The 45463-nt window shown below is 41.3% G+C and carries 45 protein-coding genes (1 of these 45 cut by a window edge); 23 read left to right on the forward strand and 22 right to left on the reverse strand.

Annotated features, from left to right (window positions below):
• Nucleotides 1–679, reverse strand: partial view of an ammonium transporter gene (locus A7P55_RS07365; protein WP_005200614.1) — the start only. 728 nt of this gene lie to the left of the window's left edge; 679 of the gene's 1407 nt are visible here — the first part of the coding sequence; its start codon is at nt 677–679; its stop codon lies beyond the left edge, outside the window.
• A 67-nt stretch (nt 680–746) separates the two neighbouring features.
• Complete coding sequence (gene glnK / locus A7P55_RS07370; RefSeq protein ID WP_004656379.1) at nt 747–1085, reverse strand: P-II family nitrogen regulator; 339 nt, start codon at nt 1083–1085, stop codon at nt 747–749.
• Nucleotides 1086–1360: 275 nt separating this feature from the next.
• Here glnK and A7P55_RS07375 point away from each other — a divergent pair, with 275 nt between their 5' ends.
• Nucleotides 1361–1588 (forward strand): accessory factor UbiK family protein, encoded by a 228-nt coding sequence (locus A7P55_RS07375; RefSeq protein WP_004802123.1) that lies wholly within the window; start codon nt 1361–1363, stop codon nt 1586–1588.
• 69 nt (nt 1589–1657) lie between these two features.
• Entirely contained in the window at nt 1658–3145 is a 1488-nt protein-coding gene (locus A7P55_RS07380) for a YifB family Mg chelatase-like AAA ATPase (RefSeq protein ID WP_171551678.1), read from the forward strand.
• A gap of 42 nt (nt 3146–3187) precedes the next feature.
• Here the strand turns inward: A7P55_RS07380 and A7P55_RS07385 are convergent, their stop codons facing one another.
• Entirely contained in the window at nt 3188–3976 is a 789-nt protein-coding gene (locus A7P55_RS07385) for a TorF family putative porin (protein ID WP_171551636.1), read from the reverse strand.
• 390 nt (nt 3977–4366) lie between these two features.
• Between A7P55_RS07385 and A7P55_RS07390 the strand changes: the two genes are divergently transcribed.
• A complete protein-coding gene (locus tag A7P55_RS07390; RefSeq protein WP_171551679.1) occupies nt 4367–5131 on the forward strand; it encodes a TSUP family transporter in 765 nt (254 codons plus the stop codon).
• Nucleotides 5132–5241: 110 nt separating this feature from the next.
• On the opposite strand, the gene A7P55_RS07395 is transcribed toward A7P55_RS07390, so the two are convergent.
• A complete protein-coding gene (locus tag A7P55_RS07395; protein WP_171551637.1) occupies nt 5242–6012 on the reverse strand; it encodes a TorF family putative porin in 771 nt (256 codons plus the stop codon).
• Nucleotides 6013–6752: 740 nt separating this feature from the next.
• On the opposite strand from A7P55_RS07395, the gene A7P55_RS07400 reads away from it, so the two are divergent.
• On the forward strand, nt 6753–8045 hold the full coding sequence (locus A7P55_RS07400; RefSeq protein ID WP_171551638.1) for an OprD family outer membrane porin: 1293 nt from the start codon (nt 6753–6755) through the stop codon (nt 8043–8045).
• 99 nt (nt 8046–8144) lie between these two features.
• Here the strand turns inward: A7P55_RS07400 and ppa are convergent, their stop codons facing one another.
• Nucleotides 8145–8672, reverse strand: coding sequence for an inorganic diphosphatase (gene ppa / locus A7P55_RS07405; RefSeq protein WP_004656389.1), 528 nt, complete (start codon nt 8670–8672; stop codon nt 8145–8147).
• A 116-nt stretch (nt 8673–8788) separates the two neighbouring features.
• Complete coding sequence (locus tag A7P55_RS07410; RefSeq protein WP_004802081.1) at nt 8789–9187, reverse strand: MAPEG family protein; 399 nt, start codon at nt 9185–9187, stop codon at nt 8789–8791.
• 150 nt (nt 9188–9337) lie between these two features.
• Between A7P55_RS07410 and A7P55_RS07415 the strand changes: the two genes are divergently transcribed.
• Nucleotides 9338–9733 carry a hypothetical protein gene (locus A7P55_RS07415; protein ID WP_171551639.1) on the forward strand — a complete coding sequence of 132 codons (396 nt, stop codon included), beginning with the start codon at nt 9338–9340 and terminating at the stop codon, nt 9731–9733.
• A 76-nt stretch (nt 9734–9809) separates the two neighbouring features.
• Here A7P55_RS07415 and A7P55_RS07420 read toward each other — a convergent pair whose 3' ends face one another.
• Nucleotides 9810–11489, reverse strand: a complete 1680-nt coding sequence (locus tag A7P55_RS07420; RefSeq protein WP_005191709.1) for a long-chain-fatty-acid--CoA ligase — start codon at nt 11487–11489, stop codon at nt 9810–9812.
• Nucleotides 11490–11645: 156 nt separating this feature from the next.
• Nucleotides 11646–13865: a DNA topoisomerase IV subunit A gene (parC, locus tag A7P55_RS07425; protein ID WP_171551640.1), complete on the reverse strand. Its 2220-nt coding sequence runs from the start codon at nt 13863–13865 to the stop codon at nt 11646–11648.
• A 277-nt stretch (nt 13866–14142) separates the two neighbouring features.
• Here parC and A7P55_RS07430 point away from each other — a divergent pair, with 277 nt between their 5' ends.
• From A7P55_RS07430 to A7P55_RS07440, 3 genes are all read left to right on the forward strand, one after another.
• Nucleotides 14143–14649, forward strand: a complete 507-nt coding sequence (locus tag A7P55_RS07430) for a PAAR domain-containing protein (protein ID WP_171551641.1) — start codon at nt 14143–14145, stop codon at nt 14647–14649.
• Nucleotides 14633–15400 carry a hypothetical protein gene (locus A7P55_RS07435; RefSeq protein WP_252727839.1) on the forward strand — a complete coding sequence of 256 codons (768 nt, stop codon included), beginning with the start codon at nt 14633–14635 and terminating at the stop codon, nt 15398–15400. Before A7P55_RS07430 ends, A7P55_RS07435 begins: the two co-directional genes overlap by 17 nt.
• Nucleotides 15401–15755: 355 nt before the next feature.
• Nucleotides 15756–16091, forward strand: a complete 336-nt coding sequence (locus tag A7P55_RS07440) for a hypothetical protein (RefSeq protein ID WP_171551643.1) — start codon at nt 15756–15758, stop codon at nt 16089–16091.
• A 179-nt stretch (nt 16092–16270) separates the two neighbouring features.
• Here the strand turns inward: A7P55_RS07440 and A7P55_RS07445 are convergent, their stop codons facing one another.
• The 4 genes from A7P55_RS07445 to A7P55_RS07460 all read right to left on the reverse strand — a co-directional run bounded on the left by A7P55_RS07445 (nt 16271) and on the right by A7P55_RS07460 (nt 19719).
• The gene (locus A7P55_RS07445; RefSeq protein WP_171551644.1) at nt 16271–16879 is read right to left on the reverse strand and encodes a hypothetical protein; all 609 of its coding nucleotides are present in this window, start codon (nt 16877–16879) and stop codon (nt 16271–16273) included.
• A gap of 7 nt (nt 16880–16886) precedes the next feature.
• Entirely contained in the window at nt 16887–17531 is a 645-nt protein-coding gene (locus A7P55_RS07450; RefSeq protein WP_004802075.1) for a trimeric intracellular cation channel family protein, read from the reverse strand.
• A gap of 52 nt (nt 17532–17583) precedes the next feature.
• The gene (locus A7P55_RS07455) at nt 17584–18054 is read right to left on the reverse strand and encodes a YchJ family protein (RefSeq protein WP_171551645.1); all 471 of its coding nucleotides are present in this window, start codon (nt 18052–18054) and stop codon (nt 17584–17586) included.
• A gap of 81 nt (nt 18055–18135) precedes the next feature.
• A complete protein-coding gene (locus tag A7P55_RS07460) occupies nt 18136–19719 on the reverse strand; it encodes a TerC family protein (protein WP_171551646.1) in 1584 nt (527 codons plus the stop codon).
• A 326-nt stretch (nt 19720–20045) separates the two neighbouring features.
• On the opposite strand from A7P55_RS07460, the gene A7P55_RS07465 reads away from it, so the two are divergent.
• Entirely contained in the window at nt 20046–20672 is a 627-nt protein-coding gene (locus tag A7P55_RS07465; protein WP_171550325.1) for a TIGR00730 family Rossman fold protein, read from the forward strand.
• Between the two features lie 55 nt (nt 20673–20727).
• Here the strand turns inward: A7P55_RS07465 and A7P55_RS07470 are convergent, their stop codons facing one another.
• On the reverse strand, nt 20728–22515 hold the full coding sequence (locus tag A7P55_RS07470) for a choice-of-anchor I family protein (protein ID WP_171551647.1): 1788 nt from the start codon (nt 22513–22515) through the stop codon (nt 20728–20730).
• Nucleotides 22516–22679: 164 nt separating this feature from the next.
• On the opposite strand from A7P55_RS07470, the gene mdtD reads away from it, so the two are divergent.
• The 9 genes from mdtD to A7P55_RS07515 all read left to right on the forward strand — a co-directional run bounded on the left by mdtD (nt 22680) and on the right by A7P55_RS07515 (nt 31580).
• Entirely contained in the window at nt 22680–24068 is a 1389-nt protein-coding gene (gene mdtD, locus A7P55_RS07475; protein ID WP_171551648.1) for a multidrug transporter subunit MdtD, read from the forward strand.
• Nucleotides 24069–24119: 51 nt separating this feature from the next.
• Nucleotides 24120–25088 carry a hypothetical protein gene (locus A7P55_RS07480; RefSeq protein ID WP_171551649.1) on the forward strand — a complete coding sequence of 323 codons (969 nt, stop codon included), beginning with the start codon at nt 24120–24122 and terminating at the stop codon, nt 25086–25088.
• A gap of 10 nt (nt 25089–25098) precedes the next feature.
• Entirely contained in the window at nt 25099–25860 is a 762-nt protein-coding gene (locus A7P55_RS07485) for a glycoside hydrolase family 25 protein (protein ID WP_171551650.1), read from the forward strand.
• Nucleotides 25850–26917, forward strand: a complete 1068-nt coding sequence (gene dinB / locus A7P55_RS07490; RefSeq protein ID WP_171551651.1) for a DNA polymerase IV — start codon at nt 25850–25852, stop codon at nt 26915–26917. Before A7P55_RS07485 ends, dinB begins: the two co-directional genes overlap by 11 nt.
• A gap of 305 nt (nt 26918–27222) precedes the next feature.
• The gene (creB, locus tag A7P55_RS07495) at nt 27223–27942 is read left to right on the forward strand and encodes a two-component system response regulator CreB (RefSeq protein WP_171551652.1); all 720 of its coding nucleotides are present in this window, start codon (nt 27223–27225) and stop codon (nt 27940–27942) included.
• A gap of 2 nt (nt 27943–27944) precedes the next feature.
• Nucleotides 27945–29411, forward strand: coding sequence for a two-component system sensor histidine kinase CreC (creC, locus tag A7P55_RS07500; protein WP_171551653.1), 1467 nt, complete (start codon nt 27945–27947; stop codon nt 29409–29411).
• A gap of 75 nt (nt 29412–29486) precedes the next feature.
• Nucleotides 29487–30884: a cell envelope integrity protein CreD gene (creD, locus tag A7P55_RS07505; protein ID WP_171551654.1), complete on the forward strand. Its 1398-nt coding sequence runs from the start codon at nt 29487–29489 to the stop codon at nt 30882–30884.
• A 61-nt stretch (nt 30885–30945) separates the two neighbouring features.
• A complete protein-coding gene (locus A7P55_RS07510; protein WP_171551655.1) occupies nt 30946–31149 on the forward strand; it encodes a hypothetical protein in 204 nt (67 codons plus the stop codon).
• A 74-nt stretch (nt 31150–31223) separates the two neighbouring features.
• Nucleotides 31224–31580, forward strand: a complete 357-nt coding sequence (locus A7P55_RS07515; protein ID WP_171551656.1) for a RidA family protein — start codon at nt 31224–31226, stop codon at nt 31578–31580.
• Here the strand turns inward: A7P55_RS07515 and A7P55_RS07520 are convergent.
• The 6 genes from A7P55_RS07520 to A7P55_RS07545 all read right to left on the reverse strand — a co-directional run bounded on the left by A7P55_RS07520 (nt 31577) and on the right by A7P55_RS07545 (nt 38570).
• On the reverse strand, nt 31577–32119 hold the full coding sequence (locus A7P55_RS07520; protein ID WP_171551657.1) for a DUF2726 domain-containing protein: 543 nt from the start codon (nt 32117–32119) through the stop codon (nt 31577–31579). The genes A7P55_RS07515 and A7P55_RS07520 overlap by 4 nt on opposite strands.
• A gap of 305 nt (nt 32120–32424) precedes the next feature.
• Nucleotides 32425–34806: a YgiQ family radical SAM protein gene (locus tag A7P55_RS07525; protein WP_171551658.1), complete on the reverse strand. Its 2382-nt coding sequence runs from the start codon at nt 34804–34806 to the stop codon at nt 32425–32427.
• A gap of 204 nt (nt 34807–35010) precedes the next feature.
• Entirely contained in the window at nt 35011–35400 is a 390-nt protein-coding gene (locus A7P55_RS07530; protein WP_171551659.1) for a hypothetical protein, read from the reverse strand.
• 63 nt (nt 35401–35463) lie between these two features.
• On the reverse strand, nt 35464–36678 hold the full coding sequence (locus A7P55_RS07535; protein ID WP_171551660.1) for an MFS transporter: 1215 nt from the start codon (nt 36676–36678) through the stop codon (nt 35464–35466).
• A gap of 78 nt (nt 36679–36756) precedes the next feature.
• Nucleotides 36757–38013, reverse strand: a complete 1257-nt coding sequence (locus A7P55_RS07540; protein WP_171551661.1) for an esterase-like activity of phytase family protein — start codon at nt 38011–38013, stop codon at nt 36757–36759.
• Between the two features lie 149 nt (nt 38014–38162).
• Entirely contained in the window at nt 38163–38570 is a 408-nt protein-coding gene (locus tag A7P55_RS07545) for a helix-turn-helix domain-containing protein (protein ID WP_171551662.1), read from the reverse strand.
• An 81-nt stretch (nt 38571–38651) separates the two neighbouring features.
• On the opposite strand from A7P55_RS07545, the gene A7P55_RS07550 reads away from it, so the two are divergent.
• The 5 genes from A7P55_RS07550 (at nt 38652) to A7P55_RS07570 (ending at nt 41704) form a co-directional block, all read left to right on the forward strand.
• Nucleotides 38652–39143, forward strand: coding sequence for a DUF2938 family protein (locus tag A7P55_RS07550; RefSeq protein ID WP_171551663.1), 492 nt, complete (start codon nt 38652–38654; stop codon nt 39141–39143).
• Between the two features lie 11 nt (nt 39144–39154).
• The gene (locus A7P55_RS07555) at nt 39155–39721 is read left to right on the forward strand and encodes a flavodoxin family protein (protein ID WP_171551664.1); all 567 of its coding nucleotides are present in this window, start codon (nt 39155–39157) and stop codon (nt 39719–39721) included.
• A gap of 4 nt (nt 39722–39725) precedes the next feature.
• Complete coding sequence (locus A7P55_RS07560; protein ID WP_016540761.1) at nt 39726–39944, forward strand: DUF2798 domain-containing protein; 219 nt, start codon at nt 39726–39728, stop codon at nt 39942–39944.
• Between the two features lie 315 nt (nt 39945–40259).
• Nucleotides 40260–40823, forward strand: coding sequence for a transglycosylase SLT domain-containing protein (locus tag A7P55_RS07565; RefSeq protein ID WP_171551665.1), 564 nt, complete (start codon nt 40260–40262; stop codon nt 40821–40823).
• A gap of 362 nt (nt 40824–41185) precedes the next feature.
• Complete coding sequence (locus A7P55_RS07570) at nt 41186–41704, forward strand: transglycosylase SLT domain-containing protein (RefSeq protein ID WP_171551680.1); 519 nt, start codon at nt 41186–41188, stop codon at nt 41702–41704.
• Between the two features lie 55 nt (nt 41705–41759).
• Here A7P55_RS07570 and cysK read toward each other — a convergent pair whose 3' ends face one another.
• The 3 genes from cysK to A7P55_RS07585 all read right to left on the reverse strand — a co-directional run bounded on the left by cysK (nt 41760) and on the right by A7P55_RS07585 (nt 45329).
• Nucleotides 41760–42761, reverse strand: a complete 1002-nt coding sequence (gene cysK, locus A7P55_RS07575; RefSeq protein WP_078197425.1) for a cysteine synthase A — start codon at nt 42759–42761, stop codon at nt 41760–41762.
• 193 nt (nt 42762–42954) lie between these two features.
• Nucleotides 42955–43497 (reverse strand): GNAT family N-acetyltransferase, encoded by a 543-nt coding sequence (locus A7P55_RS07580; RefSeq protein WP_171551666.1) that lies wholly within the window; start codon nt 43495–43497, stop codon nt 42955–42957.
• A 212-nt stretch (nt 43498–43709) separates the two neighbouring features.
• On the reverse strand, nt 43710–45329 hold the full coding sequence (locus A7P55_RS07585; RefSeq protein WP_171551667.1) for a Na/Pi symporter: 1620 nt from the start codon (nt 45327–45329) through the stop codon (nt 43710–43712).
• Nucleotides 45330–45463: the final 134 nt, after the last annotated feature.

Here is a 45463-nt window from a genome sequence, read left to right on the forward strand (position 1 = left end):
CACCAGCAAAATCTAATGCACCTGCTTTGAATAACCAGCCATCAGCCGCCCATACCCAGTGAGTAATTGGTGCATAAACCAAGATTACCCATACTGCGATAAATGCCATAAATGCTGAATATTTCATACGATCCGCAATCGAACCACTGATAATCGCAACAGTGATGATGGCAAAGGTCATTTGGAAAATAACAAATAAGCTTTCAGGAATTGTCCCACTTAAGGCATCAAATGCAACGCCATTCAGCATCGCTTTGCCCAAGTCGCCCACATAAGCACCTGAACCAGAGAAGGCCAATGAGTAACCGGCAATTACCCAGATTAAACTCACTAAGATCGCTGCAGAAAGGCTGAACATCATGGTGCTGAGTACGTTTTTCTTACGCACCATACCACCATAGAACAGAGCCAAACCAGGAATAGTCATCAACAGAACCAATGCTGTTGAAACAAGAACCCAAGCTGTATCACCCGTATCTACTGTTGCTACAGCAGCAGGAGCAGCCTCTTCTGGAGCTGGAGCTTCAACGGCTACAATTTCAGTTGTTGCAGCACCCGTATCAGCAACGGCTACAGTTTGTTCAGTTACTGGTGTTGATGCAGCATCTTCTGCCCAAACCACCGCTGAACCACCTAAGAGTGCGCCAGATAGACTGAGCGCCATAAGCATTTTTTTCATTCGTGTCCCCCAACCTCATTTTGTGAGCTATTTCTCTTATTTCTAACTCAGCAAAGTTTGTGCCAATTTAGACAGCATCTGGCCCAGTTTCACCCGTACGGATACGGATGACTTGCTCTAAATTCGTGACAAAGATTTTACCGTCACCAATTTTGCCTGTGCTTGCGACACGAGTGATTGATTCAATGACTGCGTCCACCATTTCATCGCTAATTGCAATTTCAATCTTTACTTTCGGTAAGAAATCAACCACATACTCTGCACCACGATACAGTTCTGTATGACCTTTTTGACGTCCGAAACCTTTGACTTCAGTTACGGTAATCCCTTGAACACCAATCTCAGAGAGTGCTTCACGCACATCATCTAATTTAAATGGTTTTACAATTGCAGTTACAAGCTTCATGTTTGTTTTCCTTCGGCTTATTTTCACCAGTAAGGTTTTATGTTCAATTTTCATGCCAATATTTAAAGGTTGGGGGTTTTTAAATATTGAGCACAAGCTTTCTTTATAACCTATTTAGGCTTGAAGATGTAGATAGTGCATCGAAAATAAGTTTCATTTCGCTATATTGAATGAAATCAACCAGTCACTCATCCTTCTGTCCCGAAGTGTGCTAGAGGAATATAGCCAGCAGTGATACACTGAGCAGCAAATATACATAACCTATTGAGCACTTTATGATTGAGACTCTTTTACAGGCAATTTTGCAACAAGTTGACCAACCTAAAAAAGACCTAGAAAAAAACTTACGTGCGTTACTGAGTGAAAGCATCGAAAAGTTAGACCTTGTCTCTAAACAAGAGCTTGATCGCCAACGAACTGCTCTCAATACGGCCAATCAACGCCTCACTGAGCTGCAACAGCAAATGAAAATACTTGAAGAAATCGTTCAGAATAAAAAATAAGCACCAATTCGGTGCGAATAGCACCGAAAAATGATTAAAAATAAAGCACCACAATGGAACAATAATAAGATGTCTTTTGCCAAGATTTATACACGAGGCTTATTGGGGCTACATGCCCCACAAATTGAAGTTGAAGTTCACATCAGTTCAGGCTTGCCTTCACTCACAATTGTCGGTCTACCTGAAGCTGCAGTACGTGAAAGTAAAGATCGTGTCCGCTCAGCCATTATTAATAGCGGTTTTCAGTTCCCAACCAAGCGCTTAACCATCAATTTAGCACCCGCTGACCTCCCTAAAGATGGTTCTAGACTTGATTTACCCATTGCACTTGGCATCCTGATTGCATCAGGTCAATTACCCGAAAATAGCACTGAAGGTTTTGAATTCATTGGGGAACTGGCATTAGATGGACATTTACGCCCGATTTCAGGCGCATTAACCATCGCGATGGCCTGCCAACAAGCAGAGCATCGTCTGTTACTGCCTAAAGGCAATTTAGAAGAAGCCAATCAGCTTCCCAATTTTGAGGTATATGCGGCCAATCACCTACAGGATGTCTGTGCACATTTTTCGGGCAATTCTCAAATTACTGCTGCACCACAAAGATCAACTCTTGGTTTAACGTCTTATCAACTTGACCTCGCAGATGTTAAAGGACAACTCCGGCCACGTCGTGCCTTAGAGATTGCAGCAGCAGGTGGACACTCATTATTGTTCAAAGGACCACCTGGCACTGGTAAAACACTGTTGGCTTCACGGCTACCCTCTATTTTGCCTCCGCTCAATGCACAGGAAAATTTAGAAGTCGCCAGTATTTACTCGGTTGCCAATGCACAACATCGCTTTGGACAACGCCCTTTCCGATCACCGCACCATACCGCATCTGCGATCGCCTTGGTCGGTGGTGGTTCTCAACCCAAACCCGGCGAAATCACCCTAGCGCATCTGGGTGTTTTATTTTTGGATGAATTACCCGAATTTGATCGCAAAGTCCTCGAAGTTCTGCGCCAACCACTGGAATCCAAAGAGATCGTGATTTCACGCGCAGCGCGACAAATGACCTTTCCTGCAAATTTTCAGTTTATCGCCGCGATGAACCCCTGCCCTTGTGGTTATGCCTTTAATCAGGATAGTCGTTGCCAATGTTCTCCAGACAGCATTCAACGTTATCAAAATCGAATTTCAGGACCTTTGTTAGATCGGATTGATTTACATATTGATGTTCCACCTTTACAAGCACAAGAATTACAGGATCGTACCCCAACCGAAAACTCTGACACGGTACGACAACGCGTCATCCATGCTTATGAAAAACAGATCCAAAGACAACATTGTTTAAATCAGGCGCTCTCTCCAAAATTATTGGAACAGCATGCCTTATTAGATGACAGCTCGACAAAAATTATTGAAATGGCACAACAGCGGCTCAACCTTTCTGCTCGTGCCTATCACCGGGTGTTAAGAGTGGCTCGAACCATTGCAGATTTAGCCGAAAATGAATTCATCAGTAGCACCCATATCACTGAAGCCTTGTCCTACCGTGGTCAGCAAAGCTAAAGAAGCGGCCTCAAGGCCGCTTTTTTTATGCATCAGTCTCAGTTAGAAGGCATAACCAAGCGCTAACACCACTTTATTCTTTTGTTTGGTTTCATCACGGGTATAGCCGCCAAAAATATAATCCAGACTCCATGTTGCGCCTGTATTGCCCAATGGATGCGATAAACCCAGCGTCGCATGACGGAAAGCAAAATCCGTTTTGGTTACATCACCAGCTTTGGCCTGATAAGCCAGATACTCGTCGTCATCCCCATAATAATAGGCTGCAACTTGCGCTTTACCTGTAAATCCACCTGCAAGTTTTGGCGCATAGGTCGCCAGGAAATAAGTATCCCCTTTGTTCCCGAAAGTCACATTATTCAATAAAGTCTGCGCGGTAATGCTGAAATCTTTATAGCTCAAACCCAAGATGGTTTCATAACCTGTCGATTCCCAACCTGGATAATAGTAATAAATTGTCCCACCAATCTGATAACCAAGATCCTCGGTAATTTTGCCTTTATAGCCCGCGTAAAAATCGTTTTCGAAGGATTTTTTCTCTTCTTTCACATCAGTAGGCGAAGTATTAAAATCAGCATAGGCAGCGGTTAAAGTCGAAAACCAATAGCCCAAATAGAAGCCACTGTCATGGCTATAATCCAGCCCCCCTTGAACCGCTGGTGTATCACTCTCTGGTGAGTTGGTCATACCACGTAAATTGTAGCTCGATACCACATTCACATTTCCTGTAACCGTGCCTGGAAATGGTAGTTTTGTTTCTTCAGCCAAACTCAAAGTTGATGTAGCAGTCATTACTCCCAGTACAGCAACCTTGCATGCAAACTTCATCATATTGATCTCCCCCTATTTTTAGATACTCAATTGATTTTTAAGCTTTAAATTGCATCACAAGCTAGTTAGCAATTGCTGTGCCAAATCACAAAAACAAAAAAAGATAAATAAAATCAAACACTAATAAAAATTAACTCAACATTTTCTCAGTTTTAAAGCAAAGTATTTCTAATCATGCAACTGAAATGAGCGACTCCTATCCTTCATAGGGCATAAAAAGCACCTTTTTAGCCAAGCAAATCATTTATATTCATTCAAAACCTTAGTTCCTAAACAGCATAAAAAAACAGCAAGCTCAAAAGAAACAATGTTTAATAATCATCCAACAAGATTCGCATGCTGTTCTTTCAAAAGTGCGAACAACATAAAAATTTTAGACTGGCTGATATGATGATTAATGAAACCGTCCTGCTGACTTTAGGGTTCTTTGCTTTCTGTGGCGGTCTGATTGATGCGGCAGTTGGCGGTGGTGGTTTAGTACAAATACCAGCCCTACTACATGCTTTGCCACAACACAGTATTGCGACCGTTTTTGGTACAAATAAGTTAGCTGTTTGGGCTGGAACAGCATCTTCTATTTTTAAATTTGTTCATAAAATCAAATTTGTGTGGAAGCTTCTGATTCCCACAATGCTTGCAGCATTTATATTTGCATTTATTGGGGCGATGACCACTGCCTATATTCCCAAACAATTGATGACATATGTCATTTTTTGTTTACTCATCCTGATGGCTGTTTATACATTTTTAAAGAAGGATTTAGGTGCTCGAAGTACTTATCTCAAATGCGGACATAAAGAAATCTTGCTCGGAATCTTTTTTGGTGGATTGATTGGATTTTATGATGGTGTTTTTGGGCCTGGAAGCGGAAGTTTTCTACTCTTTCTATTTGTCAAAGTTTTCGGTTTTGATTTCCTCAATGCTTCAGCATCGGCAAAGGTTGTTAACCTTGGGACATTTAGCGCAGCACTTTTATTTTTTATACCCACAGGTCATGTCTTGTGGGAAATCGGATTAACGATCGCCGTCTGTAATATGATGGGTTCTTTAGTGGGTGTTTTTCTGGCATTACGCTATGGCAGCCAATTTATCAGATTATTTTTTCTGATCCTTTTAGTTTTTCTCATTATCAGAATGGGATTCTCTATATTCTAAATGGCTGTAAAACCTGGTTGAACCAAAGCTCTAGCGGCTTAAAACAATTCGACCGAAATCTGTATAAAAAAAGCCCGCAAAAATGCTGGCTTTTTATTGATTCAAAGAACTTAGAATGCTTTAGTCAAGGTAAATACAGCACCTGTCTCAACGCCACGTTTATAAGGTTGAGTCTGCGCATCAATATTAGTACCGATTGCTGCGAGTTCAGCCGTTAAACCCGATACTGATTTGACGCTATAAGTCACGCCAGCTTTCCAATCAACATAATTATCTTTAGCATCTTTTTGACCAAATGCTTCATCAATATCTACTTTGGTATAACCAATGCTTGCAACACCACCGAAACCGGTATCAGCGAAAGGAACATTATAAGTCGCATTGACATACCAACCATTCTCATCTGTACCTGCAAAATCATTGGTATAGTTCAAACTACCCAATAAGCTGTCGCCAGATGCCAAGACATTTTTAAAGCCTAATTTTGCATAGAGTTCTAACCAGTTCAGATCAGATGCACTTGGATAGCCGTAGTACCATAAACCCACATCTAAAGTCGGTTTACCCGCAAATGGAAGTTCCGTCGCATAGCCCACATATGGATCTAACTCCAAATGTGGATCTGGAGCGCCAAAATTAACATTTGAACCCCACACACCGGCATATAAACCAGATGAATGTGTCAATGTAAAACCACCTTGAACCGCAGGATCACTTTCAGTTTGAGTAATACCACGATAACGATAATCTGTCGTTAAAGCAGCGGTTCCAGAAAAGCTAAGGCCGTATTGAGATAATGTATTTGTTTCTTCCGCCATAGCAAAAGTCGAAGTCACTGCACAAATACTCAACGCGATTGCTTTACATGCAAATTTCATCATATTGATCTCCCCCATGATGGATATTCGACTGATTTATGTTTTAAATTGCATCGAAAAGTAATTAGCAATTGTTGTGCCAACTCTATAAAAACTGCCTTAAATCTCGATTTTGTCCCATAAAAGTGCTGAGCTTCTGTCATCTGTGCCTTGGAATTGATCTTTATCCAAAACAGATCTGTTTTTTTGAACTATTTAGAAGCGTCATAAAAATAAAGGCTATTTATTGCACAAAAAAGAGGCATATCTGCAAAGTAAAAAAGCAACAAAGCGTTTAAAAGATAAGCATTGTGTAGAAAAAGCAGGCAGTGTTCCATAAAAGTGCATCGGCAAAAAACTTAAATTCGCCTGAACATCTGTAACTTTTGGATTGATGAGTCACTGTCATTCGTCGGGATGGTATTTTTTGCAAACCGATACGCTTATTTTTTAAACAAAGGAAAAATAACTCATTCAATAAAAAGAAAAAATAATGCAATAAATCACATATTTTTATAAAATTAAATCAAAAAATATACAGCTTATTTTGCAACCAAATTAAATTAAATTAAATATAAAAATCATTATCTTAAATTTAATTTGATGGTTTTTTAAACGAGAAACAAATCATAAAATTATATAAGTATTTTATTTAATATTAATTAAATTATTTTAATAAAAATCTATCTTTTTTATGCATAACTTATACAATTGGTCAAAATTTCGGTTCTATCCCAAATTTATTTTTTTTAATGAGGCGAGCTATGCCAAAGGCAAATAAACTTACTTTAGCGGTTTTGATTAATGCCGCGTTAATTACCTCAACATATGCAAGCGAACAAAGCGAAGCAAAAGGACTTGTTGAAGATGCCAAAGGGGATATTTTATTCCGTACTGGTTATTTAAATCGTGACAAAAAGAATGGTGTCAAAGACACAAGCTCATATGCTCAGACGGCAATGGTGAAACTGGAAACTGGTTTTACTCAAGGTTTAGTTGGCTTTGGTGCAGGTATCATTGGTGATGGTTCTTTTAAATTAGGTTCGAACAATAATGCTGGTAACGGCATGATCCCTCGCGAACGCCTAAATGGTAAAGACAATACTGGCGATACCTATGATCATTGGGCACGTGGTGGCGGTTTTGTAAAAGCACGTATTTCAAATACAACCGTGACTTATGGTACCCAAATTTTAGACATCCCTGTCTTAGCCAGCAATACCACGCGTTTGGTTCCTGAATACTTTGAAGGTGTTTTGGCAACTAGCCGTGAAATTGATGGTTTAGAGTTAACTGCGGGTAAATTCACCAAAGACCAATACTCAGATCAGATCAATACCGATGGTCGCCGTTTAGATCGTGCAGTGGTTTGGGGCGCAAAATACAAATTTGATGACAACTTAAATGCCGCTTATTTTGGCTTAGACAGCAAAGATAAGTTGGATCGTCATTATATCAATGTGAACTACAAACAAGCATTAGATAAAAACAGTGGTTTGACTTATGACTTAAGCGCATACCACACCAAGTGGGATGAAAAAGGAAGTACGTATTCAAGTACAACTGATGATTTGTCGAATCGTAAAAATACCATTTGGGCACTTTCTACAACCTATAACACTGGTCCGCACAGCGTGATGTTGGCTTACCAACAAAACAATGGCAATACTGGTTATGACTATGGTGAGAATGCTGATGGTGCACAAAGTATCTATTTGCCAAACTCTTACTTGTCTGACTTCATTGGTAACAGTGAAAAATCTGCGCAGCTTCAGTATAACGTCGATTTTGGTAGCTATGGCGTTCCAGGTTTAAGCTGGACCACTGCTTATGTATACGGTTGGGACATTAAAGTTAAAAACTTGACTGACAATGCCAAAGAGCGTGAGTTCTTTAACCAAGTGAAATACACTGTTCAATCTGGTTTTGCTAAAGATGCAAGCTTACGTTTGCGTCACTCTTACTACCGTGCAAGTGATGAATACCAAACAAATGCCTACATTGGTGATACCAACGAATGGCGTATCTGGCTTGATATCCCTGTGAAATTATTCTAATTCACAGTTGATCAAGCAATAAAAAAACTCCATTCGAATGAATGGAGTTTTTTTATGACCAAGCTTTAAAAATTTCAAGCGTGGCTCAGCATTTCAAAGTTACTTTTTAGCCGCTTCGATTGCTTTAAGTACTTCAGCTTTCGCAACGTCAGCACCTTCCCAACCACTGATTTTTACCCACTTACCAGGCTCTAAATCTTTATAGTGAGCAAAGAAATGCTCAACTTGGCTGATCAATAACGGTGGAAGATCTGTATATTCTTGAACATCTTTATACAATGGAGATAATTTTTCGTGTGGAACAGCGATAAGTTTCGCATCAATACCACCATCATCTTCCATTTTTAATTTGCCTACTGGGCGGCAACGAATCACAGAACCAGCAGCAACAGGATGTGGAGTTACAACAAGTACGTCTAATGGGTCACCATCTTCAGACAAAGTATTTGGTACATAACCGTAGTTTGCTGGGTAGAACATTGCTGTACCCATGAAACGGTCTACAAATAACGCATCTGAATCTTTATCGATTTCATATTTGATTGGCGCTGCATTTGCAGGAATTTCGATGATGACATAGATGTCATTAGGCGCGTCTTTACCCGCAGGAATATTGCTATAACTCATATCAACACTCGTTTAATATTGTGAAGTCAGATGTAAATCTGACAGATTATAACGTGAATACAATGAAAATGATGCTAGATATGCAAACAGCTGGAGAATTTTCTATCCAGCAGCGCTTAAGTCATTTTGATGGTAATCACGAACAGTAGAATTGGACAAAGCAGAGAGAAAAACCAAATGATTGAACGCAAAGTTGCCAAATTGGCTAGATAACAGATGCCATAAATCACACGGAATACGATATATGCCCAACCTAGCGTAAGAATAAAGCGTTCTGGCACGACCATATATTCTGCCATCAAAATCGCAGCAATAAACAAAGGTAAACTTTCAAAGCTATTCTGCTGCACGGCATTGGCTCGTGCAGACAAGCCAGTGGTTTTGGCTAAAAACTCACGCGGGTTTTGATTATCTTTTGCTTGAAAACCACCTTTCGATTTTGCAATCAAGGTAAACACATACGGCAACAAACATGCGACTATAATCATCAATATAATGCCGCTAATACCTTGCATGCTGAGATCCATCATTTGAAGTTCTTCTGATCATGCTATCATAATCTATAATTTATTGAACTTTCATTTGTGCTTGTTCTACAAGCGTTTCTTTTACACCGCGTTTTTGTGTAAAAGTTGTGTTTTTTCATACAGTTTTAAGGTCAAACTATGCAACAGCAAGATCAAAAAGAAATGTTTGATGTTTTGGCACAGCAACGACAACATCAGCTTTTAGTTGATCGTGTCTTGAAAGTCGTGCTCCCAATCATGGCATTTTTACTCAGTGTGATTTGTGCCAATCTGAATTGGCAGTCCACCTTAGGCACATTTGTCATTCTAACAGTTGCCTTTTATGCGGTTGGCATTTACCGTTTGGCTCTATGGCACTGGCTCGCAGTGATTGTGCTGTATGCTGTTGGTGATAATTATTTTAGTTTTAATGGTATTGATCCAACGCGTTTACGCTTTCAACTCGCGACCATGCTGGTATTTGTCGGTATTGTTGGTATCGGGCGTCCTTATATCGATCGCTGGCTCATGAAATCAAATAATAGTACTAAATAAATCCAAATAAAAAAGCGCCGCAATTGCGGCGCTTTTCCAGTACCTCCCTTTTTTAAAGGGAGGCTAGGTGGGATTCTTAAGCTGGTTTACGTAAGTCTTTACGTAAGATTTTACCTACGTTTGACTTCGGTAATTCTTCCATAAACTCAACATAACGTGGGCACTTATAACCTGTTAGGTTTTGTTTTGCATAAGCAATAATTTCTTCAGTGGTTAAAGAAGGATCTTTTTTCACGATGAATAATTTTGGCACTTCACCTGATTTTTCATCTGGAACACCAATCGCAGCCACTTCCAATACTTTTGGATGTTTCGCAATCACTTCTTCAATTTCACTTGGATAAACGTTAAAACCAGATACCAAAATCATGTCTTTTTTACGGTCAACAATCTTCACATAACCACGTGAATCCATCACACCGATATCACCGGTACGGAAGAAATTGTCAGCGGTCATCACTTTGGCTGTTTCATCTGCGCGGTTCCAATAGCCTTTCATGACTTGAGGACCACGGATTGAAATTTCACCTTGTTCACCCAGTGCAACTTCTTTACCGTCATCATCCAAAATTGCAACTTCTGTTAATGGCAATGGAATACCAATGGTGCCACTGAATTCAGTTGTTGCAGGTGGGTTCGCCGTTGCAACAGGTGAAGTCTCAGATAAGCCATAACCTTCGATAATAGTTGTACCTGTGATCTTTTTCCATGCTGCCGCAGTTGAAGGCAATACCGCCATACCACCGCCCATTGCCATCTTCAGATTGCTATGGTCAAGTTGTTTGAATTCTTCATTGTTCACTAAAGCATTAAACAAGGTGTTTACCGCTGGGAAGAATGAAGGTTGGTATTTACGTAATTCACCCACCACTGCTGGCAAGTCACGTGGGTTCGGAATCAAGATATTGGCTTGACCTTTGTACATACCGTAAAGCGCACATACCATGAACGCAAAGATATGATAAAGCGGCAATGCACAAACAATGCGATCACCTTTCGCGCTGTCAGAAGCACCAAACTTGCTTGAGAAAATTGCTTCACACTGAAGTAAATTTGCAACAAGGTTACGATGCGTCAATTCAGCCCCTTTAGAAACACCTGTTGTACCACCTGTGTATTGGAGTACCGCAGTATCACTTAAGGTTAAGCTTGGACGCTTATAGTTGCTTGGATTGGCTTTGCTTAATGCAGCATTGAATTTGGTATGCCCAGGGATATTCCACGCTGGAATTTGCTTACGCACTTTACGTAACACAAAGTTGACCAAGGTACCTTTTAATGTACCCAACATGTCCCCCACAGAAGCCACCACAACATGCTTCACAGGTGTTTTACCAATAATGCTTTGATAAACGCTGGCAAAGTTTTCAATGATTACCAACACTTCAGCACCAGAGTCATTCAATTGATGCTCAAGCTCACGCGCTGTGTACAGTGGATTCACGTTTACAAGCACCAAACCTGCACGGAATACACCTAAAGCAACCACAGGGTATTGGAAAACGTTCGGCATCATCACCGCAACACGTGATCCTTTAGCTAGACCTAAGCTTTGTAAATAAGCAGCAAATTTACGGCTAGCGACTTCTAATTCATTAAACGTTAAAACTTTATCCATGAAGATAAAGGCATCACGTGAACCAAATTTTTGGAAATTGCGTTCAAAAATATCAACAAGTGAGGTGTTTTCAGCAGGCAGTTCAACTGTTTCTGGAATTCCTGTCTTTTGGTATTCAGCAAACCAAATCTTTTCCATAATGCCATTATCTCCGAGTGGTAATCCTTAAAAATGTAACAACGTTACGTCCATGACAAAACATTTTTTTTAACTTTTTGAATTGCCCTGTCAATCTATTCAAACAATATGAATACATTGTCATATATAACGTATTTGTATCACAGAATACTAGCCTTATCTCTGAATGAAGAGTCTATTTGCTTTTTGATATCCGCGTGGTAAAAGTTGCCCCTTTGTTGCTCTTTTTCCTAGATATTTTTGGAGATCGTCCCCTTTCAGTTTTAGATGCTGTTGTCCTGCAGCGACTTGGATTATTTCATCTAAACTCAGGGTTGTCATGGATAAAATTTGCTCTTTTTCATCAAGTTGTATCAACTTGTTACCTTTACCTTTATTCAAAACAGGAAGTTCTGCTAAATCAATAATCAGTAAGCGCCCTGATGAACTGAGAATTGCAACATGGCTTGCTTGCTGAATTGGCAGCAATGGCAAAGCCGTTCCCTGATCTGCAACCGTCAAGAACGCCTTACCAGCTTTGGCATTGGTATCCAATTGTGCAGCTTGGGTTTTAAAACCATAACCTTTAGAACTGACCGCAAGTAATTCACTATTATCGTCATCAATAAAGACTTGAATAAATGAAACCCCACTGGCTGGAGATAGTTTTGAACTGAGCGGTTCTCCTAAGCCACGCGCCGAAGGTAAGCTGCTAATTGGCAAGGCATAACTACGCCCTGTTTCATCCAAGAAGTACACCCGCTGATTGGTCTTACCCACAGCATGACTTAAATATTGGTCCCCTGCTCGGAAGTTGAGATTAGCGGCATCTACTTCCGCACCTTTGGCCGCGCGGACCCAACCTGCTTCCGACAACACCACAGTCACTGCTTCAGCTGGCATTAAATCTTGTTCTTTAATCTGTACCGCATCTGCACGGGCAACGATTGGTGAACGGCGATCATCACCAAATTTTTTCGCGTCTTCTTTTAACTCGCCGATAATCAAATTTTTCAATGATTCAGGATTTGCCAATTGCTCACGAATGATAGCAGCCTTGGCTTCCAGTTCTTCTTGCTCACGGCGAATTTCCATTTCTTCAAGCTTAGCCAAATGACGAAGTTTGAGTTCTAGAATCGCTTCCGCTTGAATTTCATCAATACCAAAATGCTGCATCAATACAGGTTTTGGCTGGTCTTCTTCACGAATAATCCGAATCACGGTATCAATATCCAAGTAGGCAATTAAAAGACCTGCCAAGATATGTAAACGCTTTTCAATTTTGGTTAAATGGTATTGCAAACGACGCGTCACCGTTTGCTTACGAATCTCAATCCATTCGAGAAGAATACGGCGAATCGATTTCACCTGTGGTCGACCGTCGGCTCCTATCATGTTCAGATTGACACGATAGCTAGATTCTAAATCCGTGGTTGCAAACAAGTGACTCATCACCGTTTCTGCATCGACACGGTTAGAACGAAGTACAATCACCAAACGCGTTGGATTGCGATGATCAGATTCATCACGAATATCAGCAACCAAAGGCAACTTCTTGGCAATCATTTGATCAGCAATTTGAGTCACAACCTTTGAACCAGAAACCTGATACGGCAATTCGCTAATCACGATTTCATTTTTCTCGACCGTATACACCGCGCGAACACGGTAACTACCACGGCCTGTGGTTTGGATTTTCAGTAATTCTTCAGGCGGAGTAATAATCTCGGCTTTGGTCGGTAAATCTGGTGCAGGAATATACTCTGCTAATTTTTCATCGGTGGTTTCAGGGTTACGAATCAGCGCAATCGTGCCCTTCACCACTTCACGTAAATTGTGTGGCGGGATATCGGTCGCCATCCCCACCGCAATCCCAGTTGTACCATTCAACAGAATATTGGGAATACGTGCAGGTAAGGTGATGGGTTCTTTCATGGAACCATCAAAGTTATCCTGCCATTCGCTGGTACCCTGTCCGAGTTCGCTCAGCAATAACTCACTATAAGCCGATAGTTTGGCTTCGGTATAACGCATGGCTGCAAATGATTTTGGATCATCGGGTGAACCCCAGTTGCCCTGACCTTCCACCAATGGGTAACGATAGCTAAATGGTTGTGCCATCAATACCATCGCTTCATAACAGGCTGAGTCACCATGTGGATGGTATTTACCGAGTACGTCACCGACGGTACGTGCCGACTTTTTCGGTTTACCTGTCGATTTCAAGCCCAGCTCGCTCATCGCATAGACAATACGGCGCTGTACAGGTTTTAAACCATCACTGATATGGGGCAATGCACGATCCATAATCACGTACATGGCATAGTTCAAGTAAGCCTGCTCAGTGAATTCGGCTACGGAACGGTTTTCTGTTGCATGATGTGCAAGGCTGGTCATTTCAGCGAGTCATCCAAAATCATTTATTATCGTCAATATTTTGTATGCTATGTGGATGCAGGCGTTGTGACAAGCCCTTGTTGTTGTTTAAACGTCAAATGGTGTCTTGTTGGTTAAGGCATAACTTCTTTTCTAGACATTCTGTAGTTCCACTCCTACGCCACCTTTGTATATAAAAAGTAAAAAATATTAACAAAGCCATGAACCCCAACTATTATTAAGAATAATTTAATTATTTTTTTATATTAAATTTAAAAAAAAGAACAGGAATCAAAAAATGAGAGCATTTGGAGTTAATGGATCAACGACAAATCATGGTGGTTTTGTACAAGCAACACAACAAAGGAGTTCCTTCAATGGACAATTATTTTTAAGGGCTGGGGATGGCTTTTTTTGTCCACGTTGCAAATGCTGGTCAACCTTATTAAAAAGTAATGACCATGTCATCTTTGATGGTATCGCGGTTGCCTTTGTGGGTGATTTATTTTCCTGTGGCGCTTCTTTACAACCCAAACAAAGTCATGTCATTGGCGATGCAGGCGGCGCACCATGCCCATCAGCATTTCGAGCAGAATCCTCACAACGCTACTCTGGTCAATTTCAACTCATCAATGAAGATGATCAACAACCACTTGCCCATGTGAAATATGTCATTGAACTTGCAAGTGGTGAAAAAATCCAAGGGACAACCGATGCTTCAGGCCATACGCATAAATTAAATGAAAAAGAACAAGCTGAAGGAATCAGCATAAGAATAGAAGAGTCTGATGATCATGGTTACTAAAAACGAATATCGCACAACGACCAAACAAAATGCTCAAGTTGAACAGGTCAAAATGAATTTGCCTGTTCGTCTAGTTCTATATGGTGGTGCAAAATCTTTAGCTGACAATGGGGCTTTTTTCCATGCATCCAAAAATGTGGTTAAAGACTATAAAAATGATTTACCTGTTAAATCTTATTTTATCTCTCAAGGAATAAAACAGCTGATTGATACAATAAATGCGCAAAAAGAAAACTCTATCCAATCCCTAGATATTTTTGGACATGGTTCAGAAGAAGGGCTTTATACGGTAATAGGTGCATCTTTGCATAAAAATATAACAAAAAAAGAAGTTGATTCTCAAAATCTAGAATCGAATCTGTATAACAATATCAGGACTAAAATAAATTATTGGAGACCATACGGTTCCAACAATTGGGCTAACTCATACACAATTTCAGATATTAATTTTAAAGTGTTTACTAATGAATCAAAAATAGAAATACATGGCTGCCATACTGCTTTCGATCGTCGAAGTGATACGCTTTCTGCTTTGCTATCAATCGCTTTATTTAAGGCGGGTAAAAGTAAAAGTGTGGTAATTGGTCATTCCGACTTTGCCAATCCCAATCGTGGTGGAACTAAAGAAATTGCCAAGCAAGATTACCGACATGAGGAACGGGTGATCTATAATAACGGCAAAGTTATTGCAAAGACACGTATGGAGGGAAGAATATCACCCTCATTTATCAAAAAAGCTTTAGGTGAATAAATGGAAGATTATAACTATTGGATAACTGTTTACGCTGCCGTCTTTACGATACTCATTGCTTCCTTAAGTGTTAACTCTCTTTTTTTCATAAAAGATAAAGTGAATAAAATTCTATTCTTCTTCGTTTTTTCTGGTCTATATTCTTTTATTTTAACTTACATTTTTCAAAAAGCCTATATTGATTACACCCAGCAAGAACTTCTATCTAAATTCATTTACACTGGATACAAAAAAAATTTTTTTTACGGGTCCATATATAGCATTTTCTCAATTGCAATTTTAATAATAATTATATTAAGAAACTTTTTAACAAAGAATACTACATTGAATTTTAAAAAAAGAAATAGGTAATAAAATGGAAGATTATAATTATTGGATAACTGTTTATGCTGTCATCTTTACGATACTCATTGCTTCCTTAAGTTTGAACTCTATTTTTCTCATAAAAGATAAAGTGAATAAAATTCTATCATTTTTTGTTTTCTCTGGTTTATACGCCTTAATTATAAGTTATTTTTTTGAAAAAGCTTCTATTGGCTATACTCAGCAAGAACTATTACCAATGTTTATCTATAAGGGTTATAAATCACATCTTTTTTATGGAGGAATATACTTTTTATTTTCAGTAGTTATATTTATTATTCTTATTATTAGAATAACATTAACTAGAAATAAAAATAAAATTCATTAATAATTTAAAAGCATGGTAATTGGGCATTACCACCTCTCCAATACAAATCTGGAGATTTTTCATTGAAATGAATATCAAAGGGTACGTAACCATCAATTTCGATCGAATGAGACTAATAAGTACCTATAGTAATTCTTTTTAACATCTAAGACTTCATAAACCAGAGTGAATGAGATGTATCATAAATTGCCATAAACTACGATATATTTAGCACGCTTTAACTGGTCACGCCACCAACTGATTAAAGCTTTTAAAAATTTTTCTATCGCTAAATTATTTGCAGGAATTTTTAGCATCTCATTGAAGATAAGGGTACATGTATGATGATCTAGGTAGTTGTATCCACATATATCAAAATTGTTTCCCGACAAAGTATTGCCCAATTGGTCTACAGAACAAGCGACTCTAAAAGTATCTAAAATATAATCAAAATCATGCACTGGAATAAAAATATCATTTGAACTGGTTTTATGACTTTCAGATTCAGCCCAAAGAATAAAACCTATTTCATTCTTGGTTTTTTGTTGATTTTCACGTGTTGTAAGGAGCATCACTTGTGACTGGATTTTTTTAATCGCCTTTTCAACATCGAAATTACAACATTGATAGATATCTTGGGCGACCGAGATTTGACATTCAGTGGCTTGAATCACTTTTTCAATATTATCTTGATGAAAATTAATTATTGCGGCAGATACATCATTTTGGTTTTCTTTTAAAAGTTTTATCGCGTATGTAAGTGGGATAGAGAGTTCTTTTCTTATCTGCTCAATTTTCTCTCTATCCATTTTAATCTCAATGCTCATCTGTGGAAGAAGCAGACTCGGCATCATCTTCTTTATAGATAAATTTCGGCATTTCCAGACCAAAATAAATCGCAATCAAACGAAGCGTAAAGCCAAAGACCAAGGTGAAAATCACAGTAAGATCGTGTGGCAAGCCAACTTCCAAACAGACCCAATAACAAATCACGGCGACAAAGGAAATACTGGCATACAACTCACGGCGGAACACCAACGGTACGTCATTACACAAGATATCACGCAGAATACCGCCCGACACCCCAGTGAGCACCCCTGCTACCGCAGACACCACAAAACCATGTCCCATCGACAAAGCAATCTGACAACCAATAATGGTAAAGCCGATTAAGCCCAAGGCATCTAGAACCAAGAAGATATTGCGCAGATGGCGCATCCATTTGGCAATAATAATGGTGACGAAGGCTGCAATACAGGTCAGCACCAAATATTCAGGATGTTTGACCCAGGTTAAAGGATAATGTCCGAGTAGCACATCACGTACCGAGCCACCGCCCAATGCCGTGACACAGGCAATCAGTACCACACCAAACCAGTCCATACTGCGTCGACCTGCGGACAATGCGCCTGTCATCGCTTCCGCAGTAATGGCAATAATATAAATCACGGTGAGTAACATCTGCCTACATCCCTAAATCAGGCGTAAAAGTGTGCGCTATTCTAAGACAAACTTAGATGAATTGTGCACAACATTGCTTAAATTTTTTCCCCGAGCCACAAACACAGGGTTGTTTCATGGTGATTTTCATGTCCAGAGTCGGGTCAAGGAAATACCACTGCTGTTGGTGTAATACAAAATGTGAAATTTCATGATGAATATGAGCTTGTGTACCATCATGATAATGTGCCTTAAATTCAACCAGCGCATGGGTTTTGTCTAGCTTGGGCTGATGCTGCACCACGTCCAGTTTGAGCCATTGGTTCGATTGACTCCAGTCAGCAATCGCTGCCCGATCTAAAGTGCTTTGTTGGCCCAAGGCTGTCGTTTGCAAAATATAGTCAATCTGCTTCAAAGCAAAAGCACTATAACGCGAGCGCATCAATTGCTCTGCAGTTTGAGCAACTTGCTGTTTTAAGTGCAAAGGCTGACAGCACGCAGCATATTGCCCTTGTCCACATGGACAATTTTGTGATGATGTCATTTCCAATTCTCAAATAAAAATAGCCCTGAGAAAAACCTTGTATCACAAGGCCAAACTCAAAGGCTATTTGCTCAAACTTAATTATTTCTCGGTCGTCTTCTCTTTCGCAATAATGCGCACTTTTTCAATTTTGTGCCCATCCATTGTCACCACCTCAAAACGATAACCATCCACTTCAATCATGTCACCATTTTCAGGTAAACGACCTAGATGGAATAAGATATAGCCCGACAAAGTAGAGTATTCTTCGCTTTCATCGACCAAATCTTTGCCCAATAACAAAGAAACATGACGAATATCGGTTGAACCTTCTAACAACATCGAACCATCATCTAGACTTTCTGCAGTTGCTTCCAATTCATCTTCATCAGGGAATTCACCCGCAATCGCTTCTAACATATCAATTGGAGTAGCTATCCCTTCAATCGAACCATATTCGTTCAGGACAATCGCCATTTGCAGCGGTGCTTGACGTAACTGTTCCATCACCATCAGCACTTGCGCATTTTCATGCACGATCACAGGCTCGCGTAAGTGTTTACTGAAATCAATGGCACCTGTTTCGATGTATTCATTTAATACTTTATGGGTGAGAACAATCCCTTCGATATTGTCTAACTCACCACGGGCAATGATCAAACGCGAATGGGTCATTGCCATTAAACGTTCTTTTAACTCAGCGGGGTCATCATCCAAGTCTAACCATTCCAACTCGGGACGTGGTGTCATTACTGACTTAACTGGACGCTCAGATAAACCCAACACCCCTTGAACCAAGACACTATGATATACCCCATTGTCTTCATCAAAGACTTCTTTGGCGTAGGCCTGTGTCGCTAACACATCTTCAGCTTCTTTGTTTTGACCTTCGTTACCATTGCTCTTATTACCGAGCATACGCAGTACCGCAGAAGCAGTGCGGTAACGTAAATCAGTGGTGGTGACCAATTTCTCTTGGTTACGACGCATGGTTTGGTTGACCATTTCCACCAACACCGAGAAACCAATCGCAGCGTATAAATAACCTTTCGGAATATGGAAACCGAAGCCTTCAACCACCAATGAGAAACCAATCATCATCAGGAAGCCAAGACACAAGATCACCACGGTTGGATGCTTATTCACGAAATCCATCAATGGGCGTGAAGCCAGCAACATGATACCAATCGCAATCGTTACCGCGATCATCATCACTGAAAGCTCTTTCACCATCCCCACTGCAGTGATCACACTGTCAAGCGAGAATACCGCATCAAGGACCACGATCTGCACCACCACCATCCAGAACACGGCATGCACTGGATTTTCTTCTTTATGTGCTTGTGTACCTTCAATCCGCTCATGCAGTTCCATGGTGCCCTTAAACAATAAGAACACACCACCAAACAGCAGAATCAAATCACGTCCAGAGAACGGATGATCAAAAATATGGAACAGCGGTGTAGTTAATGTCACCACCCATGCGATCGAAGCAAGCAAGATCAAACGCATTAACAGGGCGAGAATCAAACCAATTTTACGCGCAGCATTACGTTGTTCTGGTGGTAATTTTTCTGCCAAAATTGCAATAAAAACAAGGTTATCAATACCCAGTACAATTTCAAGCACCACCAATGTGGCTAAACCAACCCATGCAGCTGGATCTGACATCCATTCCAGAATCATTGAGGTGACTCCTCTGCAAAATCAGCAATATTGTTATGAAGTTGAGATTTTAAAAGGTCGGCACAAACAGCCAAAACATTTTTTTTAGGAAATAAGAACAATGCGGAGCGACAACAACCACTACTCATAGAGGTACATAAATTAATAAAAGGATTTTTAGTATAGGCAAGATTTCAGTGAAATTCATCTTTTTTTGTGTTGAGGATGTTTTCAAATTCTTTCGAGGCGCAACAAAAGTACATTGTATGTAAAATGTGCATAAAACTGTCACAAACCTGATTTAGCCTAGACAAGCACAGCGAAAATGATAAGGTAAAAATAAACGAATGAATAGTGTTCTGATAATGACTGAAAAGAAAACCATAAGCTCTCCCCCTATAAAAACCACTCAATCTCTTATTGCGTTATATTGCGGTTCGCGTACAGGCAACAAGCCAATTTACCGAGACAAAGCCATTGAGCTTGCCCAGCATATTGCCAATCAAGGCTTTGGTATTGTCTACGGCGGTGCCAGTATTGGTCTGATGGGGCAAGTTGCGGATACTGTACTGGAACATAGTGGCGAAGTGGTGGGTGTGATTCCAGAATTTATGCTGGATTATGAAATTGCCCACCATAAACTGACCGAATTACATATCGTCAACAGCATGCATGAACGTAAAGCCCTGATGGCCGAACGTGCCAGTGCCTTTATTGCCCTACCTGGTGGTCTAGGAACTTTTGAAGAAATTCTGGAAATTGCCACATGGGGACAGCTCAATCAACATCAGAAGCCGATGATTATTTATAACGTCAATCGTTTTTATGATGCCCTGATTGCACAGCTTGATCACGCGGTAGAAGAAGGCTTTTTACCACCACAGCATCGCGCCAAAGTGATTATTTGTGAAACACTGGAACAAATTTCAAGTGTGATTAAAAACTTAAACACACCCAGCCATATCGAAGTCTAAAACATACCCATAAAAAAAGCGGATCAAGAAGATCCGCTTTTTTTATATTGAGAACTTATTGTACATTCACTTGATATACCACAGTTGAACCACTGACTTCATTCCCTACCACCAATAAAGGCTTGCCGTTTGGTGAGTCTTTTGCAGCAATAAAGATCAAGCCTTCAGGTCCTAAATCACCCTGTTTTGCCGCATCGGTTTCAACAAAATTACGTGTCGTAAAATATTCAATAAACTTGGGTTTATTCGGTGTGGTGATATCATACACCATCACCCCACTCATTCGCTCTAAGCCAATAAAAGCAAAGGTTTTCTTGCCAATCGTACCGATAGCAACACCCTCAGGCTCAGGGCCTTTATTATCACTACGGTCATCAAAGGCCACCGCTTCGTGGTCACTATTAAAATAGTTCGGGAACAATTCAGCGGTTTTCTTTTCAAACTCGCTGCCTGAGTCCCAAACTAACTGACCTTGGGTATTCCAGATACTGAATGAACGCGTGCCATAAGCATAGAGTTTGTCGTAAGTGAGCAAACCATTGGCATCCAGTTTGGCTGAACCATCGGCATTGGTTTGATAACCCATGTTCCACGCAATATTGAGACGCCCCAATGCTGCATCTTCACGGCATGCACCCGCAGTTGTCGCAGTAGCGCCACAATACGCAAAGGTTACTGGATTGAGTTTTGCCCCTTTCACCCCTGCTGCCAATTGTTGTAAATGCGCTGGATAATCACCATCTTTATTAAAGCCTTTGCTGTTAAACAAATGCTTCATGCGAATATTTTCTACAAAACCTTTACTGGTATCGCCCGCATAATAGGCTTTGGAATCCTTCAACCATTCACGGCTATCGCCTTCATTGGCCGTGACCAGATAGGTTTGACCATTGGCTTGATAATTGGCAATCGAATCAGGTTGATACATCCCGACCAAGCCTGCCCAAGTCTTGATATCAATCTTTTTGTCTTTATCACTGACATCCAGCTCATTGCCAATTTGCCCATGATCTTTATAGCCCAATGGATAAATATCCGTCACTTTCTGCTGTGTGATATCAATTCGAGCAATGGCATTATTTTCCTGCAATGTCACCCAAGCCGTTTTGCTGTCTGCAGAAATGGTTATATATTCAGGTTCTAGGTCCTGAGCCACACTCGCTTTTGGCCCAAAAATACGCACCCCTTTGGCGATTAAATCCGCCTTTTGCGTATTCCATGCCTTAAAGTCAGCTACGCTGGCTTTCGGTTGTTGAATATTGCTGATATCAATAATGCTGACTGAACCTTCAGGATCAACCGAGTAGTCATCATTTGGCTCGCCTTCATTGGCCACCAAAACAGTTTTGCCATCGGGACTAAAACTCAACATATCCGGCAATGAACCCACTGCGACCTTGCTGATAAAACTTAAATCTTTGGCATTAAAAAATACCACGATACCCGCATCAGTTTTGTTTTCAGCTTGAACCGCAATTGCAACAATGCCATTTTTAACCGCAACGCTGTTCACTTCCGAATTGGCTAAATAGGTACGGGCAGAAAGCTCTGCAAGATGAACGGGCTTTTCAGGTTTAGAGGCATCTAAAACATCGACTAAACCCTTCTGGGCATTGACCACAAATAGACGTTTGCTTGCAGCATCATAAGCGGGAATTTCAGCAGCACTTTTGGCGAAAACATTGGTTTCATAACGTCCTAATAAACTTAACTTAATCGTTTCAGGGGTTGCTTCAACTACTTCTGCCGGAGTATCTGTTTTGTTATTGTCGTTGTCATCATTACACGCCACTAATCCCACCGACAATAATGCTGCCAGTAATACTGAAATCTTAAATTTCATGATCAAATTCCATACAATTTATTCTGTATGGCTAATCTAGTCATTGGTGATGCAAATTCGATGACACTTTAATGTCAGTTTCATGACCACTCTTTGACAATTTTAGGCTTTATTTCACGCACAGTTGCATTAAACTAAAACTGCCTTTTTATCCATCATGGCTCATGACAACGACAACACATCAAGCGGTACAGCCTGAATTCCGAATGTTGGTGCTCTTGGTCTCGATTGGCTTTTTTATGCAAGCCTTGGACACCACCATCGTCAACACCGCGATTCCTGCAATGGCAGTACAACTCAATGAAAATCCCCTGCAAATGCACGGCGTCATTGTGGCCTATGTGCTGTCGGTTGCGGCCTGTATTCCGCTCAGTGGCTGGTTGGCCGATCGTTTTGGCATCCGCAATATTTATCTCAGCTCCATGGTGATTTTCAGCTTGGCCTCGCTGGGCTGTGGCTTGTCGCAAAACCTAGAACAATTATTATTTTTCCGTGTCATTCAAGGCGTTGGTGGTGCCTTGCTGATGCCCGTGGGCCGCTTGGCACTGTTAAAACTGATTCCACGCTCACAATTCCTTTCCGCGATGAGCCTGATGAGTCTTGCAGGCTTGATTGGCCCGTTAATGGGGCCGACTTTAGGGGGGTGGCTGGTCGAAGTGACCACTTGGCACTGGATCTTTTTAATGAATATTCCGATGGGAATCTTGGGAATGATCATGACCTTCAAAGTCATGCCCAACCAGAAAGAACCAAGTGTCAAATCCTTCGATTTAAGTGGCTTTATCCTGTTAATGGTCGCCATGGTAGGCTTGTCTCTCGGGATTGAAAATATAGCCGCATCGCAATATTCCCGCTGGATCAGCGTGGTTTTATTGATTTCGGGACTGTTGGCAGCTGGCGCTTATGCCTACCATGCGCATACGCATCAAAACGCCCTGTTTCATGGTCGCTTATTTCGCTACAAAATCTTTTCCATCGGCGTACTGGGCAATTTCTTTGCCCGCCTCGGTAGTAATGCCATTCCCTTCATTCTACCGCTGATGCTACAAGTCGCCTTTGGCTTTGAACCTTTCTATACCGGTTTAATGATGATTCCAATGGTACTGGGTTCATTATTTTCCAAACCGATTATTCGTCCCTTGATTCAACGGGTTGGTTATCGTCGTTTCTTACTCACCAATACCGTTTTAGTCGGTTTATGTATCGCCAGTTTTTCTCTGATGACCGCAACAACGCCATTGTGGTTAAAAGTCCTGCACCTGTTTATCTTTGGTACGCTCAATTCACTGCAATTCGTAGGCATGAATACGCTGACTTTGAAAGACTTAGCACAACAGGATGCCAGTAGCGGCAATAGCTTCTTGTCGATGATTATGATGCTTTCAATGAGTATCGGGGTGGCCTTAGCTGGAACGTTAATCAATCTGTTTGGGCAACAGTTCCCCAGTGCTTCGATTAGCACCGCCTTCCACGCCACTTTGATTACGCTTGGCTGTATGAACATCATTACCGCCATGGTATTTTGGCAAATCCCCAAAGAAACCACAGATTAAATTTACGGATCTAAAGTTCGTCGTCCAATAAATAGAATAAGGAAAAATAAAATGATCGTTCCACAGCATTGGGCAGAAGCTAAAACAAAAACCAAGATTGCAGGGCGACAATACACCATTAAACGCTTTGGTTGGTCAGATCAAAGCCTTGAAGCAGCGCAATCTCATGCCGAGCAACGTGTTGCCGAGGCAATTGAAAGGATCAAGGCTGGTGAAAATATTCGAAGAATCGACCATAAAGTTCCCTACAATGGTGCCGAAGGCGTACCAATCAGAGAACAGATTATTGCTCAGCATGACGATGTCATTATCACGCGAAATTCCTACGGCGCATTATGCTTAAATACCCCAGATGTGTTATTTGCAGATATCGATTTCGAATACGTACCTCGATTTAGACTATATCTATTAGCTTTTTTATTGTTAATGCTAGTCACGAGTATTGGGGCTGTTTACCTAGGTTCATGGATGATCTTGGGAGTCGGAGTGATTGTTTCCCTCATCTTGACAGGGCTGGTTGGCAAAGGACTGTTTTACTTACAAAGCAAGTTATTTGGAACACCAGAACAGCGTGCATTTGCATCAATTCAAGATTTCTCTCAACAGCACCCCACATGGCATTTGCGCGTTTATCTCACGCCAAAAGGTTATCGTGTTTTGGCAATGCATCAGACCTTTGAACCTAAAAGTGATGAAGCTCAATTATTATTCAATGCCATTCATGCGGATCCTAACTACGTCCGAATGTGTAAAAATCAAAATTGTTTCCGAGCCAGAATCAGCCCAAAGCCTTGGAGAATTGGTGTGAATCGCTTAACACTCGGCGTCTGGCCAGTGAGTGAAGCACGTTTAGCGATCCGTGAAAACTGGCTTCGAGACTATCAGAAACAAGCCGAGAACTATGCATCATGCAAATTTGTGGCACAATTAGGCAGTCAGTTCACCCACATGAAGGCGAAGCGAGTACAATCTCTACATGACCAATACTGTAAATCTGACACTCGCTTAAACATCGCATAACACAAACGATATGGCAAAAAAATCTGCAAAATTTCCATCGACACCACATTATCCGACTTATGCCAGTATCGGTTTAGCGGTCATGCTGGGTGTGGTCAGCTACTTTGGTTTGTTTTATCAGCAGAAAGCCTCGGCACAAGATTATTCCATTCGCGGCTTTGATGTGTCCCATCATCAAGGTGAGATTAACTGGAAGAAAATCTCGCCGATGCAATATCAATTCGTCTATCTCAAAGCAACTGAAGGCGGTGATTTTAAAGATCGTAACTTTCAGCAAAATTGGTTAAAGGCGCGTGAACAAGGTCTGCATGTGGGCGCTTACCATTTCTATCGCCTGTGTCGTGATGGCGCCATCCAAGCCGAAAATTTTATTGCGACTGTTCCGAAAAAGGCCGATGCTCTGCCGCCTGTGATTGATTTAGAATATGACAGTAACTGCATCAATACCTATACCAAAGAGCAGCTACTCAAAGAAATTCAGGTCATGCATGACCAACTGCAACAGCATTACGGCAAACAGCCGATTTTTTATATTTCTAAAAGCTTTTATCATATTGTCTTGATGGGGAACTTTAACAACACTCCCTTATGGGTCAGAGACTATGACGGTAAACCTGAGCTCAAAGATGGTCGACAATGGCTGTTTTGGCAGCACAGTAGCCAAGGCAAAATTACAGGTGTTCCCAAAGCGGTCGATTTAAATGTCTATGCCGAATCGCCGAAACAATGGCGAATATTTCTAAAACAACAAGGCATTGATGATGGCAAATGAGCTACGCAAAATCATCCATATCGACATGGATGCCTTCTATGCCTCAGTTGAACTTAGAGAACATCCTGAACTAAAAGATTTACCTGTGGTGATTTCTTCACACCATCCTCGGGCCGTCATTGCCGCCGCGTCTTATCCTGCCCGTGTCTTTGGACTCCGTTCTGCCATGTCGATGGGACAAGCCAAAAAACTCTGTCCGCAAGTCATCGTGATTGAACCCAATTTTGAAAAATACCGCGAAGTTTCGGCGCAAATTCATCAGATTTTTCAGCAATACACGCCCTTGATTGAACCACTGTCTTTAGATGAAGCCTATCTGGACGTGACTGAGAACTTAAAGAATATCGCCAGTGCCACCGAAGTCGCAGCACAAATCCGTGCTGATATTTTTGCGGTCACAGGACTGACCGCGTCCGCAGGCGTAGCACCGAATAAGTTCTTGGCAAAAATTGCCTCGGATTGGAACAAGCCCAATGGTTTATTTGTGATTAAACCCAATCAAGTGCTACGTTTTATTCAAGATTTGACCTTGAATAAAATTCCTGGGGTGGGCAAAGTCACTCAAGAACGCTTGCAGCAACTGAATTTACATACTTTGGGCGATCTGCAAAAAATCGACGAAAATGTGTTGATTCATCATTTTGGTAAATACGGCAAACAGCTGTATTTATATGCGCAAGGCATAGATCATCGTCCTGTCAAGGCAGAACGGGAACGTCAGCAGATTTCCAAGGAAATTACTTTTGATGAGGATTACACCCTTGCTCAATGCAGCCATGCATGGCAGCCTTTGACCGAACAAGTCTGGCGCAGCCTGAATAAAAAACAATTAACCGCGCGTGGTGTGACTGTCAAACTCAAACTTAAAAATTTCCAAGTCTTACAGCACAGTAAAAGCTTTAAGCAGGCGCTGCAATCGCAACAAGACTTGGGACAAGTGGTACTACAACTGCTCGATGAAATGCATATTGACCCAGAATTCCAATTCCGTCTGGTCGGCGTCGGGATATATCAGTTACAGACTCTAGAAGAAGAATCACAGCTTTCTTTGTGGTAGTGCTGTTTTTTTACACAAAAGCACAATCCATGCTGAAAATTATGTTTGCTTTTTATCCAGTTTTCAGTACTCTAAGCAACGCAGTAACATTATCCTTGTTATTTGCTTTGCTAAAGAAAACCTCACTTTTAGCATCTGCTCCTGTGGTTGGCGTGACGATCAAATCCGAAGATTACAGGGCACTTCAGGTCTTCTTTCTCTATCCTCTTCTTCCTATAAAAAATTCCATATTTCCCACTATGCACCGTCATAACTTCAGTTAAACTCAGCAAATAAAACTAGAAAATTCTGTATGTACATGCCTTATGAAGCAAAAACAAATTCTTTGTGTTGAAGATGAAGCCGCAATCGTCCTACCGCTACGTTATGCACTCGAGCGTGAAGGCTGGAGCGTCAGTTGGGCCAATACAGGCACACAAGCACTGCAATTACTGGCACAACAGTCTTTTGATTTCATTATTTTAGATGTGGGTCTCCCCGACCTGAATGGATTTGAAGTCTGCAAACAATTACGTCAAAAATACCAAACACCTTTACTGTTTTTAACAGCCCGTGATGATGAAATTGATCGGGTGGTTGGTCTCGAAATTGGGGCGGATGATTACTGCAGCAAGCCCTTTAGTGCACGAGAAATTGTGGCCAGAATCAAAGCCATTTGGCGCAGAATGGAAAATCAAGCTCAGCCTGTTACAGCCTCTGTAGCAGCGACGAAAACGGAAGTTATTGTGCAATCGGCAATTTGGTCATGTCACCCACAGTCCTTGCAGATTCATTATCATCAACAAGCACTACAACTGACTCGCTATGAATACCGCTTGTTATTTTTACTGATTCAGCATCCAGAACAGGTGTTTAGCCGCCAACAACTGATGGATCATATTTGGGAATATCCTGAACATAGCTTAGAACGTACTGTCGATACGCATATTAAAAGTTTAAGACACAAGCTCAAACAGATTACCCCAGATGATGATCCAATTCGCACCCATCGTGGTTTTGGCTATAGCTTGATGAAGTTGAGCTAAAAATGTCCATTTTCGTCCGTATCTGGTTTTTCTTTAGCTTAGTGGTGGTATTGAGTCTAGGTTTTATCGCCTATACCCTGACCCAGCAAGTCAAACCGAATGTACGGCAGGTGGTTGAAGATACCCTCGCTGAAAATGCCAATATCATTGCCCAACTGATTGCAGAAGATGTCTATCAACATCAGGTTGATACGCCAGAATTTGATCAAAAAATTCAGGCAGCTTTGTCCCGCCAACTGAATGCCACCATTTGGCAGCATCGCAAAGAGCAAATTAATCAACAACTGTACATTACCGATCCCCAAGGTATCGTGATCTACGACTCCGAAGGACAAGCTGTTGGGCAAGACTATTCCAGATGGAATGATGTCTACTTAACACTGCGTGGTAAATACGGTGCACGCTCAACCGCAACCAATCCCTATGACCGCAACAGCAGTGTCATGCATATTGCAGCGCCGATTATTTACCAACAGCAATTGCTCGGTGTGGTCAGTATTGGTAAACCCAATCAGTCGGTACAGCCCTATATCGAACGTGCTGAGCAGCAACTGATTTATCAAGCCCTCTGGATTGCAGCACTCAGCCTGCTCTTGGCCAGTATGGTGGCCTATTGGCTAAGACATAGTATTGATCGCGTTCGACGCTATGCACAGGCATTGGCTCCCGTGAATCAAGCGCCCTTCTTCTATTCCGCCAAAGAACTCAATCAGGTGACCCAAGCATTGAGTGAAATGCGGGAAAAACTAGAAGACCGAGGCTATGTCGAGAACTATGTCAATACATTGACCCATGAACTAAAAAGCCCTCTCACCGCGATACAAGCCAGCGCTGAATTACTACAGGATGATTTACCACTGGCCGATCAGCAACAATTTGCGCTGCATATTGTTGAACAAAGCCAGCGTTTGCAGTCCTTGATTGAACGGATGTTGTTATTAACACGACTCGAAAAAAATCAGCATGTTTTAGAGTTTCAATCGGTCGATCTGAATCACCTGATTCAACAATGTTTTCAGCAACAGCACAGTGCACTGCAACTGAAACAAATCCAAACCCAGCTTGATCTGCCCGAACACAGCTTGATCCATGCCGATCCATTTTGGCTAAAACAAGCGCTGAATAACCTCTTAGACAACGCCAGAGATTTCTGCCCACCGCAAGGAAAAATCGCAGTTCAACTTCAGCAAGACCTAAGCCATCAAAGCATCACCTTGCTGTTTTTTAATGAGGGCGATGCGATTCCTGAATACGCCTTAAACCGTGTATTTGAAACCTATTTTTCTCTACCGCGTCCGCATAATCAGCAACGCAGTACAGGCATTGGGCTCAGTATCGTCAAGCAGATTATTCAACAGCACCACGGTCAGATTAGCATCCAGAATATTGAAGCGAATCGCCTCGACTTCTTAGCAATACATCGATCTGGTGTGCTCTTGACCCTCACACTTCACACAAACTTCACTTAAGCTTCAAACCGAGCTCATCCGAAGCGCATATCGCATGTAGATACTGGTCATATCCTAATGATCATGGAATTCCATATGCGTCGCAATTTTATCAACCTTAAAATCGGAGCCATTCTGTTCCTGATTTTGATTTTTTATATTGGTTTGTTTTTTATTTCGAGCTTGGTCTCAGAACGCCAAAGCTATCAACAACAAGTCATTCGCGACATTGCCAATGAACAAATTCGTCCACAGCAAATCGTTGCACCCTATTTAAAAGTTCCCTATCAAGTGCAAACCACCTGTACCGATGAACAAAAGAAAAGCTATACCTGTACTCAGACCCTATTTGTGGCGATAGGTGCTGAAACGACCGACTGGAGTGCACAATTTAAAGTTTCGGACAGTACCTATAGACGCAATATTTATAAAGCGATCAGCTATCAAAACTCGATGTCAGGCAAAGGTACATTTAAGGCCATCGATAACGAAGCAAAGCGTAATTATCTATGGGAACAGGCTGAAATTATTTTTCCGATCCAAGATGCACGAGGGCTGAATGCCAAACCAATCTTCAATATTGATGGTAAGGCCTATAAGTTCGAATTTTCTGAGCAAAGCCAAGGACAACGTGGTTTTGACCTGATGCATCTGACCGCTAAGCAATACCCTGAACTGGTACAAAAGTTCCAGCAGGGTTTTAAGTTTGGTCTACAATTCGAGCTTGAAGGACTCAGTGAATTCACCTTCATTCCAACCAGTTATGAAATGACCTATCAAGCCACAGGTAACTGGGGCGATGTTAAATATGATGGGCAAAGCCTTCCCTTTAAAAAATCCAGTGAAAAACGCCAATTTCAGGCAGATTGGAAAAATATCGCACTGGGTAAACGCAATTTAGAAAATGTGTCACTATGTGAAAATAGCCAGTGCTTTTATAAAATTTTAAATGCTCAAGATCCAGCACCAACAGCAGCGGTGGAAACATACGATACAGGCACACCAGCAAATATTTCTGGCATTTCCACTCAATTCTTAGAAGCTGTAAATATCTATACCCAAACTGATCGTGCTATTAAATATGGTGTGATGGTGATCATCATTACCTTTGGTTGCTTCTTCCTGTTTGAGATTTTAAAACAACTCAAAATCCATCCTGTGCAATATGCCTTGGTTGCGATGGCACAAGGTGTGTTCTTCGTGCTGTTACTTTCGATCAGTGAATATTACGCCTTCGCACTCGCCTATCTAGCGGCAGCAATCGCTTGTGTCGGTCTCATCACATGGTATTTATATTTTGTGGTCAACGGGATTAAGCCTGCGCTGTTATTCGGGATTCTACTCGGTGTGCTCTACGGCATGATGTATCTGTTGCTGCAATCCAGTGGCAAGACCTTCTTATTTGGTTCGATCCTGTCCTTCATCCTGATTGCCTGTGTCATGTTCATCACCCGTCATGTCAATTGGTATCAATCCGAACAACAAAGCCAATAAAAATACATAGGGCAGAGTATTGTCTTCGCCCCTTTTCACTGTATTGATAAGGAATAAGACCGTGTACCAAACAACTTATTTAGCGTTAAAGCAACTCAAACAGTTATGTCCTTTACATAGCTCGATTGCAAGCTGTCTGAATCAATTACGACAGGCTAAAATCCAGTTTTTGAATCTGGGAAATATTATTATTTGCCCACAACAACGCTGCATTTTGGTTTTCAAACATCGTAACTTAATGGGAATAGAAACTTTTTTAGCCTGATTTATAGAAAATTACATTGCAGCTGAATAGCATCAAGTACAATCCCGACTATACTTTTCAATTAGGGAATCACTATGTCTGTGCAACGCCTTCATGTCACATCACGTTATTGCGAAGTTGCAATTTCAGGAAATCTTGTTCATTTAGCAGGTCAATTGGCTGATGATACCAGCGTTGATGTAACCGCACAGACACAGCAGACCTTAGATAATGTTGATCGTTTATTGGCGGAAGCAGGTACAGATAAAACCCATATTTTATCTGTACTGATCTTTTTAAAAGACATTGAAAAAGATTATGCAGCCATGAATGCAGTATGGGATGCATGGATTGCTGAGGGACATCCCCCAGCACGTACCTGTGTAGAATCTAAACTCTACACACCTGATGTTTTGGTTGAAATGACGGTCACTGCGGTTCGCCCAGATTAATAAGATTTAAATGCGAATTCATTATATTTCATCAGTCGATCTGCTTTAGGCATCGACATCGATGCTGAGGTACCTGCCGCTGAAATAGCGGTAGGCTCAAACAGATCTGGCACTAAATCTTCTCTGAGTTCTTGTTCAGTTGGAATGCTGCTATAACGCAGTACACGATAGCCTGCCAATTCAAGTAAACTATCTTGATAATGCTTTTGATGCAGGCGGTTCACATAAGATTCGTCTGCAATTTCAATAATCGCAAGCACTTGATGCTGCTGATCTAAAATGACGAAATCTGCGACCAAACCTTGATACTTACGGCGCGTGTGCGCAAATTTAGTGGTCAGTAAAGCATCAAAAGACACATGCGCCAAAACGGTATGGCGTGGTAATACAGCTTGTAAACGCATCAAGGTAATTTGCTCCGCAATATTTAAAATACCACGGCGTTTGAGTGGACTGTCCTGACGCCTATTTTGTTGTAAGCGACGAAGTGCAAGTGCTGTGATTAACAGCAACCCAACTGTTGTTATAAAATAATACATTTCTAACTAATCCCTTTAGATTTTTTATAATCATTTGGCTTTATGCCAATTTTTTTAATCAAGAACATCGATAGCAAAGTCATTTTGCAGTGCAAACTTAAGTTTTTTAATCGTGTTTTCCTAGACGACCAAAGTCGTAATAGCCCTCTGCACTTTATTTATAATCATTCGTTTGCCAAGATTCAAGTCGTTATTGTCAGTTTATGTTTCTATGCGCGATAGTTTTGCGATCAAATTGTGACCACATGACCATTTAGGCATAAAAAAGAAGGCATGAACGCTCTCATGCCTTCTTCAATACCCAATTAACGAGGTACTTTGGTTTTAGACTTTGGTTTTCCTGAAAATGGTCTTTTCTCACCCGTTTCACGTGGTGGTAAACCATTATGTTGCGTCAATAGCTGCCCTTTTTGCGGACGCTGTTGACCTGACGGTGAACGAGACTGACCTTGGCCACGTTTTGCAGAATCTCCTGCGACAGAAGAATTCTTCTTACGTGCTGATTTATATTCACCTTCAGCTGTACCTTGTGGCTGATAAGTTGGAATCAAATGCTGCTTTGAATTTCCGATTAAATCTACACGCCCCATCTCTTTCAAAGCTTCACGCAATAAAGGCCAGTTATTTGGATCATGGTAGCGTAAGAATGCCTTATGCAGACGACGACGCTTTTCGCCTTTCACAATATCCACATTTTCAGTATAACGTGCCACCTTAGACAATGGATTTTTGCCTGAGTAATACATGGTGGTTGCAGTTGCCATAGGTGATGGATAGAAGGTCTGTACCTGATCGGCACGGAAGCCATTTTTCTTCAACCAAATCGCCAGATTCATCATGTCGTAATCGGTGGTACCTGGATGTGCGGCAATAAAGTATGGAATTAAATACTGTTCCTTACCTGCTTCCTTACTGAAACGCTCAAACATTTGCTTAAAGCGATCATAAGTCCCGATACCTGGTTTCATCATCTTGGATAATGGGCCATTTTCGGTATGCTCAGGCGCAATTTTCAGGTAGCCACCGACATGGTGCTGGACCAATTCTTTGACATATTCAGGGTTTAGGACCGCAAGGTCATAACGCAGACCCGAACCAATCAGAATCTTCTTCACCCCTTTGATTTCACGTGCTTTCCGATAAAGCTGAACCAAAGGTGCATGGTCGGTATGTAAGTTCTGACAAACACCTGGATAAACACACGATGGTTTACGGCAATTCTTTTCAATTTCAGGGTCTTGGCAATGCAAACGGTACATGTTCGCCGTTGGACCACCTAAATCCGAAATAATCCCAGTGAAGTTAGGTGCAGTATCACGGATCTTTTCAATTTCACGTAAAATTGAATCTTCCGAACGGTTTTGGATAATACGGCCTTCATGCTCGGTAATCGAACAGAAAGTACAACCACCAAAACAACCGCGCATGATATTCACAGAGAATTTGATCATATCAAAGGCAGGAAAGCGCGCATTGCCATAAGCAGGATGCGGTAAGCGTGCATAAGGTAAATCAAACACATAGTCCATTTCCTCAGTGGTCAGAGGAATTGGCGGTGGATTGATCCAGACATCACGTTCACCATGACGTTGCACCAATGCACGTGCATTACCTGGGTTGGTTTCCAAATGCAAAATACGGTTGGCATGTGCATAGAGCACCTGATCCTCAGCCACTTCTTCATAAGAAGGTAAACGGATTACCGCCAATTCTCGTGGTGGTAATTTATGTTTAATCGCTTTTGATGGTGCAGGTTTTAGCTGTACGATCTGCGTATCTGGATCTAGATTGTCGCCTTCACGTACGATTGGATTTGCCACAAATTCTTTTTGGAAGTTCTGGTATTGAGCCAGTGAGTTGCCTTTTTCTTTTTCAACTTCACAGCCATCAATATCTTCAGTCATCACATAAGGGTTAATGATCTGATCCACACGCCCAATGCTATCGACATCGTTACTGGCGATTTCAACGAATTTTGCTTTCGATTTTTTATTATGTTTATTGATAATAAATGCAGTACCACGAACATCAGTAATTTCGTGAACTTTTTCACCTTTGGCTAAACGATGCATCACGTCGATAATGGCACGCTCACCATTGCCATACATCAATAAATCAGCTTTAGAGTCCATCAAAATTGAACGACGAACTTTATCTGACCAATAGTCATAATGTGCGATACGACGTAAGCTGCCTTCAATACCACCAAGTAAGACTGGAACGTCAGGAAATGCCTCACGGCAACGCTGACAGTAAACCGTTGCTGCGCGATCTGGGCGTTTATTCGCTTCATTATTAGGTGAATAGGCATCATCAGAGCGGATTTTACGATCTGCCGTATAACGGTTGATCATCGAATCCATATTCCCTGCGGTCACACCCCATGCAATGGTTGGCTTACCTAAAACACGGAAACTCTCGACATTGGTCCAGTCTGGTTGCGCGATGATTCCGACACGAAAACCTTGTGCTTCAAGCACACGCCCAATTACGCCCGAGACAAAAGATGGATGGTCGATATAGGCATCGCCACACACTAAAATAAAGTCACATGCATCCCAGCCGAGTAGATCCATTTCTTCTCGTGACATCGGCAAAAATGGTGCGGGTTCAAAACACGACGCCCAATATTTGTCGTAATCAAACAACGCTTTTGGCGCGGTCTGCATGGTGTAGGCAGTAGACATGGCTTGCGAATCTCGGCTAGCAGATGAAGGAGAGACATCTATCGGGGTTGGCGGTATTTTAACCCCTAAAATGAAAGCCGATCATTTTAACATGAATTTCATTCATTTTCCCTGTTTATAAAACATTCAGGAACAAGGGGATAACAAATTATTTGTATAAAGTTTAATCAGAAAGTAAGTTTGAGCACCAAACTAGACTTTTAATTAATAGGAAACAGCGCTACTTATTCCATTTGATCGAACCACCTCTTTGACCGTATAACCCGACTCAATATAGCCTCGACCTCCTGAAACTGTCTGACCATTCGCCAAAGTTACTTCTAGTCGATATCCACCCTCTCCTTGTACAAAGAACTGGGTTGCGATTGTCTTGTTATTTTCGAGTGGCTGAAAAAAGATTTGATGCTGAACGCCTGCTGTTTTTACAGACAGTTTAAGCATACTGATGGTTTGCCCACTTTGATTTGAAATTTGCATGCTAACCAAAGGTTGAAACCAATGCTTTAAGCCTGCGGTCAACGCTCCCATAGCAAAACTGATCATTAACGAAATAATGATCAGGAACACAATCCATATCTGTTTAACCCTTGTCATTCTAATACTTTAATTTTTGATTTATTAAGGAAAACTCTAAAGCATAAACCATAAAAAGCAAAGTCAATCCGATTGCCGCATCGACAAAGATCTCAACCGCAATGCTAAAAAAAGCCCAAGTGCTAAAACCACCGCCACCATGAAGTTTATTCCCGTCCAACCATAGTTCTCCCAGACCAATCCACCACTACTGCCAAGTAAACTTGAGCCAATGTAATAGCAAAATAAATATAATGAGGAAGCGACTGCACGATACTGTACGGCCTGAACCGAGACCCAGCTACTTGCAGTCGAATGTGCTGCAAAAAATGAAAAGGTAAAAATTGTAAGACCTAGTAAAATGGTCCAAAGCGATGGGATCAAGGTAATAAACAGACCGATCATCATCATCACCAATAACACAGGCAACACTTTATCGCGCCCATACTTAAAGCCCCATTGTGCGGCTTTGGGTGAACTATAAATTCCTGCCAAATAAGCAATTGAAATCAGGCCGATCCATGTTTGCGATAAATGAAAGGGCGCTTCTAATAAGTGGTAACTGATATAGTTAAATACGGTCACCAGACAGCCCATCAGAATAAAGCCTTGGGCAAATAGAATGCGTAGTTTCGGATCTTTTAAATTTTGCTCAAACGCGGCTTTAAAACGTGAAAATCGGAATGGAAACGGTTTGAAATGCTGTGATTTGGGCAATAACAGATAGAATAAGCAAGCAATCACCAAATTCAGAAAACCAATAATATAGGTTGCCGATTGCCAAGAAATAAAATCGACCAAAACACCCGCAATCAGACGCCCCCCCATACCGCCAATCGCTGTGCCTGAGATATATAGCCCCATCGCAAAACCGATATCCTTCTGTGCAATCTCTTCTCCGATATAGGTCATTGCCACAGCGGCAACCCCACTGACTGCTAAGCCAATCAAAACACGGGTACTTAAAAAGATTTCCCATATTGGAAAAGAAGCACTAATCAGCAATAAAATCGAGACCAAAAATAAGGCACATACCATGATCGGTTTACGCCCAAAACGGTCAGAAATAAAACCCGTGAACAGCAAGCCAATCGCCAGTGCGATGGTGGAAAAGGATAAGGGGAAACTACTGTGGGTCGGGCTGACATGAAAGAAGTGTGCAAAAATCGGCATCATTGGCTGTACACAGTACAGCGATGAAAACGACGCAAAACCTGCAAAGAACAATGACCATAAAATCGCAGTAAACGATTTTGAACCATACTCGATATGGGTTGGGCGCAGCACTGATTCAGACATGAGGACTCCTTATGCCCGACCAGTATACGCCCTCAGCCAAAATGCGGAATGATCATTTCGGCCATTTTTATCAAATGTTTAAAATAATGCTTTAGGCAGGCGAATCTGAATCATCTCATTATCATCGGGAAGTTTGGCATTGCGTCCTGATGAACCGGGGAAATTATTGTCATTCAATACCGTCAAAGTAGTGCCATTTTCAATAATCACATCCTCAATGGTTTCAAATGGGAAGGCAAATACCTGACCTGTCCCAATATCCCCTTCCCGTGCTGCGCCATATAATCCATTAGGATTGGCAATCTTGATTAAATCAACCAAGTCTTCACGTGCCACCACTTGTTTCGGCTCATTAAATTTAATCCGAATCAATTTCTTATGGCCACCGAGATTATTTTGACTCACATCGCGCTCAATAATGAGACCTTCTTTGTCATTAAACAATTGGAAGTCGCCAATATTGGTGGCTTTACTATCCAGTACGAACCAATAATAAACACCCGTATAGGCTTTCTTCTGCAGATCAAATTGAGAGATCAGCAGCCTACCTGTTGAATCATTCAGCAATGGTTTTTCCAGTAGTGGATACAGATATTTGCCATCAGGTGAAATCGCCATCCCTTCAAAACCACTACTGCGCCCCACCAATGGCTCAACATAATTGATATTGGCTTTATTTAGCTGGTTTTGCGGAGAGCGTAACTCTTGGCTCGGATTAAATGGATTGGGCAAAGCAATCGGTGCATCGAGCAACACGCCCTCTGCGGAAAAATGTAATAAGAATGGACCAAATTCATCACCAATCCAATAGCTACCATCTGGCGCACGTTGCATTGATTCAGGATCAAAGTCCGCCCCTGTCAATAAGCGTTCTGGCGTATTACCATTTACAATATCAAAAGGAACCAAATTATTCGGATCTCGTAATTGAATGAAGCTTTGTACTTGTACCTGTCCTGTGCCTTTGCTCTTGGTTTTAAAATCGGCTTTGATTTTATAAATGCGTAATAAGAAATCAGCTGAATTATCCTGTGTGCCAAAACCATTATCGGCCATGGCCATATAACTGCCATCCTGATTTTTTAAGGCTGCAGAAAAGCCCTGTACGGGTTGTCCCTTAAAGGGTGGATAGATGCCATTAGCGCCGCTCACCGCTTTACCTGAATCTGGTCCAGCGGCATAAGTTGCGACAGGAAGCTTGGCGAAAGAAATCAGCGTGGGCTCTGTGACTTTCTCAGTCGATGTATTCTGATCTTGATTATTGTCATCATTATTACAGGCAGTTAAACCCAAAGTGCTACAGCAGAATAAAGCCAATAAAGTTTTCTTGTTCATGGTTTTATACATTTGGTAAAAAATTAGGCAAATTAAAACAAGTTTTTATGACGCTTTTACTGCAATAAAATGAAGTCTTTATGGCGAAAAGATGACAATGTAACGCAATGCTTTTTTTGTCTATCACAAGCACTGACATAACTTCGATCTTAGTCAAGTTTAGTCGGTTGATATTCGCCTGCAATCGCCGCTTTTAAAAACTTTCGAAAGGTTGGACACTGCATATGATTCTCTGCAGGACATACCGCGGCATGTCTCAGTCCCTCGCTAATAAAGTGCAAACGTCGGGTCATCTGCTCTAGTTGTTCTGCTTTCTCATTGAGCATAGCTCGATCCAATTCAGGCTGACCATTTTCTCCAAACATATGTGCAATTTCAGTTAAGGAAAAACCTGCCGCCCGCCCCAAAGCAATTAATGCTAGTTGATCTAACACTTGTTTACCGTATTGTCGGCGTAGTCCAGAACGGCCAATCGACTTAATCAGCCCTTTCTCTTCATAAAAACGTAAAGTCGATGTTGCAACATTTGCTCTTTTTGCAACTTCTCCAATATCCATAAATACCTCTTGACTTCAAGTTGACTTGAACTTGCACACTCTCTTTATCGCGTTTTATGCAAAAAAGATCAAGGTGAAAAAATGGAAACTGCGGAACTGTTATTTCAAATCCTATGCTTAGGTATCGGTGCCACGCTGATGATGGATATGTGGCTATTGCTGTTAAAAAGACTCAATCTTCCAAGCTTAAATTTTGCCTTACTGGGCCGTTGGGTCGGTTGGATGTTTCGAGGCAAATTCTGGCATCAATCGATTGCGCAAAGTCCTGCCATTCGACAGGAATATGCCTTGGGTTGGCTGGCACATTACAGTGTCGGTATCCTCTTTGCATTTAGCTTTATCCTTATGGTAGGAGAAGCATGGTTATTGCAACCACAATTCACCTCTGCCTTTATTTTCGGGGTGATCACGGTGCTTATTCCCTTTTTCATCATGCAACCGGCTATGGGGTCAGGTATTGCCTCCGCTAAAACTGCGCAGCCTTTACATAACTGTCTACGAAGTCTGGTTAACCACGCTATTTTCGGCTGCGGTTTATATCTCAGCGCGCTATTGCTTGCATTATTTTACTGAGGAGTCCAACCATGAAATCCATTGCTATTATTTATCATAGCCGTCAGGGTCATACCCAATTTATTGCCCAACAGATTCAACTCGGTGCAGCACAAATTGAGCAGATTAAAATTGATCTATTCACCGCTGAACAGTTAATGTCGCAACCTGAATTACTGTGTCACTATGATGGACTGATTTGGGGCTCACCAACCTATTTGGGTGGTGTGTCAGGCACATTCAAACAACTAATGGATGCCACTGGGCCCCTATGGAAGAAGCAGGCATTTAAAGGAAAATTAGCCGCAGGATTTACGGTTTCCTCACTGCCCGCAGGGGATAAACAATCCACTCTGATTTCACTTTTCACCTTTTCGATGCAACACGGTATGATATGGGTCGGCAATCCTATTTTACCTGAGCAACATCAAGGTGTTCCGTACACGCAAGCAGCCAATCGTCTCGGGTCATGGTCTGGCCTGATGGCCCAAGCTGAACATGCCAGCGCGGCAGATGCTTTTGATGTTGGCGATATTAAAACTGCCCAGTTATTTGGACAAAACTTTGCATTCAGCTTAAATGCATATCAAGGAACATGATCAAGTGAAAGCAGCAAGTTTATTATTTCCACTCATTCTATCCTGCATGATGTCTTTTTTAATCTCAGGCATCACCACATTGAAGGCAGTTGGCTTCATCGATCACTTCTTTTCGATGTGGATGTCAGCATGGATTGTGGCGTGGATGTTTGCCTTTCCTAGCGTATTGGTCTGCGCGCCAATTGCACAAAGACTGGTGGGCTGGATTCTCAAGAAACGTTAATGTGCGTTTTGTAAGCAAAAGCCTACAGTGACTGTGGTGATTGGCGAATACACCTAATGAGATAAATTCACTAATATATCAATCATAGAGAGACAGGATGTCTCATTCAGAATAATAAGACACACAGGATGTGGTCGTTGACAGGAGTTGACGGCAACAAACCAAATATGAGAAAGCCTCGACAGGATGTCGGGGCTTTTTTATTCAGCTGAATATCTAAAATTAAACGATTTACCCCTACAGATTGCATTGACTGTTATCGACTTGCTCCCTACCATCCGCATGTTTTATAGATGACGGTCAAATTGTTTCACGATGATAATTTACAACAAATTTTCTTTTTCTCGCTTTCACATTCCTTTTGCTAAATTGAGCCTTATTTTTTTAAGTACTTACTTCACTGTCGCGTGTACCACAACCAAAGCACCTACAGTCAATCACTCCCAAAAACTGTCTTCTGGTATTCAAAACGCTTTTTCAGTATCACCAACAACCGCCAATCGGGTTGCTCCCATCATTCTGCAAACAGCTGAGCGCCACAATATTTCACCACATTTATTGGCTGCGCTGATCCGTCAAGAGTCTAGCTATAGAACTCGTGCACGCTCTTCAGCAGATGCCGTAGGTTTAACCCAAGTGCGCCCAAAATTCTGGCAACAGTTTTGCCCTGGTGATTTATATGATGAACAGGTTAACATCAATTGTGGTGCCTATATTCTGGCAAACTATTATCAATCGACAGGTGATTGGGCAAAAGCTCTCGGCTATTACAATGTTGGTCCTACAGGTTACAGAAGAAGCCCGTATATGCGCCAGCAAGCTGAACGCTATGCCAGTTCGGTTAAACGCCATGAACAAAGCTTAAAAGAAGCGCTATAAACACTTGTTGTCAGTCAAAACCTACAGAAATTGTGGTGATTAGCGAATACCAGAGATGACTCAACTGCTCTAATCTATAAACCATAAAGAGACAGGATGTCTCATTCAGAACAACAAGAAATACAGGACGTGCTCGTTGACAGGAGTTAGCGGCAAGAAACCAAATATGAGAAAGCCTCGACAGGATGTCGGGGCTTTTTTATGACCCGCTTAAATTCAATTATTACTGTAAAATAACTGCTATTGACTCCCCTAAACTGAGTGCATACCATCCTTATACTTCTGTTTGGTATCGGGTTCTGGTTTTGCACATCACATCGACTTCTTCTGATCAACATACGACCTTCAAACCGTTTGCCTCTATTATTTTCAAGATCAGCCTTGTTGTGTTTGCCATCAGTCTATCTGCCTGTAGCAGTTTAAGCGGGTCCTTTGCCAACCGCTCGAATCAACTTTCATCAGGCTTACAAAATGCCTATTCAGTTTCCCCGACTACGGCCAATCGCTTATCGCCGATGATTATTCAAAGTGCCGAGCGTTATGATGTATCTCCAACTTTACTTGCAGCCCTGATCCGCCAAGAATCGAACTACAACAGCTCTGCGCGTTCACCAACAGGTGCCATCGGTTTAACTCAAATTATTTCCAGCCATTGGCGTCAGTCTTGTCCAGGCAATCTCTATGATGAGAATGTCAATATTAACTGTGGTGCACATGTGCTCTCGACCTACTATAGATCTGCTGGCAGTTGGTCTAAAGCTGTGGCCTATTACAATGTCGGACCAACAGGCTACGAACGTAGTTTCTGGACGCGTCATAAAGCCAAAAAATATGCACGTTCAGTCAAACGTCATGAAAAAACACTAAAGAAAGCCCTTTAAAATCAATAAAAAACCATGCATCAAGCATGGTTTTTTATTGGGCTGAATAACGAAATTAAGCTTCGTCAAACAAACCTTCAAATAAGACTGAAGATAAATAACGCTCACCACTATCTGGCAAGATCACGACAATGGTTTTGCCTGCATTTTCAGGACGTTCTGCAATTTGTGCTGCTGCTGCCAATGCCGCACCACTCGAAATACCGACCAAGATCCCTTCCTGAGTTGCACACTTTCTTGCCCACTCAATGGCATCTGCGCTATTCACAGGCAGTACTTCATCAACGAGATCTAGGTCCAAGTTTTTAGGAATAAAATTCGCACCAATTCCCTGAATTTTGTGTGGTGCAGGTGTGATGCTTTCACCACGTTTGGTTTGAGTGATGATTGGTGATTCCGCAGGTTCAACCGCAACTGAATACAATGGTTTATTCTGAACTTGTTCAAAATAACGTGAAATACCCGTAATGGTTCCACCCGTTCCCACACCAGCAACCAAAATATCGACTTGACCATTGGTGGCTTGCCAAATTTCAGGACCAGTGGTGTCGGTATGAATTTGTGGATTGGCTGGATTCTCAAACTGCTGTGGCAAGAAATATTGTTCTGGATTTTCAGTGGCCAAACGAACAGCCTCATCAACTGCACCTTTCATACCTTTGGCAGGATCAGTCAGCACTAGATCTGCACCTAAAGCTTTTAGTACTTTTCGACGCTCTAAGCTCATACTGGCTGGCATGGTTAAGGTAATCGGATAACCTTTGGCTGCTGCAACAAACGCTAAAGCAATCCCTGTATTACCACTGGTCGGCTCAACAATATGCATACCTGTTTTAAGTACACCACGTTTTTCCGCATCTGCAATCAACGCTGCACCAATACGACATTTCACTGAGAATGCAGGGTTACGGCTTTCTACTTTTGCCAGTACCGTTGCACCCGTTTTAATCAGGCGATTGATACGGACTAAAGGTGTGTTACCAATGGCTTCGGCATTATTTGAATAAACGGCAATACCGAGGTTGGCAGGTGTTGGAAATTGCTGATCGGTCGACATGTTATTTCCTTATTAGATTTGGAATGATTCTTAATCATTATAGGCATGTCAGCCAAGGAGGAAAGTAGAAAACGTTAAGATTTATGAAAAGTTATCATTTTCAATAGGATAAAATTAGAATTGATTTTATCCTGATTTGCTTCCCTTTGCTCATTAAAATCATTTTATAGATGAATAGTTTAGTGATTAGCAGCTACCAAAGCTCACCCTCACGCCACTCGGTGCAAATCGTATCATCAACTGTACAATGTGATAGCAACGCTTTCAGCCGAATGCTCAACGGATATAGCATGATTTCATTCTCATCCGTCAGATAAGTAGACCTATCTTGCTGAATATATAAATCGCCTAACCAAGGCGTCCAACCTAATTTTTTATAGAATGTCACATCTTCAGGTTGTAATGCAGTAAGTTCATAACCCATATGAGTTAAAGCTTCGATCAAATATCTTAATAACTGTGATGCAAGCCCTTTTCCCCGCATCATTGCATCAGTCGTCACATATTCAACATAAGCGGTTCTCACCTTAACGCTGCCATGAATAATGAAAATTCTATCCGTCCATAAAGCATGTGACACAATCTTATCATCCAAGATAGCAACGAGATGAACAGCTGTTTGCATGAAGGCATATTGACTCCAAGGGTCTTCATCAAAAGCAGTAAAACATAGCTCAGCAATCTGTTGTCGCGCTTGTTCATTCAGGTCTCGAGCCGCGATAATTTTAAACTGCATAGGGATAGACTCAGCGGAAACTACTCATATCTTAAGCAAAGATTGGACTGGCATGAAGTATTTCTAGCTAAAAGGATGACTGATAAGAAATGAAATTTCCGTCTCATTTTTAATATTAAAAATAATTGAATCAAGATAATCCCCCCTGAACTATTCAGCCAAAGAATATCTAGCTTGAAAGGCTGACTTTAGTTTTACACAATTAGCCAACTTTATTGCTGAATTAAATCCAATTCCTCATCGACCAATGTTTGCGTTGTATCACTCAATAAAATCCCCACTCGCTCACAATGAATCATCAAATGTTCCAACCATCTCTGGGCAGCCAATAGTTCCAAGGTATGGGTCGCAGAGACGTTCCGATTGGCAGCATCTTCAATAATTCTCTGCCTTACAAACTCTTGTTTTTCTTTCATTTCCTGAGCAATTAAAGATAAATCATTGACGAAACTTTCAGGTATTTTTAGAAAGGGCTCTTGTAACAAATAGGGAATATTTTGCTCAAGAGTTCCTGCAAAATGTTGTGCTAAAGCATAAACAATCGTTTGATTCTGAATGTTTTCAATATGAGCTACATCATTTAAATCATTACGTAGAACACGAACATAAACCACCAATCTTAATAAGATGATTAAACGATGTTGATCTGCAACAGACTGTGGAACCGTCATTTGATCTAGATAATGTTCAACTTTAGTCAAAATACGATCAAATTCATCAGTCTTCACCAACGTAGCAACCATTTCACCACGGATACAACGCACCACAATGCCATAGATATCAGCAATTGATTGCAACAACACACGTTCAGCTGTCGCAATCGCCAAGGCAGGAACACTATAAAGTGATTCATCTAAATAGCGGGTTGAAGAAAGTTCCTTTTCTGGTAATAAGCGAACAATCAGCTGCTCAAAACGAGGTAAAAGAGGCATAAAAATACAGGCCCCTAACAAGCTAAAAGCTGTATGAAAGGCTGCGACCAATAACACAGGATCTAATTGATGAATGATATTGATTTGATTATATGCCCACATAAATAGAGGGGATAACAGAAGAAAAGCAAAAATAGCGGTAACTACATTAAAAATAACATGAACAGCAGCGGTGCGTTTAGCACTTGTCGTCGCACCCAGCGCAGCCAAAACAGCAGTTGCTACGGTTCCGACATTCTGACCAATCACCAAAGCCAGTGTCTGTTCAAGATTAATCGTTTGTGTCGCGAGTGCGGTTAAGGTGGTTGTAATGGCCGCACTCGATGACTGCAATACAATGGTCATTAATATGCCCACTACAACCAAGATTAATTTCATTGTAATGGTGGGTTCAGCCCAATGGGATAGATCAATAAACTGAGCCACACCACTCATGGCATCTTGTAAAAGTTGAATACCAAAAAAAAGTAATCCAAAACCCGCCAAAACCAACCCAATAAAAGCAATTTTTTCTTTACCTAATAGTTTTAATAAAGCACCCACACCAATCAATGGCAGGGCAAAACTAGATATGGAAAACTTTAAGCCAAGTAAAGCAACCATCCAGCCTGTACTGGTCGTGCCAATATTTGCGCCAATAATTACCCCAATTGCATGGCTAAAGCTTAATACGCCCGCACTGACAAAACCGATCGTTGCCAAAGTCGTGGCGGTCGAAGACTGGACCACAACCGTTAAACCGATTCCAGATAATAGCGCCTTGATCGGAGAACTAGTAAAGCGAACTAACCATTGACGTAATGCTTCCCCCGCAATTGCTTTCAAGCTGTCTGTCATTAAAGACATACCTAAAAGAAATAAACCAATCCCACCCATCAATTGCACAATAACGTTAAGCACCGCATTTCCTTGTTATAATTTTCTATTTTCAAACCAGCATATCGCCTTTTTATACACTTTTTCTATTTGATTAATGTTGAATTGGTTCATTTCTAATAATATTTCTCCCCACCATAAAAAACACCCCCTCTGCG

This window comes from Acinetobacter sp. Ac_5812, assembly GCF_013072695.1.
Lineage (GTDB): Bacteria > Pseudomonadota > Gammaproteobacteria > Pseudomonadales > Moraxellaceae > Acinetobacter.

Bases quoted from the DNA above. Each gene is read 5' to 3' on its own strand.
- glnK (WP_004656379.1), bottom strand. From the start codon at position 1,085: ATGAAGCTTGTAACTGCAATTGTAAAACCATTTAAATTAGATGATGTG.
- A7P55_RS07375 (WP_004802123.1), top strand. From the start codon at position 1,361: ATGATTGAGACTCTTTTACAGGCAATTTTGCAACAAGTTGACCAACCT.
- A7P55_RS07380 (WP_171551678.1), top strand. From the start codon at position 1,658: ATGTCTTTTGCCAAGATTTATACACGAGGCTTATTGGGGCTACATGCC.
- A7P55_RS07385 (WP_171551636.1), bottom strand. From the start codon at position 3,976: ATGATGAAGTTTGCATGCAAGGTTGCTGTACTGGGAGTAATGACTGCT.
- A7P55_RS07390 (WP_171551679.1), top strand. From the start codon at position 4,367: ATGATTAATGAAACCGTCCTGCTGACTTTAGGGTTCTTTGCTTTCTGT.
- A7P55_RS07395 (WP_171551637.1), bottom strand. From the start codon at position 6,012: ATGATGAAATTTGCATGTAAAGCAATCGCGTTGAGTATTTGTGCAGTG.
- A7P55_RS07400 (WP_171551638.1), top strand. From the start codon at position 6,753: ATGCCAAAGGCAAATAAACTTACTTTAGCGGTTTTGATTAATGCCGCG.
- ppa (WP_004656389.1), bottom strand. From the start codon at position 8,672: ATGAGTTATAGCAATATTCCTGCGGGTAAAGACGCGCCTAATGACATC.
- A7P55_RS07410 (WP_004802081.1), bottom strand. From the start codon at position 9,187: ATGCAAGGTATTAGCGGCATTATATTGATGATTATAGTCGCATGTTTG.
- A7P55_RS07415 (WP_171551639.1), top strand. From the start codon at position 9,338: ATGCAACAGCAAGATCAAAAAGAAATGTTTGATGTTTTGGCACAGCAA.
- A7P55_RS07420 (WP_005191709.1), bottom strand. From the start codon at position 11,489: ATGGAAAAGATTTGGTTTGCTGAATACCAAAAGACAGGAATTCCAGAA.
- parC (WP_171551640.1), bottom strand. From the start codon at position 13,865: ATGACCAGCCTTGCACATCATGCAACAGAAAACCGTTCCGTAGCCGAA.
- A7P55_RS07430 (WP_171551641.1), top strand. From the start codon at position 14,143: ATGAGAGCATTTGGAGTTAATGGATCAACGACAAATCATGGTGGTTTT.
- A7P55_RS07435 (WP_252727839.1), top strand. From the start codon at position 14,633: ATGATCATGGTTACTAAAAACGAATATCGCACAACGACCAAACAAAAT.
- A7P55_RS07440 (WP_171551643.1), top strand. From the start codon at position 15,756: ATGGAAGATTATAATTATTGGATAACTGTTTATGCTGTCATCTTTACG.
- A7P55_RS07445 (WP_171551644.1), bottom strand. From the start codon at position 16,879: ATGGATAGAGAGAAAATTGAGCAGATAAGAAAAGAACTCTCTATCCCA.
- A7P55_RS07450 (WP_004802075.1), bottom strand. From the start codon at position 17,531: ATGTTACTCACCGTGATTTATATTATTGCCATTACTGCGGAAGCGATG.
- A7P55_RS07455 (WP_171551645.1), bottom strand. From the start codon at position 18,054: ATGACATCATCACAAAATTGTCCATGTGGACAAGGGCAATATGCTGCG.
- A7P55_RS07460 (WP_171551646.1), bottom strand. From the start codon at position 19,719: ATGATTCTGGAATGGATGTCAGATCCAGCTGCATGGGTTGGTTTAGCC.
- A7P55_RS07465 (WP_171550325.1), top strand. From the start codon at position 20,046: ATGAATAGTGTTCTGATAATGACTGAAAAGAAAACCATAAGCTCTCCC.
- A7P55_RS07470 (WP_171551647.1), bottom strand. From the start codon at position 22,515: ATGAAATTTAAGATTTCAGTATTACTGGCAGCATTATTGTCGGTGGGA.
- mdtD (WP_171551648.1), top strand. From the start codon at position 22,680: ATGACAACGACAACACATCAAGCGGTACAGCCTGAATTCCGAATGTTG.
- A7P55_RS07480 (WP_171551649.1), top strand. From the start codon at position 24,120: ATGATCGTTCCACAGCATTGGGCAGAAGCTAAAACAAAAACCAAGATT.
- A7P55_RS07485 (WP_171551650.1), top strand. From the start codon at position 25,099: ATGGCAAAAAAATCTGCAAAATTTCCATCGACACCACATTATCCGACT.
- dinB (WP_171551651.1), top strand. From the start codon at position 25,850: ATGGCAAATGAGCTACGCAAAATCATCCATATCGACATGGATGCCTTC.
- creB (WP_171551652.1), top strand. From the start codon at position 27,223: ATGAAGCAAAAACAAATTCTTTGTGTTGAAGATGAAGCCGCAATCGTC.
- creC (WP_171551653.1), top strand. From the start codon at position 27,945: ATGTCCATTTTCGTCCGTATCTGGTTTTTCTTTAGCTTAGTGGTGGTA.
- creD (WP_171551654.1), top strand. From the start codon at position 29,487: ATGCGTCGCAATTTTATCAACCTTAAAATCGGAGCCATTCTGTTCCTG.
- A7P55_RS07515 (WP_171551656.1), top strand. From the start codon at position 31,224: ATGTCTGTGCAACGCCTTCATGTCACATCACGTTATTGCGAAGTTGCA.
- A7P55_RS07520 (WP_171551657.1), bottom strand. From the start codon at position 32,119: ATGTATTATTTTATAACAACAGTTGGGTTGCTGTTAATCACAGCACTT.
- A7P55_RS07525 (WP_171551658.1), bottom strand. From the start codon at position 34,806: ATGTCTACTGCCTACACCATGCAGACCGCGCCAAAAGCGTTGTTTGAT.
- A7P55_RS07530 (WP_171551659.1), bottom strand. From the start codon at position 35,400: ATGACAAGGGTTAAACAGATATGGATTGTGTTCCTGATCATTATTTCG.
- A7P55_RS07535 (WP_171551660.1), bottom strand. From the start codon at position 36,678: ATGTCTGAATCAGTGCTGCGCCCAACCCATATCGAGTATGGTTCAAAA.
- A7P55_RS07540 (WP_171551661.1), bottom strand. From the start codon at position 38,013: ATGAACAAGAAAACTTTATTGGCTTTATTCTGCTGTAGCACTTTGGGT.
- A7P55_RS07545 (WP_171551662.1), bottom strand. From the start codon at position 38,570: ATGGATATTGGAGAAGTTGCAAAAAGAGCAAATGTTGCAACATCGACT.
- A7P55_RS07550 (WP_171551663.1), top strand. From the start codon at position 38,652: ATGGAAACTGCGGAACTGTTATTTCAAATCCTATGCTTAGGTATCGGT.
- A7P55_RS07555 (WP_171551664.1), top strand. From the start codon at position 39,155: ATGAAATCCATTGCTATTATTTATCATAGCCGTCAGGGTCATACCCAA.
- A7P55_RS07565 (WP_171551665.1), top strand. From the start codon at position 40,260: ATGATAATTTACAACAAATTTTCTTTTTCTCGCTTTCACATTCCTTTT.
- cysK (WP_078197425.1), bottom strand. From the start codon at position 42,761: ATGTCGACCGATCAGCAATTTCCAACACCTGCCAACCTCGGTATTGCC.
- A7P55_RS07580 (WP_171551666.1), bottom strand. From the start codon at position 43,497: ATGCAGTTTAAAATTATCGCGGCTCGAGACCTGAATGAACAAGCGCGA.